The 57,671-nt window shown below is 68.1% G+C and carries 34 protein-coding genes, 1 tRNA gene and 1 pseudogene; 20 read left to right on the forward strand and 16 right to left on the reverse strand.

The genetic code is table 11. The annotated features are described in order from the left end of the window. Positions 1-257: 257 nt before the first annotated feature. The 7 genes and pseudogenes from GXY15_12495 to GXY15_12525 all read left to right on the forward strand — a co-directional run bounded on the left by GXY15_12495 (position 258) and on the right by GXY15_12525 (position 10,187). A complete protein-coding gene (locus tag GXY15_12495; GenBank protein NLV42030.1) occupies positions 258-2,489 on the forward strand; it encodes a YfhO family protein in 2,232 nt (743 codons plus the stop codon). Between the two features lie 105 nt (positions 2,490-2,594). Next, positions 2,595-3,572 (forward strand): ChbG/HpnK family deacetylase, encoded by a 978-nt coding sequence (locus tag GXY15_12500; GenBank protein ID NLV42031.1) that lies wholly within the window; start codon positions 2,595-2,597, stop codon positions 3,570-3,572. Between the two features lie 202 nt (positions 3,573-3,774). Further along, positions 3,775-4,428, forward strand: a pseudogene (locus tag GXY15_12505) (hypothetical protein). A gap of 256 nt (positions 4,429-4,684) precedes the next feature. Then, on the forward strand, positions 4,685-5,371 hold the full coding sequence (locus GXY15_12510; GenBank protein ID NLV42032.1) for a discoidin domain-containing protein: 687 nt from the start codon (positions 4,685-4,687) through the stop codon (positions 5,369-5,371). Between the two features lie 173 nt (positions 5,372-5,544). Next, positions 5,545-6,543: an aldo/keto reductase gene (locus GXY15_12515; GenBank protein ID NLV42033.1), complete on the forward strand. Its 999-nt coding sequence runs from the start codon at positions 5,545-5,547 to the stop codon at positions 6,541-6,543. Continuing rightward, positions 6,540-9,797 (forward strand): formylglycine-generating enzyme family protein, encoded by a 3,258-nt coding sequence (locus tag GXY15_12520; GenBank protein ID NLV42034.1) that lies wholly within the window; start codon positions 6,540-6,542, stop codon positions 9,795-9,797. Before GXY15_12515 ends, GXY15_12520 begins: the two co-directional genes overlap by 4 nt. Before the next feature lie 6 nt (positions 9,798-9,803). Continuing rightward, positions 9,804-10,187: a DUF2784 domain-containing protein gene (locus GXY15_12525; GenBank protein NLV42035.1), complete on the forward strand. Its 384-nt coding sequence runs from the start codon at positions 9,804-9,806 to the stop codon at positions 10,185-10,187. A 39-nt stretch (positions 10,188-10,226) separates the two neighbouring features. Here the strand turns inward: GXY15_12525 and GXY15_12530 are convergent, their stop codons facing one another. Next, entirely contained in the window at positions 10,227-11,624 is a 1,398-nt protein-coding gene (locus tag GXY15_12530; protein ID NLV42036.1) for a hypothetical protein, read from the reverse strand. A gap of 848 nt (positions 11,625-12,472) precedes the next feature. Between GXY15_12530 and GXY15_12535 the strand changes: the two genes are divergently transcribed. From GXY15_12535 to GXY15_12545, 3 genes are all read left to right on the forward strand, one after another. Continuing rightward, positions 12,473-14,068, forward strand: coding sequence for a DUF4832 domain-containing protein (locus tag GXY15_12535; GenBank protein ID NLV42037.1), 1,596 nt, complete (start codon positions 12,473-12,475; stop codon positions 14,066-14,068). 61 nt (positions 14,069-14,129) lie between these two features. Further along, a tRNA-Met gene (locus GXY15_12540) sits at positions 14,130-14,206 on the forward strand. Between the two features lie 263 nt (positions 14,207-14,469). Then, a complete protein-coding gene (locus GXY15_12545; GenBank protein NLV42038.1) occupies positions 14,470-15,810 on the forward strand; it encodes a GntP family permease in 1,341 nt (446 codons plus the stop codon). A gap of 158 nt (positions 15,811-15,968) precedes the next feature. On the opposite strand, the gene GXY15_12550 is transcribed toward GXY15_12545, so the two are convergent. The 4 genes from GXY15_12550 to GXY15_12565 form a co-directional block, all read right to left on the reverse strand. Continuing rightward, complete coding sequence (locus GXY15_12550; protein NLV42039.1) at positions 15,969-17,417, reverse strand: B12-binding domain-containing radical SAM protein; 1,449 nt, start codon at positions 17,415-17,417, stop codon at positions 15,969-15,971. Further along, complete coding sequence (locus GXY15_12555) at positions 17,414-18,913, reverse strand: B12-binding domain-containing radical SAM protein (GenBank protein NLV42040.1); 1,500 nt, start codon at positions 18,911-18,913, stop codon at positions 17,414-17,416. Before GXY15_12555 ends, GXY15_12550 begins: the two co-directional genes overlap by 4 nt. A gap of 156 nt (positions 18,914-19,069) precedes the next feature. Beyond that, positions 19,070-20,203 carry an L-rhamnose/proton symporter RhaT gene (rhaT, locus tag GXY15_12560; protein ID NLV42041.1) on the reverse strand — a complete coding sequence of 378 codons (1,134 nt, stop codon included), beginning with the start codon at positions 20,201-20,203 and terminating at the stop codon, positions 19,070-19,072. A gap of 216 nt (positions 20,204-20,419) precedes the next feature. Further along, positions 20,420-20,797, reverse strand: coding sequence for a GxxExxY protein (locus tag GXY15_12565; GenBank protein NLV42042.1), 378 nt, complete (start codon positions 20,795-20,797; stop codon positions 20,420-20,422). 209 nt (positions 20,798-21,006) lie between these two features. Between GXY15_12565 and GXY15_12570 the strand changes: the two genes are divergently transcribed. The 3 genes from GXY15_12570 (at position 21,007) to gyrA (ending at position 27,488) form a co-directional block, all read left to right on the forward strand. Beyond that, complete coding sequence (locus GXY15_12570) at positions 21,007-22,251, forward strand: PQQ-binding-like beta-propeller repeat protein (GenBank protein ID NLV42043.1); 1,245 nt, start codon at positions 21,007-21,009, stop codon at positions 22,249-22,251. 220 nt (positions 22,252-22,471) lie between these two features. Continuing rightward, positions 22,472-24,913, forward strand: a complete 2,442-nt coding sequence (gene gyrB / locus GXY15_12575) for a DNA topoisomerase (ATP-hydrolyzing) subunit B (protein ID NLV42044.1) — start codon at positions 22,472-22,474, stop codon at positions 24,911-24,913. Between the two features lie 37 nt (positions 24,914-24,950). Then, the gene (gyrA, locus tag GXY15_12580) at positions 24,951-27,488 is read left to right on the forward strand and encodes a DNA gyrase subunit A (protein NLV42045.1); all 2,538 of its coding nucleotides are present in this window, start codon (positions 24,951-24,953) and stop codon (positions 27,486-27,488) included. 9 nt (positions 27,489-27,497) lie between these two features. On the opposite strand, the gene GXY15_12585 is transcribed toward gyrA, so the two are convergent. The 3 genes from GXY15_12585 to ndk all read right to left on the reverse strand — a co-directional run bounded on the left by GXY15_12585 (position 27,498) and on the right by ndk (position 30,707). Then, positions 27,498-29,360, reverse strand: coding sequence for a TolC family protein (locus tag GXY15_12585; protein ID NLV42046.1), 1,863 nt, complete (start codon positions 29,358-29,360; stop codon positions 27,498-27,500). Between the two features lie 155 nt (positions 29,361-29,515). Next, positions 29,516-30,025, reverse strand: coding sequence for a DUF1844 domain-containing protein (locus GXY15_12590; GenBank protein ID NLV42047.1), 510 nt, complete (start codon positions 30,023-30,025; stop codon positions 29,516-29,518). Between the two features lie 235 nt (positions 30,026-30,260). Then, positions 30,261-30,707, reverse strand: coding sequence for a nucleoside-diphosphate kinase (gene ndk / locus GXY15_12595; GenBank protein ID NLV42048.1), 447 nt, complete (start codon positions 30,705-30,707; stop codon positions 30,261-30,263). 464 nt (positions 30,708-31,171) lie between these two features. Between ndk and GXY15_12600 the strand changes: the two genes are divergently transcribed. From GXY15_12600 to GXY15_12610, 3 genes are all read left to right on the forward strand, one after another. Further along, entirely contained in the window at positions 31,172-33,463 is a 2,292-nt protein-coding gene (locus tag GXY15_12600; protein ID NLV42049.1) for a hypothetical protein, read from the forward strand. Further along, the gene (locus GXY15_12605; GenBank protein ID NLV42050.1) at positions 33,460-34,074 is read left to right on the forward strand and encodes a dephospho-CoA kinase; all 615 of its coding nucleotides are present in this window, start codon (positions 33,460-33,462) and stop codon (positions 34,072-34,074) included. The genes GXY15_12600 and GXY15_12605 overlap by 4 nt, the downstream gene beginning before the upstream one ends. A gap of 221 nt (positions 34,075-34,295) precedes the next feature. Then, complete coding sequence (locus tag GXY15_12610; protein ID NLV42051.1) at positions 34,296-36,944, forward strand: hypothetical protein; 2,649 nt, start codon at positions 34,296-34,298, stop codon at positions 36,942-36,944. Between the two features lie 385 nt (positions 36,945-37,329). Here the strand turns inward: GXY15_12610 and GXY15_12615 are convergent, their stop codons facing one another. After that, positions 37,330-38,889: a hypothetical protein gene (locus GXY15_12615; protein NLV42052.1), complete on the reverse strand. Its 1,560-nt coding sequence runs from the start codon at positions 38,887-38,889 to the stop codon at positions 37,330-37,332. A gap of 253 nt (positions 38,890-39,142) precedes the next feature. On the opposite strand from GXY15_12615, the gene GXY15_12620 reads away from it, so the two are divergent. Further along, the gene (locus GXY15_12620) at positions 39,143-40,030 is read left to right on the forward strand and encodes a family 43 glycosylhydrolase (GenBank protein NLV42053.1); all 888 of its coding nucleotides are present in this window, start codon (positions 39,143-39,145) and stop codon (positions 40,028-40,030) included. 33 nt (positions 40,031-40,063) lie between these two features. Here GXY15_12620 and GXY15_12625 read toward each other — a convergent pair whose 3' ends face one another. Then, on the reverse strand, positions 40,064-42,952 hold the full coding sequence (locus GXY15_12625) for a response regulator (protein ID NLV42054.1): 2,889 nt from the start codon (positions 42,950-42,952) through the stop codon (positions 40,064-40,066). A gap of 444 nt (positions 42,953-43,396) precedes the next feature. Between GXY15_12625 and GXY15_12630 the strand changes: the two genes are divergently transcribed. From GXY15_12630 to GXY15_12640, 3 genes are all read left to right on the forward strand, one after another. Next, positions 43,397-44,623 (forward strand): CinA family nicotinamide mononucleotide deamidase-related protein, encoded by a 1,227-nt coding sequence (locus tag GXY15_12630; GenBank protein ID NLV42055.1) that lies wholly within the window; start codon positions 43,397-43,399, stop codon positions 44,621-44,623. Between the two features lie 259 nt (positions 44,624-44,882). Beyond that, positions 44,883-45,257 carry a septal ring lytic transglycosylase RlpA family protein gene (locus GXY15_12635; protein NLV42056.1) on the forward strand — a complete coding sequence of 125 codons (375 nt, stop codon included), beginning with the start codon at positions 44,883-44,885 and terminating at the stop codon, positions 45,255-45,257. 135 nt (positions 45,258-45,392) lie between these two features. Then, positions 45,393-45,854 carry a DUF494 domain-containing protein gene (locus GXY15_12640; GenBank protein NLV42057.1) on the forward strand — a complete coding sequence of 154 codons (462 nt, stop codon included), beginning with the start codon at positions 45,393-45,395 and terminating at the stop codon, positions 45,852-45,854. A 34-nt stretch (positions 45,855-45,888) separates the two neighbouring features. Here the strand turns inward: GXY15_12640 and GXY15_12645 are convergent, their stop codons facing one another. The 6 genes from GXY15_12645 to GXY15_12670 form a co-directional block, all read right to left on the reverse strand. Beyond that, positions 45,889-47,400: a DUF2961 domain-containing protein gene (locus GXY15_12645; protein NLV42058.1), complete on the reverse strand. Its 1,512-nt coding sequence runs from the start codon at positions 47,398-47,400 to the stop codon at positions 45,889-45,891. A 122-nt stretch (positions 47,401-47,522) separates the two neighbouring features. After that, on the reverse strand, positions 47,523-49,328 hold the full coding sequence (gene pepF / locus GXY15_12650; GenBank protein NLV42059.1) for an oligoendopeptidase F: 1,806 nt from the start codon (positions 49,326-49,328) through the stop codon (positions 47,523-47,525). 836 nt (positions 49,329-50,164) lie between these two features. Then, on the reverse strand, positions 50,165-52,615 hold the full coding sequence (locus GXY15_12655) for a hypothetical protein (protein NLV42060.1): 2,451 nt from the start codon (positions 52,613-52,615) through the stop codon (positions 50,165-50,167). A gap of 370 nt (positions 52,616-52,985) precedes the next feature. After that, positions 52,986-53,846 (reverse strand): hypothetical protein, encoded by an 861-nt coding sequence (locus tag GXY15_12660; GenBank protein NLV42061.1) that lies wholly within the window; start codon positions 53,844-53,846, stop codon positions 52,986-52,988. 520 nt (positions 53,847-54,366) lie between these two features. Beyond that, positions 54,367-56,262: a translational GTPase TypA gene (typA, locus tag GXY15_12665; protein NLV42062.1), complete on the reverse strand. Its 1,896-nt coding sequence runs from the start codon at positions 56,260-56,262 to the stop codon at positions 54,367-54,369. A gap of 530 nt (positions 56,263-56,792) precedes the next feature. Further along, positions 56,793-57,257, reverse strand: a complete 465-nt coding sequence (locus tag GXY15_12670; protein NLV42063.1) for a prepilin-type N-terminal cleavage/methylation domain-containing protein — start codon at positions 57,255-57,257, stop codon at positions 56,793-56,795. Positions 57,258-57,671: the final 414 nt, after the last annotated feature.

Here is a 57,671-nt window from a genome sequence, read left to right on the forward strand (position 1 = left end):
ACCCCCGAACAGCTTCAGCGGGCGGTCGATGAACTGAACAGCCGGCCAAGGAAGACCCTGAACCACCGAACCCCCGCCGAAGTCTTCCTCCAGGCCCGTGTTGCGTTTCGGGTTTGAACCCGCCCCGCCCCGGGTTGCAGGTGCGCGCGGGGGGACTCATTGGGTATACTGCCAAACTGGTCGCGCGGGGCCGTGCCGGAGGGTGTTTTCCAGCGGCGGTCCCGTGGGGTGTCCTTGAACGAGGGGATGCGTATCCCGTGATGAAGTTGGCGCGGTCAAGAGCGGAAAACTGGGCCTGCCTGCTGTTGCTGGCGGGGCTGGCGCTGTGGATGGTGTGGCCCTTTCCCTGGCAGCAGGGGGTGCCCGCGCCGCTGCACGGCCTGACGGAGCTCGCCCCGTGGCAGGAGGCCCGCCCCGCCGACGCGCCGAAGGCCGCCGTTTCGGGGCAGGACCTTCTCATTCAGCGCTACTACCCCTGGTGCGCGCAGTTGCGGCGTGCCGCCCAGGCGCGGGAACTTCCCCTGTGGAACCCCACCGAGGGGTTTGGCACGCCGTTTCTGGGGTTGTGGCGCACCCGTGTGTTTTCGCCCTTCTCCCTGCCTTTCTACGCGCTGCCCCTGCCGCTTCCGGCGGCCTTCTCCCTGTCCATCCTCCTGAAACTGCTCGTGGCGGGATGGGCGGCCTATGTCGCCGCGCGGCGTTTCGCGTACGCCCCGCCGTTCGCCTTTCTGGTGGCGGCGGCCTACCAGTCCAGCGCGCCCGTGCTGGGGCTGGCGGCGGAACCCGTCGCCGACGCCATGGCCTGGTTTCCCCTGGCGGTGTTCTGGGGGCATGCCGTGCTGGCGGGCCGCCCGCGCGCGTGGGTGGGCCTGGCCGGCATGCTCGCGCTGACGGCCCTCGGCGGGTCGCCCGAGACCCTGGGCGTGATGGCCCTGTTCCTGCTCGCCGTTCCCGCGGTGCGGGCGGCGCGCACGCGGACCCTGGAGGGGGTCTGGGGCGGCTATCTGGCCGTGGCCGGGGCGCTGCTGCTGGCGGGCATGCTGGCGGCGGTCCAATGGCTTCCCTACCTGGAATACCGGGGGGAGAGCGTGTCCTCGCTCAACCCGTCCCACGGCGCCCTGCGCGCCGCCGACATCGCGGCGTTCCTGCTGGCCCCGTGGCGGGCGGCCGCGGAGGGGACCCCGCCGCGCGCGGCCCTGTTCCTGCATGCCGGCGTGCCCGCCCTGGTGACGGCGTTGTGGTTCGCCGTGCGCCGCCACACCGGGCGGGCGCGCCGCCGGTGGACCGAGACCTTCTGGATCACCTCGCTGCTGTTTGGCGCGGTCGCGCTGCTGGCCGGCCGCCTGCTGGAGTCCGGCCACGGCATGCCGCTGCCGCGCTCCGAGCATTTCCTGCTCCCGTGGGGATTCGCCTGGGCGCTGCTTGCCGTGGCGGCCCTGGAGGAGTGGGTGCTGCTGGACGCGGCCCTGTGCCGCGGCGTGTTCCGCCGGTTCCTGCTCTGGTTCACGGGGGCCTGCGCGCTGTTCATCGGCGGCGGCGCGGCCGCGGTCAGCGTGTCGGGCGGCCGCCCCGGCGTGGTGGCGGCCGGGGCCGGGGTGACGGCGGGCGTGGTGTTTGTTCTCCTGCTCGCGACCGCCGTGCGCCCGTCGGCGCGGCTGCTGGGCTACGGCCTCGGCCTGGCGGCGGCGGTTGGCTCCATGTGGGCGCTGGGACCGGGGCTGAACTTCACCCCCGCCGCGGCGCTCTATCCCGAGACCACCTTCATCGCGGCCCTGCGCGAGGCCGGCACCCGCGTTGGCGGCACCCCCTCGCTCCGGGCATGGCCCCTGACCGTCCACGGCGTCCCCCAGGTGTACGCATCCTCCGGTGTCGCCCTGCGGCGGCATGCCGCGTTCATGGGCGCCGCCGAGAAGGACCCGGCCGTCATGCGTCGCGGCGCCGTCGGCGCGCTGCTGCTCACCCGCCAGGACGTCCAGGGCCCCTACGCGGGTCTGCGCCCCGAACTGAACATCCAGGAGGTGTTCCCCTCCGGGGCCATCCTGCTGCGCGACCTGTCCGCGCGCCCGCGCGCCCGCATGATCTATGCGGGCAAAAAGGTCGGGGCGTTTTCCCCGGAAGCCCTTGTCGCCGGCAGCCTCCCCCAGATCGAGGGCGAGGAGCTGCCCGAGAAGGACGCCGGCCCCGCCGCCGCCGCGGAGATCGTGCAGCCCGAGCGCAACAACCGGGTGGTCGTGCGCGTCGCGCAGACCCGCCCCGGGGTGCTCGTGCTGGCCGACGCCTTCTACCCGGGGTGGCGCGTGCTGGTGGACGGCGCGCCCGGGCGGCTGGTGCCCGTGGACGGCCTGTTCCGGGGCGTGCCCCTGGGCGAGGGCGCCCACGAGGTCGTGTTCGAGTACCGCCCCCTCTCGATCTTCACCGGGCTCATCGTCAGCCTGGCGGGGTTCGCCCTCCTCCTGCTCCTCCTCCTGCTTCCCCACCGCCGCGCGTGACCCTTGGCGCGTCCGCGCGGGGAAACCGCCGGGGCGCGGACGGGGTCCATTAGGGTAGAACCGTATCCGGCCCCGGAGGGGGCCGGCCAATCAAGGAGATCCGCGATGCGTGTGTTCAGGAGCGTGTGTTGGATGGCCGCGGTGGGGATGCTGGCGGCGGGATGGGCCGGGGCGCAGGACAAGCCGTCGCTGGTGGAGCGGCTGGGGTTTGCGAAGGACGCCCGGGTGCTCATCATCAACGGGGACGACTTCGGCATGAACCACGCGACGAACGTGGGCACGCTGAAGGCGCTGAAGGCCGGCGGGATCACCTCGGCGACGATCATGGCCCCCTGCCCCTGGTACCTGGAGGCGGCGAAAATGGCGCGGGCCCACCCTAAGGCGAACCTCGGCGTCCACACCACCCTCACCAGCGAGTGGGGCGTGTACAAATGGGGTCCCGTCACCGGCTGGTCCGGCGCGCCGAGCCTCTGCGACGAGAACGGCCATTTCTTCACCGACGTGGTCCAGCTCTATCTCAGCGGGAATCCGGAGGAGGTGGAGAAGGAGATCCGCGCCCAAGTGGACCGCGTCCTGCGGGCGGGGGTGGACGTCACCCATATTGACTCCCACATGGGTGCCATGCAGTATGCGCCCGGCTACCACGAGCTCTTCATCAAGATCGCCGCGTCCTACAAGCTCCCGGCGCGCATCGCCGGGCGCGAAATGATGGACAAGTTCAACGCGGGCTATCTCATTGACATGGCCGACGAGATGGGCGTGCTCCACCCCGACGAGCTGTTCATGGACGACCCGCCCAGCATCGAGGCCACCGAGGCGTGGTGGAAGGACCGCATGCTCCAGGCCAAGCCCGGCCAGGTGACGGAGCTCTACATCCACTGCGCCGCAGACGAGCCGGAAATCTTCGCCACCACCGGCTCCGCCCGCCGCCGCATCGCCGACACCGACTTCTTCAGCGACCCCGCCACCCGCGAGTGGATGGTCCAGCAGGGCATCGAGAAAATCAGCTACCGCGAACTGCGCGAACTCCAGCGCACCGGCAAGCCCATGCCCCGCGTCGAGGGCTATGGCTGGGACGACTGACCGGAGAAAGTATGCGGGAAAATGGCCGTATCAGGCTGTTCGTGACAGGACATGTTCCCCCGGCATCATGTGGGGCCGACGGCGAGGTGGCACGGGCTTCCAGCCCGTGAAGGACATGGGCAGGATGCCCATGTCCCCTCAGAAGGCCAAACCGGCGGGTGGCCGCCCAGGAGGAAGCAGCGTGAAGCGTTGGGCATGCGGGATGGGGATGGCACTGGCAGCGGCGTTCGCGGTGCTGTGCGCGCCGCACGCCTGGGCCGCAGACGAAGAGCCCATGGAGGAGTTGAAGTTCGACTTGCCGGAGCCTTTCTTCGGCGGGACGCCATTTGATTACGGGGCGGAGAACTTTGAGACGGAGGACTTTAAGGATCGTCCGCCATTCCTGGCGCCCAAGGGGACTGCAGTAATCTCCCGGGGAAAGCCGGTCACGTCAAGTTCGGCCCCTCTGTCCGGCGACCTGAAGATGGTCACGGACGGGGACAAACGCTATGACGAGGGCAGTCTGGTGACCCTCGGGCCGGGGGTGCAGTGGGTGCAGGTGGATCTGGGCGCGCCCCACGAGCTGTATGCCATCCTTCTCTGGCATTTCCACAAGGGAAAGACGGTGTATTTCAGTGTTGTTGTCCAGGCATGCAACACCCCGGACTTCAAGGAAGATGTCACCTTCCTGTACAACAGCGATCTGGAAAACCATGCGGGTTTCGGAAGCGGGCAGGACTATCGCTACGTCGAGAACAACAAAGGCCGCCTGTTCGAGCCAAAGGGGCACAAAGCCAGATACCTGCGCTTCTACAGCAACGGAAACGTGCTGAATGAGAACAACCACTACGTTGAGATCGAGGTGTGGGGACGGCCCATGAAGAAGACTGGAGAGGGAGAGGGGGCGGAACCAGGGGCGGAGAACGAAGAGACGCTGGAGGAGTTAAAGTTTGAGCTGCCGGAGCCATTTTTCGGCGGCCTGCCCTTATAGCACAAGAAGCCCCCTCAACCATCTCCGCGAGGGATGATTTCGAGGAGAAGAACAAGTGGCGCGGAGCGTGAAAGGTTCCGCGCGGGAAGACACGGGGCGCGGGCGCGCCAAACCGGCGGGTGGCCGCCAAGGAGGAAGCAGGATGAACCGTTGGACATGCGGGACGGGGATGGCACTGACTGTGGCGTTTGCGGTGCTGTGCGCGCCGTGGGCGGGGGCGGCGGACGACGGGGCGAAGGAGGAGCTGAAGTTTGAGCTGCCGGAGGCGGCCTTCGGCGGCACGCCGCTGCCGTACAGCAGCGACATCCTGGAGAAGGAGGATTTCCGGGACCGGCCGCCGTTTATGGCGCCGAAGGGGACCACCCTGGTCTCCAAGGGCAAGCCGGTGACCGCGAGCGCGGCGCCGGCGATGGGCGACCTGAAGATGGTCACGGACGGAGTGAAGAACTACGCGTCCAGCGCTTTGGTCGAGCTGGAGGCGGGCCCTCAGTGGGTGCAGGTGGACCTGGGGGCGGAGCACGAGCTGTACGCGGTCCTGTACTGGCATTTCCACGCGGAGAAGCGGGTGTACTTCGACATCATCGTGCAGGCGTCCAACGACCCTGAGTTCAAGACCGGCGTGACGACGCTGTACAACAACGACGTGGACAACTCCTCCGGCCTGGGCGAGGGCCCGGACAAGGAGTACATCGAGAACGCCCGGGGCCGCCTGCTCGACCCGAAGGGCCTCAAGGCGCGGTATGTCCGCCTTCACAGCAACGGCAACACGAACGACGAGATGAACCACTACGTCGAGGTGGAGGTCTGGGGGCGGCCCGCGGCGAAGTGACGGGGGGCGGGGAAGATCGGACCGATCGGTCGGATCGGACGGGTCCGTCGGATGGCTTGGCCTGACCGGTCCGACTTGTCCGACGGGTCCGACAGCCCGGCGGATGTCCGCCGGTGGAAACTTCCCCGCCGCGTGTGGTCAAATGAACGTCATCACACCGAAAGGACAATGCGATGCAGAAACGAATGCTGGGCGAATCGGGGATTGAGGCGTCGGTCGTGGGGCTGGGCACCTGGGTGACCGGCGGCGGGGCGATGTGGAACGGCGCGGACGACGCGGAGTCGGAGCGGGCGATCCACGCCGCGCTGGACCACGGCATCACGCTGATAGACACGGCGCCCGCCTACGGCTGGGGCCGCAGCGAGGAGGTCGTCGGCAGGGCCCTCCGGGGCCGCCGCGACCAGGTGGTGCTCGCCACCAAGTGCGGCATGTGGTGGGAGGACAAGCGCGGGTCGTTCCATGCCACCCTGGACAACCGCGACACCTACGTCTGCCTGCGCCCCGAAACGATGGCCGTGGAGATCGAGAACAGCCTGCGCCGCCTGGGCACGGACCACATTGACCTCTACCAGCCGCACTGGCCCGCGAAGGAGCCGGACCTGACGCCCATCGAGGACACGATGGCTTTTCTCCTGAAACTGAAGGAGCAGGGAAAGATCCGCGCCATCGGCGTGTCCAACGTCAGCGTGGAGCAGCTCGCCCGGCACCGGGCCTGCGGCCCCGTCGCGTCCGACCAGTTCCGCTACAGCCTGCTCTTCCGCGCGCCGGAGGCGGACATCCTGCCCTATTGCGCCGACAACAATATCGGCACTCTCACCTACATGTCCCTGGAGCAGGGCCTGCTCACGGGCAAGGTCGGCATGGACCGGGTCTTCGACCCGGACGAGTTCCGCAACAACGAGGCGTGGAACCCGTGGTTCAAGCTGTCCAACCGCCCGAAGGTGCTGGCCATGCTCGACGGCTGGAAGGGTCTCACGGAGAAATACGCCTGCTCCCCGGCGCAGCTCGTCCTCGCCTGGACCGCCGCCCAGCGCGGTGTGTCGCATGTGCTCTGCGGCGCGCGCACGGAGGCCCAGGCCGCGCAGAACGCCGCCGCGGGCGCCCTCACGCTGGACCCGGCGGACGTCGCCCGCATCCGCGCCGACGCCGTCGCCCTCGGGGACCCCGAATGACCCACCCCGCCCTGTCCGGGCGGACGGCGCGCCTGTTCGCCGCCGCGCTGGCCCTGCTGCTGGCGGGCGGGGGAATGTCCCGCGCCGCCGCGGAGCGTGCGCCGGGGGTGGATTTCGAGGCCGTGTGCCTTGCCGTGGACGACCTGCAAGCCACCCAAGGCGGGAAGTATCCCGTCACCGGGGAAGACCGCGCGGAACTGGAACGCGCCCGCGCGGAGGCCCCCGCCCTGCGGGAGAAGGCCGCCTCGGGAAACAAGGAGGCCGCCGAACGGCTGGCCCGGTGGGAGGCCCTGGCGCGCCGCGCCCTGCTGGCCAACCCGCTGCTGGACTTCGACACCCTCCTGCTCATCCGGCGCTCGCACAATCAGCTCGGCCTGCCGCAGAACTGGGAGAGCAACTCCACCCTGCCGATGTCCGGTTTCGACAACGAGCTGATGCTCCTGTCGCCGCTGGACGACGGGGGCCTCGCGCCGCTGTACCGCCCGGAAAAGGATGTGTTCGTCGGCGATGTGGACCTGCACTTCGACGCCGACCGCCTGCTCTTCTCCATGCCGGGGGCCAACGGCCGCTGGCAGATCCACGAGATGGCCCTCGCGGACCGGACGCCGCGCGAGCTGCCGCTGGTCACGGAGCCCGATGTGGACAACTACGACGCGTGCTACCTGCCCGACGGCGCGCTGCTCTTCACGTCCACCGCGCCGTTCGTCGGCGTGCCCTGCGTCACCGGGTCGTCCCACGTGTCCAACATCTACCGCTACGACCCGCCGACGGGCGCGATCCGGCGGCTGACCTTCGAGCAGGACCACGACTGGTGCCCGACGCTGCTCAACAACGGCCGGGTGCTCTACCTGCGCTGGGAGTACTCGGACATCCCCCACTTTGTGTCGCGCATCCTGTTCCACATGAACCCCGACGGCACGGGGCAGATGGAGTACTACGGCAGCAACTCCTACTGGCCCAACGCCATGTTCTACGCGCGGCCCGTGCCGGGCCACCCCACGATGGTCGCCGCCGTGGTCGGCGGGCACCATGACGTGCCGCGCATGGGCGAGCTGGTGCTGTTCGACCCCGCGAAGGAGCGCTTCGAGGCCGACGGCGTGGTCCAGCGCATCCCCGGGCGCGGGAAGAAAGTAGACCCCGTGATTCTGGACGGGCTGGTCGGCGCGTCCTGGCCGAAGTTCCTGCACCCGTACCCCCTGAGCGAAAAGTACTTCATCGCCGCCGCCCAGCCGGACCCCGCGTCGCTGTGGGGCGTGTACCTGGTGGACGTGTTTGACAACATGACGCTCCTGAAGGAGCTGCCGGACAACGCCCTGCTGGAGCCGCTGCCCCTGCGCGCGGCGCCGAAGCCGCCGGTGGTGCCGGACCGCGTGGACCCGGCGCGGGACGACGCGGTGGTGTACATGAGCGACGTGTACACCGGACCGGGGCTGAAGGGTGTGCCGCGCGGCACGGTCAAACAGCTCCGCCTCTTCACCTACCACTTCGCGTACCACGGCGTCGGCGGGCAGGTCAACCGCGTCGGGCTGGACGGGCCGTGGGACATCAAGCGGGTCATGGGCACCGTGCCCGTGGAGCCCGACGGGTCCGCGTACTTCCGCGTGCCCGCGAACACGCCGGTGTCGGTGCAGCCGCTGGACGAGAAGGGGCAGGCCCTCCAGCTTATGCGGAGCTGGATGACCGCCATGCCCGGCGAGACCCTTTCCTGCGTGGGGTGCCACGAGAGGCAGAACACCGCGCCGCCGGCCATTGCCACGCTGGCCGCGCGCCGCGCGCCGTCGGACATCGCGCCGTGGCACGGCCCCGAGCGGGGCTTCTCCTTCCGCCGCGAGGTGCAGCCGGTGCTCGACCGCTACTGCACCGGGTGCCACGACGGGTCCGAGGACGACAAACCCGACTTCACCGACCGGCCGGACGTTCACACCAGCGCCGGGGACGCCGCCTACAACAACGGGTCGCACTTCCCGCCGTCCTACCTCGCCCTGCGGCGTTATGTGCGCGGGCCGTCCATGGAAAGCGACACGCACCTGCTCACGCCGCTGGACTACCACGCGGGCACGACCGAACTCGTGCGGCACCTGCGCGCGGGGCACCAGGATGTCGTGCTGGACGCCGAGTCCTGGGACCGCATCCTCACCTGGATAGACCTGAACACGCCCGCCCACGGCACCTGGGGCGAGATTGTCGGCGTGGACAAGGTGGCGAACCAGCGGGAGCGCCGCATGGCCCTGGCGGCGAAATACGCGCCGAGCACCGCTTCCATTGACCCGGAAGACGCGACACCCGTGCCCGCATTCCAGAAGGAGTCGGCGGACGTGCCTCCCGAGACGCCGCCGCCCGCCGGAGAGGCCGCCGCGCCGCCCCCGCTGTCGCTGGAGGCAGCCCCCGCGCCGGGCACCACACGCACCGTGGACCTGGGCGGCGGCGTGACGCTGCGGCTGGTGCTGGTGCCCGCGGGCACCGTGCGCATGGGCGCGGAAGGCGACGGGTTGGGGCTTGCCGACGAGGCACCGGTGTGCGAAGCCACCTTGAACGATTCCTTCTGGATGGGGACAACCGAGGTCACCAACGCGCAGTACGCGCGCTTCGACCCCTCCCATGACAGCCGGCTCGAAAGCGGCGACTTCCTCCAGTTCAGCGTGGAGGAGCGCGGCTACCCTGTGAACGGGCCGGAGCAGCCGGTCGTCCGGGTGTCCTGGAGCGAGGCGGCGGCCTTCTGCGCGTGGCTCGCGGAGACCACCGGCGAACCCTTCACCCTGCCCGACGAGGCGCAGTGGGAGCACGCCTGCCGCGCGGGCACGGAGACGCCCCTGTGGTACGGCGGCGTCCGCGACGACTTCGCCGGGAAGGCCAACCTCGCCGATGCCTCGCTGGCCCGGGTGGACACCTTCGACCCCTGGAAGCTGCCCTCCGGCGCGATCCACCCGTGGCGGCCCGCCGTGGACACGGTGGACGACGGCCACCGCGTCACCGCCCCGGTCGGCGCCTTCGCCGCTAACCCGTGGGGGCTCCAAGACATGCACGGCAACGCCGCCGAATGGACCCGCAGCCTCTGGCGGGCCTACCCCTGGCGCGACGACGGGCGCAACGCCCTGGACGCCGACGGCCCGCGCGTCGCGCGCGGCGGGTCGTTCTATGACCGCCCGAAAGACGCCCGCAGCGCCGCGCGGCGGCAGTATCCGCCCTGGCAGAAGGTGTTCGACGTCGGCTTCCGCGTCGCCTGCCCCGTGACGGCGCAGGACACGCCCCGCTGAGGGGGCATGGACCCCTTTTTAAATATCTTCTTCCTCGTGTTCCACACGGCGTTCATCCTGTTCGTGCTGTTCGGGTGGGTCTGGCCAAAGGCGCGGAGGGTCCATCTCGCGGCAATCGGGCTGACGGCGCTTTCGTGGTTTGGATTCGGAATCACGCGCGGGTTCGGCTACTGCTTCTGCACCGACTGGCACTGGAACGTGCTTTACCGCTTGGGCCACCCCGACCTGCCGCGCTCGTACATCACCTTCCTGATCCGGACGCTCACGGGCTGGCGCCTCGACGACGGGCTGGTGGACGCGGTGACGGTGGCGGCCTTCCTGGGCGTGTCCGCGCTGGCGGTCTGGCTGGCAATCGCAGGGCGAAAGAAGAAAACCCCCGGCGGTTCATGACCGCCGGGGGTGTTCTTCAGAATCAACCGGCCCTTCGCGTCACTTGTTGACGTTTTCCTCCGCAATGTCGCGCATGATGCCGGTCTTGGTCAGTTCCAGTTTTCCCCAGGAACCGTCAATGAGGCGCGGCTGGGTGAACTGGGTGTTGCACCACTGGCATTTCCCGCTGCCGTCCTTTGCGGCGGCGGCGACATTCAGATAGCGGGAGGCCCCGCCGTCCTCAATCCACCAGTCCTTGTCCACGATGACAATGCGCAGGATGTTGGTCCACCCGGCGTTCTCCAGCAGCGCCCGCATCTGCGACTCGAGCTGCTTGTTCACCATGCCCGCGGGGGGCATGGTGGCGGAGGAGTCATGGGCGGCTTTCACCTTCTCATGGAGGTCCGCGTAGAAGCTGAAATCCGCGCCCTCAATGACCAATTCCCCCACAGCGGGATGGTCGCCGTAGTTTCGGACGTAGAACTTCACCGTGTGCTTTCCGGGGGCAAGCTGGGAAAGGTCGTATGTGAAGGCGATGGGGCCGATTTTGCGGTTGCCCTTGCCCTCGCCGAAGAGCATGTCCGGATCCTTGTAGGAGGTCATTTTTGCCGGATCGGGCGCGATCTCCAGGGCAAGGCTCTTCGCGTCAATGTACTGCGGCTTCTTCAGCGTGATGTACTGGTAGTCGTCCATGTCGCCCGCAGTCATGCCGACCATGACGCCGAGCTCGGTCTTGTCCCCGGCCCCATAGAGGTCGCGCCAGCTCTTGCCCGGCAGGATCAGCCCGTAGATGTGGTCGCCCGCCTGGAATTCGGTGGTGAGGTCCGCCGGATTGGCGGGGTCAATCGGCGATTTCGAGAAGACAATTGTTCCGTCGCCGACCTTGCCCTTCTCCGCCTCCTCCCGGAGCCGGGCGTTCTCCGCCTGGCGCGCCTCCATGGCGGACGCGTTCTTCTCCTGGCGCGCCGTTTCCTGCGCCGCCTCCTCCGCCTGCGCCGCGCCCCGCGCGTCCTTTTCCTGCTGCGTCGCCGCGTTCATGGAGCCCTGGAACGCCGCGATTTTCGGCTCCAGCGCCGAAATGCGGTCAAGGCGCGAGACAAACTCGGGATGGTCCGCCCCCATCTTCGATCCGTAGCGGCGCTGGGCGGTCTCCATGCCCTCCTTCGCCTCGGCCACCCGGGCGGCGGCCTCCTTGGCGCGGTAGTCGTTGTCGTAGTTCGCGCCGCCGTCCCCCATCACGTTTTCCGCCTTGTCCAGGTTCTGGTCCACCTTCTTAAACACCTCCACCGCGCCCGAGGGGACCGTCGCGCCGGAGGACGGCTGCACGGCCGCCTCCACCGCGCCCTTGGCCTTGTCCAGCGCGCCGCCCAGGTTCAACTGCGCCCGGGCGTCCGGCGTCGCGGCGGCCAGCGACAAAAGGGTGACAACAAACAGCGATTTCAAAAACACACGGCACATGTTCTTCTCCTCTCCTTTTCTTTGCCTTGCGGCTAAACCTGCGGCTGCCTCGCGGACCTTCCGCGACAACCGCCCAACCAGACCCATGATAAACCCCTGATCCCCGCATGTCCAGAGAAACAATCCGGCATTTTTCATAGGGACCTGTCTGCAAACAGCACCGGTGGGCCTCCGGCATCAGGCGGTCCAGCGTCTGCGGGATGGCCCGCGACCCCTGCCCGCTTCCATGCCGCATTGATGGGGTCAGGCGCGGCGGCGGAACAGGGCAGTGGAATCAGGGCAATCGCACTAGAATACCTGGGCACTTTCTGGATGGAGTCTGGCAATTGCCCGTTGTGCGGCCTCTTCAACGCTGAAAGCGTTGCCGAATATAGCCCAGGGCAGGCCGCCGCCCGAAGGGCCAGGCCTGCCCTGGGTTGCCCGGACAGAAGGAATCATGCCCCAACGGGGCAGCCGAAATTGCAGTGGGGGGAAACGCGCGGCCGCCGTCGTTTTTCGTGGGCCCCCGCGCGGGCAAGCCCACGCGAAGAAAGGCGGCAGCAAGCTACCGCACTCCAAGGCGCTGCGCGCTGTGCGGACCCGGGGCTGCGGGGATGGGCGGCGGGTTGGGCCATATGCGGATGTCCCGTCGGGACAACAAAGACCAAATCACAGACCCGGGGGAGGTTCATGCCGCGAGCGGGTGCTGCGCGGGAAGCATTTTCGTGCGATTGCCCCGGCAGTGGAATGCGCGACACCGCCTCGGTTACCCTGACGCCAACAGGCTGGGACCGCACGATGATCTGGAAAACGCGGTGACGGCGGCGGCCTTCCCGGCGGTCCGGCCAAAATGGAAAGGGGCTTGCTTCATGAAACGGTGCATTGCGGCGCTTCTGGTTCTCGCGGGTATCGGTGCGGCGGCGGAGGAACCGGCCGTCAGAACCGTCCAGTACCACGGCGTCCGGCGCGACGACCCCGGCGGGACGGTCGGCCTGCGAAACCCCGAGCGGGGCTGGCGGACGGAGGCGGTGTTCGCCGAGCCGGACGGGTCGTCGTTCTACCGGCTGGCCGCGCACCTGCGGGGCCGGCTGCCGGAGGCGTACTCCGACGCGACCTGGCTGCTCGACGCGCAGCATTACGAGCCCTTCGGCCTCACGCTCGCCCAGATGTACTGCTACCTCGACGGGTTTCAGGAGGGGGACATTTCCCTGGAGAAACTGGCGGCCATCCAGCGCGGCTTCGACGGCCTGCGCGCGGCGGGGCTGAAGGCGGTGCTGCGCTTCGCCTACGAGAAGAGCATGGAGGAGAAGGCGGGGCCGACGGTGGACGTCATCCTGAAGCATCTGGACCAGCTCGCCCCGCTCATCCGGAAGAACGCGGACGTCATCTTCGTCCTTCAGGCGGGCTTTGTCGGGGCGTGGGGGGAATGGCACAGTTCGGCGCGCGGGCTGGAGAAGGACCACGCGCATCTCGCGGCCATCGTGAAGAAACTGCTGGAAGTCCTTCCGGCGGACCGGATGACCCAGGTGCGGGTGCCGAAATACAAACGCTGGGCGCTGGGCGAAAACACGCCGGCACTGGACGCGGCGGGCGCCTTCGGTGGGACGCCGACGGCCCGCATCGGTTTCCACAACGACGGATTCCTCGCGGGCGCCACCTGCGGCGGGACCTGGATTGAGCCGCCGCATTTCTCGAACCCGGGCAACCCGGAGTTTGACTACATGACGGCGGAGAGCCCGTATCTCGCCGTGGACGGCGAACTGTTCTGGAACGACATTGACGGGCGGGTGGACGGGTTCCGGGCGGCGGAGCGGATGCGCCTGCACCACTACTCCAGTTTCAGCATCGCCCACAGCTACTCCGGCATGGAGGGGGCGCTCCTCGGGATTGACACCTGGATGACGACGCCCATGGACCCCGCCCGCGCGGCGGAGGCGAAACTGCCCGTGTCGGACGGCTACTTCGAGGACGCGGAGGGCCGGCCCGTCGTCCGGACGCAGTTCGAGTACCTCCGCGACCATCTGGGCTACCGGATCGAGTTGCGGGAGGTCTCGTGGCCGGAGACCGCGCGCGCCGGCGCGCCGCTGCCGGTATCGGTGTCGCTGGTCAACCGCGGGTTCAGCACGCTCATCAATCCGCGTCCCGTGTTCGTCGCGCTGATCAACGCGCAGAACCAGATGGTGTGGACGCAGCCCCTGGACGCCGACCCGTGCACCTGGCAGCCCTTCGCCCCCGGCGACCCGGACTACGCCCCGCTCACCCACACGGCGAAGGGGGAGGCGGTGCTGCCGCCGGACCTCGCGCCGGGGGCGTACCTCGTGGGATTGTGGATGCCGGACCCGGCGGAAACCCTGCGGGAGGACGCCCGCTACGCGGTCCGCGCGGCCAACCGCGACGTGCCCTGGTGGGCCCCCGGCGGCCGCCACGGCGTCAACATTTTAGGCGCGGTGACCGTGCTGCCATGAGCCCCGGGGCCGCGCCCGGGTTTGCACGCGGCGCGGAAATCTGGTATCATAAAGGCACAGTGGCGGTGTAGCTCAGCTGGTTAGAGCAGTGGAATCATAATCCACGTGTCCGCGGTTCGAATCCGTGCACCGCTACCAGAAATAATCAGGGCGGTTCGGGCTTTTTTCCCGAACCGCCCACTTCTTTTTGGGCGGCTGTTTTTGTGGGTGGGATTCTGCCTGTGCGGTCTTGTGGACGGGGTGGACATTGTGGACGCGGTGGACCGCGTGACGGGCTGCGCGATGCGCGTGCTTGAACGTTGCGGGCCGCGCGGCAATAATGGGGGCGGTTGCGGGGCCTTCCGGTGGCGCGTTGCGCCGGCGCCCCGCGGGAAGCAACCGGGAAAGGGCAGGGTGCCGCCATGGGTCTGATCGTGTCGCTGGTCGTGTCCGTGCTCTTCATCGTGCTGGCCACGGTGAAGTTGAAACTGCACCCCTTTCTGGCGCTGCTGGTGGCGGCGTTTGGGTTTGGGATCGCGGCGGGCATGCCGCTGAAGGACGTGGTCAAGTGGGTGAACACGGGCTTCGGGGACACCATCGGCAACATCGGCATCGTGATTCTCGCGGGCTGCATCATCGGCACCTTTCTGGAGAAGTCCGGCGGGGCCTACCGCATCGCGGCGGCGGCGCTGCGCGTGACCGGGCGGCGCAACGTCCCCCTGGCCATGGCCGCCGTGGGCTACGTCGTCTCCATCCCCGTGTTCTGCGACTCCGGGTTTGTGCTGCTTTCCCCGCTGGGCCGGGCGCTGTCGCGGAAGGCGGGGGTGCCCCTGGCGGCCTGCGCCGTGGCGCTGGCCATGGGGCTCTATGCCACCCACACCATGGTGCCGCCGACCCCCGGTCCCGTGGGTGCGGCGGGGGTGCTGGGCGCGGACCTGGGGCTGGTGATTCTGTGGGGGATGGGCGTGGGGCTGGTGGCGGCGCTGGCCGGGTGGCTGTTCGCCGTGAAGGTGGCCGGGAGGGTGGTGCTGGCGGAGGAGGCGGAGGCCGCCGACGCCGCACCGGCACCGGAAGACCCCCAGGCCCCCTCGGCGCCGAAGGCGCTGGTGCCCATTCTGCTGCCCCTCGCGCTGATCGTGCTGCGCTCCCTCGCGGAGCTTCCGGGGAGACCCTTCGGCGGGGGGCAGGCCGCCGTGCTGCTTTCCTTTCTCGGGCAGCCCGCGGTGGCCCTGCTATTGGGGGCCTTTCTTTCCTTCCTGCTGCCGGCGAAGTTCGACCGCGCCATGCTGTCCACGACCGGCTGGGTGGGCGAGGCTATGACGGCGGCGGCCATCATTATCGTCATCACCGGCGCGGGCGGCGCCTTCGGCAAGGTGCTCCAGAACTCCGGCATTGCCGACGTCATCGGATCGGCGCTCCAGGGGCGGGAGGGGGTGGGCATCCTGCTGCCCGTGCTGATCGCGGCGGCGCTGAAGACCGCCCAGGGCTCCTCCACCGTGGCGCTGATCACGACGGCTGGGCTGATGCTGCCGCTGCTGGCCCCGCTGGGGCTCGAGGGCGCCACGGCCCGCGCGCTCGTGGTGGTCGCCATCGGCGCGGGGTCCATGATGGTCTCCCACGCCAACGACAGCTTCTTCTGGGTGGTCACCCAGTTCTCCGGCATGACGGTGAACCAGGGCTACCGCCTCCAGAGTCTGGGGTCGCTGGTGACGGGCCTCGCCGCCGCGGCGGCCGTCTGGGCCGCCGCCGCCGTGGTCCTGTAAGAACCGGGCGGCGCTGAGGTGGCACGGGCTTCCAGCCCGTGACCGGGTCATGGATGCGGCCCCAAGACCACGGGCTGGAAGCCCGTGCCGCCTCAGTGTCCTGGTTCACCGTTCTTCCGAAAGAAGTGGCCGCCGCCGTGGTCCTGTGGGACCGCCGGTCAGAGCAGGAAGCGGACGGAGTCCAGGCCGATGCGGATGAAGGCCGTGGGGGTCCACGGGATGGCCTGGGGGAAAATTCGCGTGGAGATGCGGTAGGCCGTGTAGGTGTGGCCCAGGTACCGGGCGAGGGCCATGGGGAAGGGGCCCCGGATCATCGCGCGGACGAGGGGGGCGGCCCATCCCGGCGCCATGGTGTACAGGGAGCCGAGATAGCAGGCGCGCAACTGCACCCTGCGCTCGTGGGGGGTGAAGCAGGACAGTTCCGTGGTTTCGTTGAAGCGGACGGTGTTCGCCCCGGACTCCGGGAGCCACCCGTTCTTGACGCACTCGCGCCAGATGTCGGTGCCGGTGTAGGGTGTGCACAGGGTGAAGAGGGGGGCTGAGGGCCGGAGGTGGCGGACGAAGTCGAGGGAGTGGAAGTCGTCCTCCAGCGTGCCGCCGGGGATGCCCAGCATAGTGCAGGCGTAGGTCCTAATGTTGTACTTCTCCGCGATGGCGAAGGACTCCCGCACCAGCTTGTCCGTGAGGTTGCGCCGCAGCACGACGTTGCGCAGGGTCTCGTCGCCCGACTCGACGGACATGCCGATGGACTGGCACCCGGCCCCCGCCAGCAGGCGGGCCGTCTCCTCGGTGAGCGTGTTGGACCGCATCAGGCAGTAGAAGGGCACGCCGATCCGGCGGGGGTACTTCTCCGCGAACTCCAGCAGCCAGTCGTCCACGCGGTGGGCGAAGGTGTCGTCGGCGAAGCGGACCAGCCGCAGGGGGGGGAACTCGCGGCGCACCTGGTCAATCTCGTCCAGCACGTTGTCCACCGACCGCCGCCTGAGCACGGGGCCGCAGGCTTTGAACATGCGGTTAAACGCGTGGTTGAAGCAGTACGAGCAGTTGTAGGGGCAGCCGCGCCCGGTGATGAAGGACCGCAGGCCCGAGGTGCGGCAGTAGGGCATGGCCTCGTAGAATGCCGCCCGCTCGGGGAAGGGGAACCGGTCAAGATCATGCGAGAGCACCCGTTTCACGGGCTCCTTCGCGCCGCGGGGCACGAGGTTGGGGATGTCGTCAAAGGCCGCGCCCGCCTCCAGCCGGGACAGCAGATCGGGCAGCGCCTCGTCGCCGTCGCCCTGGCAGACGGCGTCAAGGTCCATTTCCTCCAGCACATTCGGGGAAAAGGTGGGGTGCGGCCCGCCCATCACCCGGAAGGGCGGCTTTGGCCAGGATTTCGCCGCCGCCAAGACCTCCTCGTCGGTCTTCGTGAAGAGGTCCAGATCGCCCGTGGACGCACTGTAGGCGACCACGTCGGGACGGAATGCCTCCGCGATGCGGCCCACGCGGTGGCGCCGCAGAATGGCGAGCCGGGCATCGTGTCCCGCGCGGCGGCACGATGCGATGAGCATCAGCACCCCCAGGGGCTCCATCAGAAAAGGGGTGGAGGAGACAAACAGCACCTTCACGGTTCTTGTCCAGGAGGAGGGTGGAGCGGAGGCGATTCCGCCGAAGGGGAGGGGCAATCCGTGGCGTTGGGTTCCGCACTGGGCGACGGAAGAAGTCCCTTGGTCGCCCGGTACAGCACAATGGGGAGAAAGGCGGGCAGCATCCAGGGCTGGGGATGGCTGTGCGCGAGCCGCGCCAGCCGCCGCGGATTCGCGTAGAACTGCCGCATCGCTTGCCGCTGGTAAAGGAAGAGCGTCTCGTCGGGCAGGTTGGTCAGATTGATGCGCATCCCCGACATGTCCGTGTTGTCGTAGCGAAGCTTCTCCAGTTTCTCGGGCAGCTCCTTCTTCACAAGATCGTACAGGGGTGTTCCGGGGAACGGCGTCACCGTGTAGAAGGATGCTGTGTGGAAGGGGGACGCGCAGGCGGAGGCGATTGTCTGGCGCAGCTCCTCCTCCGTCTCGGTCGGGAACCCCAGCATGCAGAAGACGTTGGTGTATACCCGCTGGGAGGTGGTGCGTCTCCCGGCCGCCATCAGTTTCTCCAGATTCATGTTCTTGCAGGTGTATTTCTGGAGGCGGGGGGAGGCGGTCTCCATGGCAAAACTGCATTGGTACATGCCGGTCTGCACCAGCGCGTCAACGATCTCGTCCGTCAGCAGGTCGGCCCGGATGCCGTTGGGGAAGGCGATGCGCGGTTTCAACGCGGACTGCCCGACCAGACCGCAGAACTCGATGACGCGTCGCGGGTGGAAGTTGAAATTGTCGTCCAGGAACTCGAAGTCGTTTATTCCGTAGGTCTTGGACAGGCGGGTCATCTCCTCCACTATGCGCTCCGGCGAATTCACGCGGATGGATTTCCCGAAGATCTTGTGGCACCAGATGCACCCGTAGGGGCAGCCCCGGCTGCTTACCAGCGAGGCGTAGCGCCGGCGGAACACCGGGGCGATGGACTGTGCCCGCCAGTAGGCCGGCAGATTAATCAGGTCGTAGGCGGGAAAGGGCAGCGTGTCGAGGTCTTCCACCTGTTCCACGGCCCCGGGATTCACCACGACCTCCCCTTTCGCGTCGCGCCAGATCACGCCGGGAATGCCGCCGAAATCGCGGCCGCCCTCCGCCCATGCCTGAAGCACCGCCTTGGTGGCCAGCTCCCCCTCGCCGGGCACCACCACGTCCACGTCGGCCTCCGCCATCAAAGCCTCCTTGGTGGCGGAGGCGTGCGGGCCGCCTGCGAGAATCAGGGCGTTGGGCAGCGACGCGCGGGCAAGGCGGACCGATTCTGGGAGAACGTGTGCGGATGTGGTGAGTGCGGAAAAGCCGACCACATCGGCGCCGAACGCCACCGCGCGGCGGACGACCTCCTCCGGGGGGCAGTTCTCCAGACGCTGGTTGACGATCATCGGCTCGACGGACAGCTCGCGGCGCAGGTAGGCCGCGAGGTACATCACCCCCATCGGCGGGGTGACCAGGGGGAATCCTCGTGTGTGATAGCCGACATTTGCCAGAAACAGCTTCAACCAGTCCGCCTTTCGCAGTTCTCGCCGCCAAGCCCCGGGTATGATACCACAAGGCTCCGGAGAACATTCCCCGGGGTCCGGGCGGATGCGGCCGGAAAAGGCGCGTCCCCCCGCGGCGGCGCGGGGGGACGGGAAAGCGTCTGTGTCTCTTCAGTTCTAGTGCGCGGCGGCCGCGGCGTCCCCGGCGGCCTTCGCGTATTCGGGCAGCGTGTTCAGGTAGTTGCCGTAGCCGACGATGAAGGTGGAGAAGACCAGCACCGCGAGGCCCAGGGCCACCAGCACCTGCGTGCGTTTGCTGGCACCGCGCCACTCGCGCAGGGCCACGCCCCACAGCGTGCTGAAGATGATGATGGACGCCATGTGCAGGGTCCAGCTCGAAAACTTGTACTCGCCCATCTTCGTCTCGCCCATGCTGTAGAAGAAGAACTGCAGGTACCACGTCACGCCCGCGAGGGCGGAGAAGACGTAGTTGGACAGCATCGGCACGCGGGTGGGCTCGCCGGTCTCCGTCTTGCCGGTGGCGGTGAAGTACTCATGTCCGCTGTGGTTCTTCCAGTTCAGGTACATGCACCACAGGAAATTGGTCGTCAGCCCGCCCCAAAGGACGATGATCAGCACCGGCAGGTTCTGCCAGAGGTCGCTGCGGCCCGCGTCCGTCAGCTGCGTCAGCGCGATATCCGCGATGGGCCGCCCCGCCGCCATGCCGTAGGACATGGAGGCGCTCATGACGCCGGAGAAGGTCGCCACGAGGATGCCCTTGGTGAAGTTGAACTCCTTGATGACCGCCTTCTTCTCCTCTTCGGGCATCTCTTTTTCCTTGGACATGCCCGCCGCCCCGCTGATGGCGATGCCCGCCAGGCAGACAAACACGCCCAGCAGAATGAACTGCCCCGGCGTCTGGGAGATGATCGTCATGAACTCCCCGTTGAAGATCGGCGGCATCAGCGTGCCGAAGGCGGCGCAGTAGCCCAGGGCGATCGCCATGCCCAGGGCGATGCCGAGGTAGCGCATGGTCAGGCCGAAGGTCAGCCCGCCCAGGCCCCACATGGCCCCGAAGAAGTACGCCCAGAAGATGTTCTCCCTGGGGGCGCTGAAGATCGCGCCCAGCGGGTTCGGCACGAGCAGGCTCGCCAGAATGAACGGCGCGATAAGCCACGAGAAGATGCCGCCCACCAGCCAGTAGGTCTCCCAAGACCACACCCGCACCTTGCGGTAGGGGATGTAGAAGCTCGCCGACGCGAGGCCGCCCAGCCAGTGGTAGAAGAGACCAAGAAGGGGGTTTGGTGCCATGAGAGCGCATCCTTTCCGTGAGAGGTTGACCGCGAAAAAGGGCGAAAAAACGCCGTCCGGACACGGGCGCCGCAGCCGACCACACCCGGCCCGCACCAGAATACAGACCCGGCGGGGGGCAAATCAAGACGGCGGAACCACGGAAAACACGGATTACACGGAAAAGAATAGGGGTGTCTTTCCGTGCGCTCCGCGTTTTCCTTGGTTCCGCCGTCCTTACTTCACAATGCGCTCGATCTCGGCACCCGGATGGTGGCCAAAGTTGACGAGCAGCCCGAGCCGGTGCCCGGACGCCTTCAGGTAGTTGTGGAGCTGGGCCCGGTGCTCGTCGGCGATTTCCCGGACAGCCTTGAGTTCGACGATGACACAGTCGAAACAGACGAAGTCGGGGCGGTAGGTCTGGGCGAGCGGCTCCCCCTTGTAAAGGAGGCCCAGTTCCTGCTGGGCCACCGCCGGGATATCCCGCAACCGGAACTCCCGTTCCAGACACTCCTGATACACCGACTCCAGGAACCCGCACCCCATCTCGCGGTACACCTCAAACACCGCCCCGCGTATCCTGTAGCTCTCCTCGCGAAAAAGCAGTTCCGCCATGATTCCTCCCTTCCGCAGCAGTCCTCTTCCCTGACCGACAAGTCCACTGACGCGAAAATCATACCCAAAACCTGCCACCACGGACCACACAGACCACACGGAAGGAAGCCCCTCATCTTTTCCGTGTGCTCGGTGTGTTCCGTGGTTGCCCCCGGCGGCTGTTTCTGGGATAATCCCGGACACGCTTAGAACCGAAAGGGATTGGACAGATGCAGACCAGCCGTTGCCTTCTTGCCGCGATCCTCTGCGCCGCCGCTGCGGCCGCGTTTGCGGCGGATTCTCCGCAGTTCCGGGGGCCGGACCGGACGGGGGTGTTTCCAGAGTCGGGGCTGTTGCAGGAATGGCCGGAGGGCGGCCCGGAAAAGGCATGGGTCGCCACGGGGATCGGCAGGGGGTATTCCTCGGCGGCCACGCTGAACGGGAAAATCTATGTCACGGGGATGACGGAGGCAATGGAGGGGGTGGTCACCGTGCTGACGCCGGACGGCGCGGTGGAGAAGACCATTCCCTACGGCCCGGAGACGGACGAGCAGCAGGCGCCGGGATCGCGGTCCACGCCCACCCTGGAGGGAAACCGCCTTTACCTCCTCACCGGTCTGGGCGTGGTGGTGTGCCTCGACACGGACACGGGGGCGAAGGTGTGGGAGGTGGATGTCACCGAACGGTTCAAGGCCGAGAAGCCCACCTGGCACTACGCGGAGTCGGTGCTGCTGGACGGGGACAACGTGATCTGCACGCCCGGGGGCGCGGAGGCGGTCGTTGCCGCGCTCAACAAGCACACCGGTGACACGGTGTGGACCCTGAAGGAGCCCCAGGACAAGGCGGCCTACTGTTCCCCCATGGTCTTCACGCACAACGGCCGCCGCATCCTCACCACGGCCACGGGGCGGTTCATTGTCGGCGCGGACCCCGCCACGGGCGCGCCGCTGTGGCAGGTGGAGCAGAAAGCCCCCTGGGACATCCACGGGGTGAGCCCCGTCTACGAAAACGGCCTGCTCTATTATGTCGCGGGCGACGGCACCGGCGGCGCGGCGCTCGAACTGTCGCCCGACGGCGCGACGGTCACCCAGAAGTGGGAGGACAAGACCCTGGACTGCCTGCACCACGGGGTGGTTCCGGTCGGCGGGCATCTCTACGGCACGGGCTACAAGCGCGGCGGCAAGCTGGTCTGCCTCGAAATGGGCACAGGGAGCGTCCTGTGGAGCGCCGACGAGGTGACCCTGGGCGTCACCGTCGCCGCCGATGGCATGCTGTACGTCTATGAGGGGCCCAAGAAGGGGGTGGTCAGTCTGGTCAAGGCCGACCCTTCGGGATATGTCCGCACCGGCCAGTTCACCGTGACCGACGGCGGCGACGACAAACACTGGGCCCACCCCACCATTGCCAACGGACACCTCTACATCCGCCATGGCGACGCCCTAGTCGCCTACAAGGTGTCGGCGGGGGCAAAATAGGCCCCCTTTCCGCGTCTCTGTCGCCCCACAAGTGAATTTCTTGATTATCGAGGAATGCTCTGCTTGAGAAAACTCTGTCAAGACACAACATCAAGTGCTGAAACTGCGCTATAGCGCAAAATATTGCGGTTCTCGCTTGCGCCATCCTTCCGTTTCTGCTATACTGGCGGCGTTCAAACCGTCCCGGGTGCAGGAGGCGGTCTTTCAAGAGGTAAGTACAATGGCGCAAAATAGTTACACCGCAGATTCCATCCAAGTCCTTGAGGGGCTGCAGGCGGTCCGGAAACGGCCCGCCATGTACATCGGGGACACGAGCACGCGGGGGCTTCACCACTTGGTGTACGAGGTGGTGGACAACAGCATAGACGAGGCGCTGGCGGGGTACTGCACGCAGATCACGGTGACGGTGCACATAGACAACAGCATCACGGTGGAGGACAACGGCCGGGGCATTCCGGTGGACATGCACCGGGACCCGAAGTTCAAGAACAAGACGGCTTTGGAGGTGGTGCTGACGATACTGCACGCGGGCGGCAAGTTCGACAACAACTCCTACAAGGTGTCCGGCGGTCTGCACGGCGTGGGCGTGTCCTGCGTGAACGCGCTGTCCAAGTGGCTTGAGGTGGAGGTGAAGCGGGACGGGGTGGTGTGGTTTCTGGCGTTCGACCGGGGCGCGGCCCGGGGGAAGATCGAGCAGCGCGGCCGCACGCGCAGCACGGGCACGAAGGTGACCTTCCTGCCGGACGCGGACATTTTCGAGGACCTGGTGTACAACGCGGAGACGCTGCTGGGGCGGCTGCGCGAGCTGGCCTTCCTGAACAAGGGCATCAAGATCGTCTTCGAGGACGAGCGGACGGACGACGAGCCCGTGGTGATGCAGTACAAGGGCGGGATTGTGGAGTACGTGAAGTACCTGAACCGCGCCAAGGAACCGCTCCACCGCGCTCCTATCTATCTGGAGGTGGCGCGGGACGACCTGGAGGTCGAGGTGGCGCTCCAGTACAGCAGCTCCTACTCGGAGACGCTGTTCAGCTTCGCGAACAACATCAACACCCACGAGGGCGGCACGCACCTGAGCGGGTTCCGCGCGGCGCTCACCAAGAGCCTGAACGACTACGCGAAGAAGGCACCGGCCTCCAAGAAGAACGACTACGCCATCTCCGGCGACGACGCCCGCGAGGGGCTCACGGCGATCATCTCCGTGCGCCTGCGCAACCCCCAGTTCGAGGGGCAGACCAAGATGAAGCTGGGCAACAGCGAGGTTCAGGGCATCGTGAACTCGCTGGTGTACGAGGGGCTTCAGACCTATTTCGAGGAGAACCCCCAGGTCGCCAACCGCATCATCCAGAAGTCCATTGACGCGGCCAGGGCCCGCGAGGCGGCCCGCAAGGCCCGCGACCTCACCCGGCGCAAGGGCGCGCTGGACTCCATGGGCCAGGCCGCCAAGCTGGCCGACTGCTCCGAGCGCGACCCGGCGCTGTGCGAGCTGTTCATCGTCGAGGGCGACAGCGCGGGCGGATCGGCCAAGCAGGGCCGCGACCGGCGCTTCCAGGCGGTGCTCCCGCTGCGGGGCAAAGTGCTCAACGTGGAGCGCGCCCGCGAGGACAAGATGCTGGGGAACAACGAGATCCGCTCGCTGATCACCTGTCTGGGCGCGGGCTTTGGCCGCGACGACTTCGACGCGGCCAAGCTCCGCTACCACAAGATCATCATCATGACGGATGCCGACGTGGACGGGGCGCACATCCGCACCCTGCTCCTGACCTTCTTCTTCCGCCAGATGCCCGGCCTCATCCACCGCGGCCACCTGTACATCGCCCAGCCGCCCCTCTACCTCATCCGCAAGGGGAAGAAGTCGCGCTACGTGAACACCGAGACGGAGTTCGAGGAGTTCATTTTCGAGATGCTGAGCGACAGCGTCCGCGTGACGGTCAACGGGGATCCGGGCGGCCCGGCGGTGGAGGGCAAACAGCTTCTCCGCGCCCTGCGCGCCGCCATGGAGCGCGACCGAATGATCCAGCGCGTGCGCCGGCTCTTCGGCGTCACCCGCGAGGCCCTCGTCAAGGCCCTCGTCCTGCCGAGGGACAAGTATCTGCACCCCGAGAACCTTTCCCCGGCCGAGCTGCTGGACATCTTCGGGTCCGACCTGGAGATCATCAACACCCACGAGGTGCAGACGGAGCTTGAAGGGGCCAACGGAAACGGAAACGGGAACGGAAAGAAGCCCCGCAGCCATTTCATCCGCGGCAAACACCAGGTGGACCTCGCCTTCTTCAAGAGCCACGAGTTCTCCGCGCTCCTCACGGTGAGCGAGCCCATCACCCAGCTCGGCTCCGCGCCCTACTGCGTCGTCGGCGCGGACACGGACAAGGCGGGGGGGGTGCTGCTGGAGACCTCCGACCTCGTGGAGCTGCGGGGGTTTCTCATGGACCTGGGCCGCAGGGGCCTGCACGTGCAGCGCTACAAGGGCCTCGGCGAGATGAACCCCGACCAGCTTCAGGAGACCACCATGGACCCCGCGTCCCGCGTGCTGCTCCAGGTGAGCGCCGAGGACGAGGCGGTGGCGGACGACCTGTTCACCGTGCTCATGGGGGACCAGGTGGAGCCGCGCAAGGACTTCATCGAGAAGCACGCCCCCGAAGTGCAGAACCTGGACATCTGATCCGGCCCCCGGGCCGACAGCATAAGGCGTTTCAAGCATGACCACAGACCGCATCAAGCCCATGCCCATCGAGCAGGAGCTGAAGACCTCGTTCCTGGACTACTCGATGAGTGTCATCGTGAGCCGCGCCCTTCCGGACGTCCGCGACGGCATGAAGCCCGTGCACCGCCGCATTCTCTTCGCCATGCACGAGCTGGGCCTCCACAAGAACCGCGCCTTCCGCAAGTCCGCGGCCATCGTCGGCGAGACGATGGGAAAGTACCACCCCCACGGCGACTCCGCCATCTACGACACCCTCGTGCGCATGGCCCAGCCGTGGAGCCTGCGCTACCCGCTGGTGGACGGCCAGGGCAACTTCGGCTCCATAGACGGGGACAGCGCCGCGGCCATGCGCTACACCGAGTCGCGCATGGAGGCCATCACGGCGCTCATGATGGCCGACATCGAGAAGCAGACGGTGAACATGGCGGACAACTACGACGGCAGCCAGAAGGAGCCGACCGTCCTGCCGTCCGCCATCCCCAACCTGCTGGTGAACGGATCCTACGGCATCGCCGTGGGCATGGCCACGAGCTGCCCGCCCCACAACCTCACCGAGGTGTGCGACGCCGTCATCCACTTCATAGACCACCCCAGCGCGACGCCGGGCGACCTGATGCGCTTTGTCAAGGGGCCCGACTTCCCCACCGGCGGCATCATCTGCGGCGCCGAGGGCATCCGCGAGGCCTACCTCACGGGCCGCGGCCGCCTCACCGTGCGCGCCAAGGTCGCCGTCGAGGCGAAGAAGGACTCCGGCAAGGAGCGCCTGATCATCCAGGAGATCCCCTACCAGGTCAACAAGTCCAAGCTGATCGAGGACATCGCCGAGCTGGTGAAGTCCAAGACCGTCGAGGGCATCACCGACCTGCGCGACGAGTCGGACAAGGACGGGATGCGCGTGGTCATCGAGCTGCGCAAGGGCGAGGAGCCCGAGGTCATCCTGAACCAGCTCTACAAGCACACCCAGCTCCAGTCCACCGCCAGCGTGATCATGCTGGCCCTGGTCAACAACACCCCGCGCGTGCTCAACCTGCGCGAGATGATCTACTACTACGTCCAGCACCGCGCCGAGATCATCGAGCGGCGCACGCGCTTCGACCTGAGGCAGGCCGAGGACCGCGCCCACATCGTCGAGGGGCTCCTGCGCGCCATTGACCACATTGACGAGGTCATCGCCATCATCCGCGAAAGCCGGGACACCGACGACGCGCAGGCGCGGCTGATGGACCGGTTCGGGTTCAGCGTGGTGCAGGCCAACGCGATCCTCGCCATGCGGCTGCGCCGCCTGACGGGCCTGGAGCGCGAGGAGCTGGAGGCCGAGTTCCGGGCGCTCCAGGAGGAGATCGCGCGCCTGCGCCTGATCCTCTCCAGCGACAAGACCATCCTGGCCGAGGTGCGCCGCGAGATGGTGGAAATCCGGGACAAGTTCGGCGACGCCCGCCGCACCGCGATCCTCGACGAGCTCGGCGAGTTCCGCGTCGAGGACCTCATCGCCGACGACGTGATGGTGGTCACCGTGTCCAACCAGGGCTACATCAAGAGCCTGCCCATAGACACCTACCGCAAGCAGCGCCGCGGCGGCAAGGGCGTCGCGGGCATGGAGACGAAGGAGGAGGACTTCGTCAAGGACCTCTTCATCGCCTCGGCCCACCAGTACATGCTCTTTTTTACGACGAGGGGCCGCCTGCACTGGCGCAAGGTGCACGAGCTGCCCCGCGGCGGGCGCACGGCCAAGGGCCGCGCCATCGTCAACCTGCTGAGCCTGGGCGAGGGCGAGCGCGTGACCGCCTGCCTGCCCGTGCGGGACCTCAACGAGGAGGGCCGCTTCGTGTTCATGGTCACCCGCAAGGGGACGGTGAAGAAGACGGCGCTCAGGGCGTTCAGCAACCCGCGCGCCACCGGCATCATCGCCCTCGACCTGGACAAGGACGACGAGCTGTGGGAGGCGCAGCTCACCTCGGGCCACGACAACATCCTCATCGCCACCCGCAACGGCCTCGCCATCCGGTTCCCTGAGACCGATGTGCGGCCCATGGGCCGCAACGCCCGCGGCGTCATCGGCATCCGCCTGAAATCCGGCGACTTCGTCGTGGGCGTCTCCCTGGCGGACGACGACAAGACGGTGCTCTCCGTCACGGAGAACGGCTTTGGCAAGCGCACCTGCGTCGGCGAGTACAGCACGCACCACCGGGGCGGCCAGGGCGTCATCAACATCAAGACCGGCGGGCGCAACGGCCATGTGGTGAGCGTGGACACGGTGGACGACGACGACGAGCTCGTCATCATCTCCACCACGGGCGACGTGATCCGAACCTCCGTGAGGGACATCCGCACCGTCGGGCGCAACACCATGGGCGTCACCGTCAAGAGGGTGGCCCCGGGCGAGAAGGTCGCCTCCGTGGCGCGCGCGCTCGCGGAGACGAAGGAGGAGAAGGTCACCGAGTCGGCCCCCACCGAGGTGAATGTCGCCCCGGCGGAGCGCCCGGCACTGGACGCGGCGCCCTATGAGGAGGACGAGGGGGACGGGGAGGAGTAATCCCGGGGCTCAGTCCTCGAAGTTGCTGAAGACGGCCTCCGACCAGGCCACGGGCTTCCGCGGCGCGGGCGGGGTCACCTCCACGCCGAAGAGCTCCAGCAGGGTGCCCTCGGCGGTCTGCAGCTCGACCAGCGCCCGCTCGTACATGATGCGCGCCTGAAGCTCCTGCGTGCGCGCCGCCGTCAGGTCCTCCTGCACCCGGAGCACCTGGAAACTGGTCGTCACGCCCAGCCGCAGCCGCTTTTCCTCCGCGATCACGTTGGCCTCCTGCAGGCGCACCGCCTGCTTCGTGCTCTCGATGAGTATCTTGTTCGTCATCACGTTGCGCGCGGCGATGTGCACCGCCGCCATGAGCCCCAGCTCGCTCTGCCGCCGGCGGTCCTCCGCCTGCTGCTTCGATATCCTCGCCTTCAGGTGCTGGCCGCGCGCGGCGCGGTTGTTGATCGGGATCGAGCCCTCCACGCCGATGCTGTAGACGTCCTCCTGCTTCTTAAACACCCCCGAGACGGACTGGTAGAGAAAACGGTCCCGCCCGCCCTGGCCGTAGCTGGCCTTCACGTCCAGCTGGGGGAGCATGTCTTTCCGCGCGCGGTAAAGCTCCAAGTCCGCGTTTTCCAGCTCCAGGTCGCTCATGCGCATTTCCGGGCGCTTCTCCAGCGCCAGCTTCACGCTGCGGTCGAGGCCCTCCTCAAAGGCGCCGAAGTCGAAGCCCAGCCCGTCCTCCGGGTTCGGCCGGTCCGTCGGCACGATCATCACCTTGGAGAAGTGGTCCCCCTCCCGCATTCCGAGGGCCTGCTTGAGGATGTCCGCCGCGTCGTTGGCCCGCGAGGAGGCTGAGACCAGGTCGGACTGGCGCGCCGCCACCCCGGCCTTCGCCTGGAGCACCTCGATGTCCGCCGCCGTGCCGATCTCCCGCCGCGTCTCGTTGATCTTCAGCAGGCGCTCGGCGTTGCGCAGGGACTCCTCGCGCACGCGGACGGCGTCCACGGCCCCTGTGAGGTCCCAGTACGCCTTGATCACCTCGCTGACCGCCCGCAGGACCGTCAGGTGCAGCTGCGCCTCCGTGATCTCGCGGGCGTTCTTCGCCGCCTCGATGCGCACGGTGTTGTACTTGACGCCGAAGCCGCGCAGCAGCGGCTGGGTGAGTGTGACGGCGACCTGCGTGTTGTACTCGTTCTCCAGGCCGCCGAACGTGGTGGCCTGGCGGTCCATGATCGTCGTCACGGAGTACTGCGTGCCGTGCCGGAGCTTGCCCCCGATGCCGCCGGTGATGTTCATCCCCTTGGTCTCCAGGCTGCTGACCCCGCCGACGAAGGCGCGGATTTCCTGGCTCGCCAGGGACCCGGCCTCGGTGTAGTTGATCGAGCCCTGCAGCACCGGGTCAAACTCGCCCCCCGCGCTGTACACGTCGGCGTCGGCCTTCAGGGGCTCGGAGGAGGTCACAATGATGTCGGGGTTCTGGACGAGCGCCGTCTGCACCGCCTCCGCGAGGCTCATCTTGACCACCTCGCGGCCCGGCTGCGACTCCGCCGCCTGGCGCAGGGCCGACAGGTCAATCAGGTCAACCGAAATCTCCTCCTGGAGGGTCTTCCCCGAGCCCAGGCTGTCCTCGGCCTTGGGCAGGCCCTCCAGCACGCGCAGGCGCTCCGCCTCGCGGGCGGCTTCGGCCTCCGCCTCCGCGGCGGCGGCCTGCTCCGCCGCGACAATCGCGGCCGCCTGTTCCGCCTCGGCCGCCGCGACGGCCTCCGCCACATCCGCCGCCTCAACCTCCGTCACGGGTTCGGCGGCGTCCTGCGGCAGCGCCGCGGGCGCGGCCGCAAGGGCCAGCAGGGCCAGAACAAGCGTGTATGCGAGGGGGTTTCTTGCGCGCATGGGAACCGTTCTCCTGGAGTGTGCCGGTGTCCTCCGCCCCCGCGCAACACGATCCGCCAGCCTGCGGGATGCCGCGCCGTCGCTGTCCGGGGCTTCGGACACACGGCGGAAGTGTAGCGCGTCCCCGCCGGCCAGTCAAGCGAAGAGGGGAACGGCTATTCGTCCTGGGTGCGGAGGGTGGAGGGGTCTATGCCGGCCTGCTGCATGGCCTGCATCTCCATCTGGCGGACGCGCCCGACGAACAGGCGCTGAAGCTCCGCAAGGGCCTCGTCGAGTCCGGCGGACTCCTCCGGCGTGAGGTTGCCGGCGGTCTTCCCGCGCAGCATGAGCAGCAGCTCAAGGGAGAACCGCGCCTGGTCCAGATTCACCATCACCTGCTCGCCCTGCTGGCCCACGAAGCCGAGGGCGTACATGGTCTGCGTGGCGAGCATGGTCAGCAGCGCGTCGAAGTTGGCCTCGTAGGACTCTTCCTCCCCGGGATCCCCTTCGGGGGCCTCCGCAGGCGCGGGCGCCTCGCCGCCCTCCGCCGCCTCGGGCACGGCTGCGGAGGCCGCCGCCGCCGCCTGCGCCTCGGCCTCCAGCCGCTTTCGGGCCTCCTCCTTCTCCCGCTGGACGCGGGCCTTCCAATCTTCGTCAATAAAGATTTTCTGGTCGTCGTCGGACATGGGGCCTCCGGTTGCGAGACAAACCCCGGCCCCGCCGCGTCCGGATGCGGGCACGGCGGGACCGGGAAAAAATCACCGCACTACGGCGTCTTTACGCCGGAATTACTTGTTCTTGTGACGGTTCGACCGCGCGCGTTTTTTCCGCTTGTGCTTGTTGATCTTGCGCTTGCGAACTTTTCTTCCACCAGCCACGTCGTCTACCTCCAGCAGTTGATGCGGGCCGCGCCTGCGCGCGTCACCGCCGCCATTCTTCTCCCGGCACCGCGTAGGAAACCAGCTCGGAAGGCGCGAAATACAGCCCGACCTCCCGCGCCGCCGTCTCCACCGCGTCCGATGCGTGCACAAGGTTCTTCTGGTTGCTCAGGCCGAAATCCCCGCGGATCGTGCCGGGGTCCGCGGCGAGGCAGTTGGTCGCGCCGTTCATCCGGCGCACCTGGGCCACCGCGTCGCGCCCCTCCCACACCATCTGCACGGTGGGGCCGGACGTGATGAACGCGATCAGCTCCCCGTAAAACGGCTTGCCCGCGTGCTCCGCGTAATGCTTCTCCGCCTGCTCCCGCGAAAGCACCTGCATCTTGAGGGCAACCAGTTTGAGGCCTTTGGCCTCATACCGCCGGATGCACTCCCCCACCAGGCCGCGTCCGACGCCGTCGGGCTTGACCATGACAAAGGTGCGCTCCATGCCGATACCTCTCCTGCAAGACTTCTCGGGAATACGCGGACACGGCCCCCGCAGAAACACGGCCACCGCACCCGCAAGCGGCCGCTATCATAGCAAACACCCGCCGCGGCGCGCAAGACGAAGGAAGAGGGCGCGGCAAGCAGCGCCCCTGCAAGGGGATTCCCCGGTTTTTCTGCGTGTGCCCGGGGCATGGGCTGGTAGGGGCGCTGCTTGCCGCGCCCTCTTCCTTCACGGCATGAACGTCCGACTCAGCGGGTGACGGACATTGTTTCCATGACGGTGCGTATTTTACCGTGCCCCGGCACAACACACACGATCGCGTTCACTTCTTCCTCCGGCGACCCGGGTTCTCAGCGCGGCCCGCGAACCTGCCCAAGTCAAACGCCGCCGCCATTTCCTGCATTTTCCCCCGGATCTTTGACATAATGGGGCGGTGTCCCAACGCCCGCAGGATACCTTAACGCATGCGCGACAAACCCACACCCGCCGAAGTGCCGCCGTTCCTCGCCCTGGGGGGCGTGGGGGCGGGATATGTCCGGGTGAGTCCTGATGGGGCCTGGTCGCCTGTGGTGCCCCCGGGGGCGGGGGAGGGCGCGGACCCCGGGGAAATGCGCCATGGATTTCTGGCCCTTTCCGTGCGGGGCCGTTCCGGGCGCTATCTCCGCCGGCTGCGGTCCGAGGACACCCCCGCCGCCGGTCTTCCCCCGGCCCTGGCGAAAAACTGCTTCTCTTTCCGCAGCCTCTTTCCCCGGGGCGAGTTCCGCCTGAACGACCCCGTGTCCCCCGTGGAGCTGCGCTGGACGTGGTTCAGCCCCCTGGTCCCCTTCGACCACGACGCCTCGTGCATGCCCGCGGTTCTGCTGCGCCTGCACATCGGCAACGTCACGCGGGAGAAGCTCGACTGCGCGCTGGCGCTTAATGTCGAGACTCCGGTGCCCGACCCGGACCGTGCCCTGGCCGGCATCCAGCCGGTGACGGCGGACTATGCCGACGGGCTGCTCCCCACCGGCGAGGGGTTCCGGGATGCCGGCGACGAGGGCGCGGGCGCCCCGCCCCGCAACGCGCTCCTGTTCACCCCCGACGCGGACCCCGCCCGCGCCCACGACGGGCTGCACGCGTGCCTGGCGGCCCGTGCGCGAAAGGCCGCCGTCAGCACCGCCGTCTGGGATCCCGCCGCGGAGGGCGGTGCGGAGAAGGTCTGGGGCGCCTTTGCCGACACGGGCGTTTTCCCCCCCGGCGTGCGGGGCGGCGAGGGCCGCTGCGGCGCCCTGTCCTGCCGCTTCGACCTCAAGCCCGGCGAGGAGACGGTGGTCTGGTTTGTCCACACCTGGCACGCCAACACGGCGGGACCCGGCGGCGGCGCGCCCTGCTACGCGCGGCTCTGGCGCAACGCGCTGGAAACGGCGCGCCACGCCCTGCGCCACGCGGACTACTTCCACAAGGCGGTGACGGACTGGCATCTCCGCTTCTTCGAGGGGGCCCTGTCCCCCTGGCTCACCAAGGCCCTCGCCGAAAGCGTCCGATGGTTCGTTGTGCGGGGCGGCCTCTCCGCGGCCGAGACCTTCTCCTGGTCCGACGACCAGCGGCCCGAGGCCGAGCCCGGCCCGGAAACGGCCTTTCTGCGCTCGTATCCCCTCGCCCTGTTCCTGCCGCGCTTCGAGGCGGCGACCCTGGCCCAGCGGCTGCGCGCGGCCGCCCCGGACCGCCGGCCCGACATTCGGGCGGCCGCCTCCCCGCTGCTGTCCGCTTGGCGCGACTACCTGATGACGGGCAATCTGGCCCACCTCCAGGAACTGTGGCCCTCCCTGTCCAAGCTGCTCGACGGCGCGCTCGCCCGCGCCGGGGAGCAGTGCGCCGGGCTCAACGGCAAGGAGTGCGGCGTGTGGATGGCCGCCCTGCGCGCGGGCGCGCACATCGCCGAGGCCCTGCGCGACGCCGCGCGCCTGCGCGCCCTGCTGGACGCCTGCACCCGCGTGCGCACCCATTTTGAAACTTCCTACTGGGACGAGGCGCAGGGCGCCTACCGCGAGGAGGGCGCCGAGCCCCGCAACGCGGCCGACGTGCTCCGCGGCCCCTGGACCGCCATGATCCTGCGCATGGACGACATCGTGCAGCCCGACCGGGTGGCCCGTTCCGTCGCGGCGCTGCGCGCCCTGCCGGCGGGGGTCCGCCTCAGCCAGCGCGCCCTCGTCAGCCTCGCCTGCATGGAGCGCCTGTGCGCGGACGACGGTCCCAAGAAGGGGCACTGGGCGCGCCGGCTCATGGAGTCGGTGCAGTCTGCGGCCGTGCAGGACCCGCGCCTGTTCTGGCCCTTCTTTCTGGTGGACGGCGGGCTGCTTTACGCCGCCCCCTTCCAGCGGCTGCATCTCTTCCCCACGGCGTCGGAGACGCCCGGCGCCGAGACGAAAACCGAGGTCATGACCCCCCTGTGCTTCGGACGCCTGGCCTTCTCCGAGACCGGCGCGGGGCGGAAATACGCCGCCACGCTGAAGGTCGCCCTGGACAGCCCCCAGATGGTCCGGGAGATGGTCGTGCGCGTCCCCGCCGGACTGCCCGCCGTCACGGCGGAATGCCTCCTTTACGGCGACGCCCTGGCCTGCGCCGTCGCGGTGCGCGGAGAGGACGCCCGCCGCGAGGCGGTGATCACCCTGCGCCATCCGCTCCAGCTCGCGGGCGAGCTGTGCGTGCGTCTGCGCGGCGTTGAGCCGCCCGAGGCGCCGGAGGCCACGGGACGGCTTTGGCGGCGCAGGACATGAGGCTCTACGGGCTCACCGGCGGCATCGGTGCCGGCAAGTCGGAGGCCGCCCGCCTCCTCGCCGCGCGCGGCGTGCCCGTCCTTGACGCCGACCGCATCGGCCACGAGGTGCTGCTGCCGGGCGGCCCCGCTTTTGCCCCCGTGGTGGCGGCTTTCGGCCCCGGCATCCTCGGCCCCGGCGGCGCCGTGGACCGCGACCGGCTGGCCCGGGTGGTCTTCGCCGACCCGGACGCCCTGCGGCGGCTTAACGCCCTCACGCACCCGGAGATCTTCCGGGAGATCGCCCGGCGTGCCGCGGACTTCGCGGCGGACGGAGCGGAGGTCTGCGTGGTGGAGGCGGCCCTGCTCGGCGAGGACGGCCGCACGCCGCCCATGCTCTCCGGGCTGATCCTGGTCTCCGCCCCGGTGGATCTGCGCGTGCGGCGTCTCGCCGCGGCGCGCGGCATGGCGGAGGACGAGGCCCGCCGCCGGATCGCCGCCCAGTCCGACCCCGAATCGAAACGGGCCTTTGCGGTCCGCGTGCTTGACAACGGCGGCGACCTGGAACACCTCCAACACCAGACCGACCGGCTCGCGGAGGAGTTGCTCGCCGGGCCGCTTCCAGCAAAGTAATGGCTGGGAAGTCATGCCGAAGCATTGAGGTGGCACGGGCTTCCAGCCCGTGTCGGGGTTTGGGCATGGACCGAAGAACATGGGCAAGATGCCCATGTCCCCTCAGAAGAGAGGGCTTTTCTGCCGCAACCGCAGAGTCCTCTTGGAGACAAATGATGATGCTGTCCGCGCGACTGTTTCTGTGCGCAACGTTCCTGTTGTCTTTCACCGCCGAAGCGGTGATGATTCGTCGCCTTCGCTACAAACCTGACCCGCCCATCGCGGTGGACGGCGACCTGGGCGACTGGGGCGCCGTGTCCCGTGCGTGGACCCCGGCGGAGGGGGTGACCGCCCGCGCCGCGTGGCGCGAGGAGTTTCTGTTCATCGCCGTCGAGGCGAAGGGGGGGCCGCGCGCTGTGTCGCTGGCCGTGGGCCCGGAGGGTTCCGCCGCCCCACTGGCGCAAACGTTGACCCCGGAGAACGCCGGGGCCGCGCGCGCCGTGTGGAAGGACACGGCGGACGGCTGGGTCATGGAGGCCGCCGTGCCCTTCGCGGCGCTGGGCATGGGGAAGGTCTCCGCGGGCAGCGCGCTGGCCTTCGGGCTGGCGGTGGGGGAGACCCGCGTGGAACCCACCATCGCGGACCTCGTCGGGGCGGACGGCAAAGTCCCGGAGGAGCCGCCGGTGGCGGAGCTGTTCCCGGACCTGCGCCTGGCTCCGGGCGAAAAGCGGGAGTTCCCCTTCAACGCACCGCCCTGTCCGGAGGGGAAGATCGCCGTGCTCTCGCTGCTGGCGCGGCAGGAGTTCGACCAGGTGGCGGGCTACGCCGCCGTGCTCCGCCTCACGGTGAACGGGCAGAACGCGGGCGGCGACCGCCTCGTGAACAAGCCCCCCCGCATCAAGGCGCGCAGCGGCGACCTCTACTCCATGGCGGCCGGGGAGTCGCTGTCGGTCTACTACAGCCCCGACTTCACCAGCCCCGACACGCACCCGTACTACGGCCCCGTGGACCCCGTCAAGGTGTGCTTCATTGAAGTGGACGTCACGAACCTGCTCGCGCCGGGGGCGAACACCCTCGTCGTGGAGCAGTCGTCCCCGCAGAACCCCTGCGCGCTGGTTATGGCCGGCGCGAAACTCCGGTTCACCGCGCCGCCGCCCCCGCCCAGGCCCAAGGCGGGCCCGCCGCAGGGCCCCCTGGCGCGCATCGCGCCGAAGCCCGCCAAGACGGCGTTCCAGGCCGTGGAGCATAGCGACCACGCGCTGGAGGTGACGGTGAACGGCCAGACCTTCCAGGTCGAGAGCCGCTTCTCCACGCCCAAGCCGGAATGGGTGACGGGCGAGAACGCCTTCTTCCGCCGGGAGCGCGCGGTTGAGGTGACGGACGAGGCGGTGGTCGTGCGCGACACGTTCACCAACCTGACCGGCGAAAACCTCCCGCTCATGCGGCGCAACGAGATCGTCCTGGGCGGGCGGCTGGCGAAACTCTGGCTCGCCGGGCTGGAGCGCGCCGACCGGTCCGGGTCCAGCGCGAACCCCGCCAACCCCACCACCTATGCCGCCGTGGAGGCGGCGGGCGTCGGCCTGCTGCCCCTCGACGACGTCGCCCGCATCCACGTGGGCAACGCCGCCGCCGACGGGACGGTCGCCCTTTCGGACACCCAGCTCGTGCTGGCCCCCGGCGCGGTCTACACCGCCGAGTGGGCCGTCATCCCCACGGCGACCTCCGACTACTGGGCCTTCCTCAACGCCGCCCGGCGGCTCTGCGGCGCGAACTTCACGGTGGACGGCGGCTTCGCCTTCCTCCGCGCCGACCCGCTCACCGACGCCTGGACCGATGCGGAGATCGCCGACTTCCTCCGCTTCAAGGGCGTGAAGTACGCCAGCGCGTCCATCAACTACCCCCTGTACAAGGGGCGCTATCCCCACGGCACCGCGTTCCAGCAGATCACGCTGGACAACTACAAGAACTCCTTCGCCCGGTGGAAGGGGCTCGTGCCCGAGATCAAGACGCTCGTCTACTTCCACTGCTTCATTGACGTCATGGACGAGTCGCCGGAAACCTACGCCGACGCCCGGCTCATCCAGTCCGACGGCACCCACGCCGACTACGGCGCGCCCCACGACCGCATCTACCTCCCCACGCGCGAGAACGCCTACGGCGCCGCCGTCGCCAAAAACGTGGACCTCATCCTCGACGACATCCGCGCCGACGGCGTCTACTGGGACGAGCACGAGTACAGCCGCGTCCACTACCACTACGACGCGCCGTGGGACGGCTGGTCCGGCGACATCCACCCCGAGACCCTCGCCCTGACCCGGCTCAAGTCCTCCGTCACCCTGCTCTCCGAGCCGTGGCGGCTCGACCTCGCGCGCAAAATCCTCGCGCGCGGCCCCCTCATCGGCAACGGCCCCCCCTTCACCCGCGCCATGGCCGCCCTGAAATTCCCCTGCTTCGTCGAGACCGGCAGCATCACCAACTGCGCGCAGGCGCACCTTTACTCGCCCATCGCCCTCGGCGACCACCTCACCGAGCGCTCCGAGACCGACGCCTACCGCACCCTGCTCGCCGCCCTCGACTTCGGCTGCGTCTACCACTGGTACAACGACGTCACCGTCCGGCCCACGCACCCCCACATCACGGGCCGCATGTATCCCTTCACGCCCGTCGAGCTCCACGCGGGCTACGTCATCGGCGAAGAGCGCATCCTCACCAAGACCAGCGGCCTCTTCGGCTGGGGCGACCGCTCCCAGCACGAGGTCCACGTCTACGACGACACGGGCCGCGAAGTCCCCGAATTCACCGCCCCCCACACCGAAGAAGACGGCGCCACCTGGACCGAACTCCGCCTCCCCGAAGACTGGTCCGCCGCCATCGTGCGTCGAGAACCCTGACCCGCCGCAAAGAAAGGGAGACGGCCCCCCGCGCAAGAGATTGCCGCGTCGGCCGGGGCGGCCTCCTGCCAAGAAAGCAGGTCTACCCTTATGGACTCGCCCCAATCCCGCAGCCCCGGCTGTCATGTGGAGTGCGGTGGCAGAGCAGGGCGGCGACACCGCTTTCCCAGGTGACGAGCCATGCCACGCCCCTCCCGACGTCCCTTTCCCGGAAACCCAAAGCGGCGTCGTTGCCGCCGCACTCCAAAAGGAGACGCCGCGACCCCTCCCGTCTCGCCACGGCTTCGGCTCCCTCCATCGCCCAAACCACGCGCCCCCTCCGGCGAAACCGGCACTTTCTTAGCGGGCCGCGCCGCGCATGTGACGCGCCGCCCGCCCGTTCCGCTCAGTTTTCGGGGACGATGCGCAGCTCGGCCCAGACGGCCTGCTGGCCCGGCGTGCCGCCGTCCTGGGTGACGCCGAAGTCGTTGTAACCCGGTGTGAGCGCGTCCACGGGGCATTCCCATTGCACCGCCCGGGCCGTGCCGGGGTATTTTTCGGGGGAGGGATGGTCCGCCGCCGGGGCGCAGGGCCGGCCGTTGAGCGTGGCGTTTATCACGGCGCTGTCCAGGCCGTCGCGTGCGGCGAGGCCCAGCAGGAGGACGGCCTTTCCCTTTTCCGGCGCGGGACCGATGTTCAGACGGATCGCGCCGCCCGCGGCGGTTTCCAGCGGAAGCTGCGCGCCGTTGGGAAAGCCGGCGGGAACGGTGTCGCGGAAGGCGGCGACATGGCGCCTCGGCAGCCTCGTGACGGCGTCCCGGTCCATCCCCTTTTCCAGGAGGATGCGGTAGTCGCTCCCCGACACCGGGATCGTCTCCGAATCCATGAAGTTGAAGAGGTAAATCTGGTCCGCGCCCCGGTGGAAGCACGCGGCGGCGAAGCCCCGGACCGATTCGAGGTCGTTGGCCAGCGCGCCGCCGCCGGGCCACGCGCGGATGTTGAACTCCAGCCCGGGGGCCAGCACGACATTTTCCGCCGCGCCGCCCATCTGCGCGCGCCACGCCTCGACGGGGATGTCAAAGTCCGAGGTTGTCCAGAAGGGGCAGGGCACGAGCATGTCTATGAGCCCCTCTTTCGCCCAGCGCACGCCGTCCATGCCGAGGCCGCGCGCCGCGTCGGGGTCGGCCGGCACGCGCGCGCCGAGCCTTACGGGGTGGCCCCTCCTGGCGGAGGCTTCCGCGGTGAGCGCGCGCGCCTCGCGCAGGAACGCGCAGAGCAGTTCGGCGCCTTCGGCCTCCCTGCCCGGCGCGAAATGCCAGCCAAAACGCATCCAGTCCAGTTCCAGCCCGTCGGGGTCGTAGCGTTCCAGCAGTTCGCGGACAAAGGCCAGGGCGTGTTCCCGGACCTCCGGCCGTCCGTAGTCCAGCGCCCGGTCCGTCCAGCCGGCCCCGCCGGGCACGCGCCGGAACTCCGGGTGTCCCACCCAGAAACTGCTGTGCATGAAATTGTCGGGCTCGTCCACACAGTGCACGTCGTTCATGCGCATGGACAGCCAGGGCGTGATTCCCTTTTCGCGCGCCCGCGCGATCCACACGGCGTAGGGGTCCAGGCCGCGCTCGTGGAGCAGCCGGGCGTTGGCGGGCCACCGGCCCCCCGGTTCGTCCGCGCCGGGCATCGTCTGCGTGCCCTCGTCCCAGATGGCGTCGCGGGTGGCGCTGCGGAAACTTGCCCGCATCGCGTTTGGATTGAGAAACAGGTGGGTGACCCTCGTCCCCGCATACTGGTCCACGAACGCATTCAGCCCCTCCACAGTCATCTGTTCCGGGGGACGGGTGCCGAAGAAATGGCTGTTGTCCTCGTTGATGACCAGCCCCGGAGCGGGCGTTTCGGCCGCAACGGGGCGGGGCGCGGCGCAAAGAAGAACGGTCAGGGAAAGGAACACGGCAACGGCGGTTTGCGGACGCATGATGACGCCTCCTTGGGGTGTGCTCTGGGGCCATGGTAGCAGGAAAGCCCCGCGCGAAGCTGTCTGCAATGATTTCCTCCCCCGCCCCGCCGGGACTTGTTTGTTATGATTGCGGGGAAGTCCCGCATGTGACGCCGCGCCCCCCCGGGGAAACCGTTTCTCCGGCGGCGCGGTCCCGCGGGGAAGAAGGAGACATGCCATGTGGACAGCCCTGGCCGTGATGCTGGCGGTGCACGTCGCCGGAGAGACTCCCCTGAAGTCGCTGGAGGACATCCGGATCCGGGACCCGTTTGTGCTGCCGGTGCCGGAGACGGGGTGGTATTACCTGTATGGCACGGGGCGGCCCCTGGGCGAGACGGGCTTTGACGCGTACCGAAGCCGGGACCTGAAACAGTGGGAGGGGCCGTTTGCGGTGTTCCGCCCGCCCGCCGGGTTCTGGGGGGTGAAGGATTTCTGGGCGCCGGAGGTGCACCGGTACCGGGGGAAGTACTACATGTTTGCCACGTTCCTGCCGAAGGAGCCGGAGCAGCGGGGCACGGGCATCCTGGTGGCGGACACGCCGGAGGGGCCGTTTGTCCCGCATTCCGACGGCCCGGCCACGCCGCGGGAGGTGCGCGCGCTGGACGGCACGCTGTTCATTGACCCTGACGGCAAGCCGTGGATGGTGTTCTGCCACGAGTGGGAGCAGATCGTGGACGGGGCCATCTGCGCGATGCGCCTGTCGGAGGATTTGAAGCGGGGCGAGGGCGCGCCGGTGACGCTGTTCCACGCGTCGCAGGCGGCCTGGGTCGTGCAGATGGGCTTCGGTGCCGGCGAGGGAAAGATCACCGACGGGCCGTGGGTCTGGCGCGAGCCGGACGGGTCGCTGGTGACGCTATGGTCGTCCTTCGGTCCCGGGAAGCAGTACGTGACCTCCACCGCGCGCAGCGCCTCAGGGAGCATCACGGGGCCGTGGGTGCCCGCCGCCGAGCCCTTTTTTCTGGAGGACGGCGGCCACGGCATGTTCTTCGAGACCTTCGACGGGAAGCGCCTGCTGTCCCTCCACCAGCCCAACCGCAAACCGAACGAGCGGGCGAAGTTCTTCACCCTTGAGACCGGCGGCGGGACAGTCCGCGTGACGGGGCGCCACGAGGCCCCGTGATGCCGGCCCGCTGACGGCGTCCGCCGCCCGGGGTCAGGAAAGGGCGTCCTCTTCCAGCTCCCCCGTGCCGATCAGCTCCAGGATGCGCCCGAAATCGAAGTTGGTCGCCAGTTCCCGGAGCTGGCGGCCCAGTTCGGCGTCGAATTCCTCCACCTCTCCGACGGCGGCGGAGAGTTCCTTCATGTTCCCGGACTCCATCGCGCGCCGCACCCCCCAGATCATGTTCTCGGGAACATCCGCAAAGGCCTTCCCCTGCTGCGCTGACGGGGTGGCCGCAACCTCCTTCTTCTCCTCCTCCTCCTCGGAGTAGATGTATTCGACCTCGAGCAGCCGTCCGAGCAGGTCAAACAGCTTTTCCGGCTGGAAGGGCTTGGTGAGGAACCCCGAGGCCCCCGCGGCCATCACCCGGCCCCGCTGGTCCTCAAAGGCGCTCGCCGTGATCCCGATGACGGGCACTGCTTTCCCGCCGTCGTGTTCCCGGATGCGGCGGATGGCCTCATAGCCGTCCATCACCGGCATCCGCATGTCCATGAGCACGGCATCCGGCCGCTCCTGCTCGAACAGGGCGACGCCCTCCGCCCCCTCATGCGCCTCGAACACCTCGAAGCCCGTCGCGGTCAGGAGGCCGCGGAGAAACAGCAGGTTGTCCTCGTTGTCGTCCACGCTCAGGATGCGCTTCGGCGCGGTGCCGTCGGCGAGCCGGAGCACCCGCCCCTTCCGATCGGGCGCGGGGCATTCCTCCGCCGACACGGGCCGCAGGGGCAGTTCGAAGCGGAAACAGGTTCCCGACTCCTCCCCGTCCGACACCGCCAGCTCGCCTCCGAGAATCTGCACCAGCCGGTGGCTGATGGCCAGCCCCAGGCCAGTCCCGCCGTACAGGCGTCCCGCGTCCCCCTGTTCAAACTCATGGAACAGCCGGGTGCGGTCCTCCGACGAAAGGCCCGGCCCCGTGTCCTCCACCTCGAAGGCCAGGCGCACCCGCCCGTCCTTGTCCGGTTTTTTGGTTTTACCCGACGCGTTGCTGACCCGGATGGTCACCCCGCCGGTCTGGGTGAACTTGACGGCGTTGCCCACAAGGTTCATCAGAACCTGCCGCAGCCGGTTCTCGTCGCCCTCCACATGGTCCGGCACCCCGTTCCCGCTGTTGATGACCAGCCACAGCCCCTTGGCCGAGGCGCGGGAAAGGAAGGCGGCCCCCACGTCCCTGATCACGTGATTCAGGGAGAAGGGGGTCTCCTCGGGCATCACATAGCCCGAGTCTATCTTCGACAGGTCCAGGATGTCGTTCACCAGCGCCAGCAGGTGCTCGCCCGAGCGCTGCAGGGTCTGGAGAATGTCCGCCTGCCGCGCCGTGAGCTCCGCGTCCCGCTGCAGAATGTAGGTGAAGCCGATGATCGCGTTCAGGGGGGTGCGGATTTCGTGGCTCATGTTGGCCAGGAACAGGCTCTTGGTCCGGGCGCGCTCCTCCGCCGCCGCCTGGGCGACGCGCGACTCCTCCACCTGCCTTCGGTCGCTCACGTCCTCGACCAGCACCACCACCGACGACACCTTTCCCCGGCGGGCGAAGTTCGGGATGGCGTTGACACGGACCAGGCGCCTCCCCTGGGCGGTCTCGACCTCCGACTCCCAGGTCTGGGGGACGCCGTCCTCCAGCACCACGGGAATCCGGCATTCCTTGCACGGCTCCTCGCACGGGGGGATGCGCATCACCTGGTGGCACAGGGCCTTTGCGGCGTCCTTCGCCGCGGGGAACCATTCGCGCAGGGTGGCGTTGGTGGTCAGCACCTCCATGTGCGCCCCCAGCCGGGCCACGGCCATGGGCAGCGACTCTGTCAGGGTCCGGTATTCCCGCTCGCTGCGGCGCAGGGCCTCGGTCATGTCCAGCGCCAGGCTCTCCGCCTTCTCGCGCACCTTCTGTTCCTGCATGAACAGCAGCACCGTCAGCACGGCGACGAAGACGCCGCACACCAGGATCGCGAGGGGGGTCACGCGGTCCACCCGGCCCTCGAAACGGTCGGTGGTGGCGAAGGAGAAGGCCCAGGGGCGCCCGTACACATCCACGGTGCGCGATTCCGAAAACATCGCGTCGGGGCGCTGCACATCCCCCCGGCTCGCGTAGATCAGGTTCGACGGCGTCTCGACCCCGTTGTCATAGACCTCGTAGCCCGACATTCCCGCCTCGCCCATGTCCCCCCGCACCGCCAAGCCCTCAACACTCATGATCGCCAAGACATAGCCCATGGCCGCGGCAACCCGCTCCTCGGGCGTGTCCGTCGGGCGCCCTGAGGCGTAGACCGGGGTAACCATCACCGCCCCCTTGGTGCGGGGTGGCATTTCCAGCGTCATCAGCGCCGAGATGCGGGTTTCGCCGCTTTCGCGCGCGGCGTCCAGACACCGCCGCCGCTCCTCCTGAAACCGGACATCGCAGCCCAGCAGCCCCGCCTGCACCTCCGCCGGCTCCGCAAGCGTCACCGGCGCATACTCGTTCCGGTCCCCCTCGGGAAACAGGGCATACTCCGCCAGCCCCCCCTCGCGCATCCCCGCCACAAAGGCGTCCCGCCCCTCCAGTCCAACCACGGGGCAATAGGCTATCGCCTTGATCCAGGGATACGCCTCCCGCACGCGGCGGGAGGCCCAGTACTCCCCCCACTTCCCCCCGTCCACCTGCCCGTCCAGCGTGAACACCAGCCCCGCGAAGGCCTTGGACAGCAGGGCGCAGTGGTCCATCCGCGCGGTCACATCCCCCACCAGGGCACTGTTGTACTCCTGAAAACGGGCCTCCTCCATCACCCTTTGGTTCTGCGTCCAGGCACGCCATCCCCAGAAAAACGCCCCCGCCACCGCCAGAATGACCAGGTAGGGAACGGCCTCCCGGGCATACGTCCAGAGCAGGGAAAGCGGCATGACACGGAGACGTCTCATCGCACTCTTTCAGCGCGCGCTGCACGGTCTGGTCCGCCCCCGGACATTGCGTGCCGCGCAGCCCGCCAGGTCATATCACTGCGGTTTCTCCCGAACGCCGTCCAACAGCCGGCACAGGAGGAAAAGCCCCCGCAGCCACTCCGCACCCTCCCCCGCAGTCCTCCTTTACTTGACAACTCCGATCCCGAAAGCCAAGCGCCACGATCACATCCCTTTCTCATGCCCCCCAAGCGGGGGAGATGACCCGCTTTCGGACAGGCTTCATCGCGTACCGTCCCCATTTTTGCATATCAACGCCCGGTTGTCAATATAAAACCGGATGCCCGGGTGTCCCCAGCCCCGGCGGACACCTTCCCCGCTTGCGCTCCGGGAGCTCCCTGTGCGAGAGTGGCCGGGGGAAATGGCGGGGGGGGGAGTGCCTGTTTCACGAAAGAGGGTGGACCCATGCGCGCTGAACTGGTCATGATTGGAACGGAGCTCCTTCTGGGGCAGATTGTGGACACGAACGCGGCCTTCATGGCGAAGGCCCTCGCCGAGCATGGCATCAACGTGTACTACAAGACGACAGTGGGGGACAACCCGGAGCGGATCGCCTCGGCGCTGACCATTGCGCTGTCGCGGGCCGATGTGGTCCTGTGCAGCGGGGGGCTCGGGCCGACGGAAGACGACATCACCAGGGAGTGCGTGGCCGGCGTGCTGGGACGCCCGCTGGAGTACCACCCGGAGATATATGCGGCCATTGAGGCCCGGTTCGCCCACATGGGCCGGAAGATCACGGAAAACAACAAGCGCCAGGCCATGGTGCCGCGGGGGGGGGATCCGGTGGAAAACCCCCACGGCACGGCCCCCGGCCTGTATGTGGACGACCCGAGGGGCGTCATTGTCTGCATGCCGGGCGTGCCCAGCGAGCTTAAACTCATGCTGACGGAGCGGGTCATCCCCCGGCTGTGCTCCCGGTTCGGCATCACCGGCACCCTGCGCTACCGGGTGCTAAGGGTCTGCGGCATGGGCGAGTCGCGCGTGGACGCCCTGATGGGCGACCTCATCCTCTCGGGCACCAACCCCACCGTGGGGCTGCTGGCCGCCGTGGACGGGGTGACGATCCGCATCGCCGCCCGCGCGGAATCGCCGGAGGCGGCGGACGCCCTGATCGCCCCCGTGGCCGCAGAGGCCGCGGCGCGGCTGGGGGGGATCGCCTTTGAGGACCGGGGGCGCCCCGTCGAGGGCGAAGTGGGCGTCCTGCTCGCGGAGCGGGAATGGACCGTGGCCGTGGCCGACGCCGCCACGGGGGGGGCGGTTTCCCAGCGGCTCACGGCGGCCGGAGCCGCGTGTTTCGCCGGCGGGGTGGTCCTCCCGCAGGACCGGGCGGTGGCCTGGGCAGGCCGTCCAGCCCTGTCCGATCCCCCGCCCGCCGCGTCCGGAGATGACCCGCTGGCCCAAACGGCGGTTGAAATGGCCGGCAGGCTTCTGATAGATTACCGGACTGCCTGCGCCTTGTCCGTGGTGGCGGACCCGGTGGAGAAGAGAACCGCCGGGGCCATCCGCACCCCGCAGGGCTGGAGGCTGTTTGAGTTGGGCCATTACGGGGGCGGCGCGTCGGGGCAGACGCGTCAGGCCGTAATTGCCTGGGAAAACTTCCGGCGGTTCCTTGTGGGACTGGCCGCCGAGTGAATCTCTTGGGCTGAAACGACGCACCCTGTGAAAGGAGTGTCGGGCGGGAACCTTAGGCAACCCGCACTGTATAGACAGGTCAAACGCCGGACGGTTGTTTCTTGACAGCGCCGACAAAAGGCGCAGTTTCCGCTGTTCATATGAAACAGCACGGAACAACTCTTGGGGATTCCACGGGAGCCCCAGGGCCGGGGTGGCACCGGGCACGGGCCCGAAGCCCCCTGAACAGGCCGGCGCAACACAAGGATGACCGGAATTTATGTTTGAGATCATGGCCTTGGTGCTGCTTTCCCAGCAACCCTTTGTTCCGGTGACGGAAGGGGTGGCATCGTTTTACACGACAAAGGAGAGCACCTCCCTCACCGCCTCGGGCGAGCGTCTGCACGACGACATTTACTCGTGCGCCATGCTGGAGGGCACCTTTGGCGACTATTACCTCGTGGTGGCGGACAACGGGCGCTCCGTGGTCTGCAAACTGAATGACCGCGGACCCTATGTGCCGGGACGGGTCATTGACCTGTCCAAGGCGGCCATGCGCGAATTGCACACCTCCAAAGGCCTGATCCATGTGAAGGTGTTCTGGCTGGGTTCGGACCCGCCCGCGCGGCGCGGTCCCCCCGCAAAGGGGCGCTGAGACGCCGCAACCACGCACCGGGGGGCCGGGAGGGGCGCTTCGGATTGCCGTTTTTTCGCGCGGTTTGACACCCGCCCCGCCACTCTCCTACAATGTCTTTGGAGGGGGCCAAGCCCCCTTTTCACGGAGACAGGAATGAAATCGTCCCTTCTTGAAGTCATAGACATGGTCCTGGAGCGGCTGGAAGGCGCCGTGCAGACCGCCGAAAACGAGTCGTCCATTCGGGTCTGGCTGGCGGGGCAGGGGTACAGCCGGCGGGACATTGACGCAGCCATGCGGATCGTGTTTCCCCAGGGTGGGGAGGCTGCGGCCCCCCGCGGCATCTCCACCGCGGCCCCCATGCGCCAGCTCGCCCAGTACGAGTTCTCGCGCATCACCCCGGAGGCGCGCAGCGCCCTGGCCCGCCTGGACATGCATGGCCTGGTCGAACCCCGCGAGCGGGAGTTCCTGATCGAGCGCCTGATGCAGATGGAGGGCGACATAGACCTGGACACGCTGGATTTTGTGCTGAGCACGGTCTTCTGCACCACGCGGAACGCCGAGTCGCAGAGCACCCTGCTGAGCACCATGGAGGGCTACGGCCCCACCATGCACTGACGTCCCTGCGGCTTCCCCGCCGCCGCGCCGGCCCTCAGTTCTTCTTCTCCTCCCGCTTCTGTCGCAGCGTCCGCTGGTACCCGTCCATGTCATCCAGCCGCAGCAGGCTCACCCCCCCGATCCCGAAGGCGTGATAGGTGGGCGCCAGCGCGCGGAGGGCCTTGCCCAGGGGGCGCCCCTCGAAACGGAGGGTGTGCTGCCCCGCCTTCAGGTCGTGAATGTCCAGGTTGACCCACCGGTAGTCCGCGTTGGGAATGACCAGGTCGAGGGGATCGCCCACTTCCTTGCCGTCCAGCACCGGCTGGTACACCCCGCCCATGAGACTGAACATGAAAACGCCGTCCAGACGGTAGCGGCCGTCCTCGGCGACGTTGAACTGAAACTCGATGGAGGCCTCCTCCTGCCCGGGCGCGTAGAGCACCAGGGGGCCCTGCGGCAGGATGAGCAGGGGCGGGTCCGCGGTGAAGACCATCTCCGTCGCCTTGATGATCTTGTAGGGGGGGATGCGCTGGTCAACCGGGGGAAGGGGCTCGGCGAAGCCCACGGCGGGCTGCTGGTACCAGAACGCCACGGAACTGTACCAGTCGCCGCGGTCGAGAAAGCTGCCGAGCTCCATGGACGTGACCGGGGCCTGGTCGTCGAAGACGCTCCCCTTGTGCTCCATCTCGAAGCGCAGCGACTCGCTGAAAGTCACAGGGTCCTCGATGTGCCAGCGGTACGCCGTGACCCGGTCCCCGGCGAGCACCCCCTCGTAGAGGGACACCCCGTAGTAGGGCGCGCAGAACTCCCGGAAGCCCCAGGCATCGTTGAAGTAATCCTCCGTGCCCGTGCCGCGCAGGCGGGGCGTCTCCTCGCCGTCAATGTAGAAGAAGTCGTCGCCCTCGCCGAACCACCCCGTCTCCATCTGGTGCGCCGAAAGGACGGTGCCCACATACTGCCCCCGGCCCCTGGTGTCCAGCACCACATAGGGCTTGTCCGCCGCCACCGGGAATTCCTGGCGGTACCGCGCGTGGAAATACAGGGTCTCCTCCGGCAGGGCGTCCAGCTTGCGCCAGTCCACATAGTAATAGAAGGAGTCCACCTCCGTGGTAGGCGAGTCGTTGGTCACGGTGATCTTGATGGAGGTGCGGAAGGGCATCCGCCAGTAGCAGGAGCGCGACCGGCCCGTGCTGGACACCGACACGGGCAGGGAGGTGAAATCCTTGTTCGCGCCGTGGCCCACGCCGAAGAAGTCCCCGAGCGGCGCCTCCACACTGGGCTTGTCCATCCCGTCGTAGTACACCCGCAGCACCACCAACCGCCCGGGGAAAAAGTCCTCCGCGATGATGGTGTTCCAGATGTGCGTCACCTCGCCCGGCCCCTCCGCCTCCAGCAGCACCAGCGTCTCCCCGCAGGCGATGGACTTCGCGTCCCCGTTCTTGAGCGGATCCTCGTTGCTGCTGCTGGCGCGCTGGGACGCGCCCCCCACCGGGACGGTCAGCCGGTCCAGCCCCTCCGCGCGGGACATCCCCGCAAACCCGGCAACCAACACGGCAAGACAGACCAAACCCCCATTCCTACTGCGCGCAAACATGACCCGGTATCCTTTCTCCTGAAGCGGGCACCCCTAAGCACCCCGGCCGCTCAGCCCCCTGCAGACCCCCCGCAGAAGGCCACGTCACTCTTACTTTACACCAACGCGTCCAATTCTTCAACAAGTTCCTTGAACCGCGCCATGGCGGCGGCCACGGGCTGCGGGGTGGTGAGGTCCACCCCCGCCTCCTTCAGCTGGTCCAGGGGGTATTTGGACCCGCCCAGGGACAGGAAGCGCAGATAGCGGCGGCGTTCCCGCTCGCCGGCGCCGAGCAGGCCGCGCGCGAGCGCGATGGCCGACGACAGCCCCGTGGCGTACTTGTAGACGTAGAAGGCGCCGTAGAAATGGGGGATTCGGAGGCCTTCCAGCTCCATCCAGGGGTCTATCACCGTGTCCGGGCCGAAGTAGGCCTCCAGCAGGCCCCGGTACAGCTCGCGGAACCGCGCCAGCGTGAGAGGGTTGCCCGCCTCGGCCTCGGCGTGGATCAGGCGCTCGAACTCGGCGAACATGGTCTGGCGGAAGACGGTGAACCGGATCTCGTCAATCTCCTTGGCGACCAGGAGCAGCCGCTCGCGCTTCGTCCGCGCCTTCTCCATCAGGCGGGCGGCCAAGAGCTGCTCGTTCACCGTGGAGGCCACCTCGGCCACCAGGATGCTGTACGCGCTGTAATGGTAGGGCTGGGCCCTCCGGCTCAAGAGCGAGTGCATCGAGTGCCCCGCCTCGTGGGCCAGGGTGAACACGCTGTCCGGCACGTCGTCCCGGTAGTTCATCAGGATGTACGGCGGGCTGTCATAGCAGCCCCAGGAAAACGCGCCGCTGTGCTTGTTCCGGTTCTCGTACCGGTCCACCCAGCGGTCTGCGGTCAGGCCCGCCCGCAGCAGGCGCACATATTCGTCGCCGAGGGGCGTGACGGCGTCGCAGACGGTTCCAACGGCCTCGTCATAGGACTGGCCCTTGCCCGGTGCGGGGGCCAGGGGCACATAGTTGTCGTAAATGTGGTAATCCTTCAGGCGCAGGGCGCGGCGGCGCACCTCCAGGCACCGGTGCAGCGTGGGCAGCGCGGCCCGCACTGTGGAGACCAGCGTGTTGAACACGGACACGGGCACCTTGTCGTCGAAGAGCCGCGCCTCGATGGTGGACCCGAAGCGCCGCACGCGCGCCTGGTACACGTCCTGGGCCACGGACCCGGACATGGCGGCGGCCAGCGTGTTTCCATGGGCCTCGTACACCTGGTGGTATTTCTCGAAGGCTTCCCGGCGCGCGCTCCGTTTCGGGTGCTCGCGGAAGAGGCCCATGGACGCGTGGGTCAGCTCGGTTTCCTTGCCCGAGGCGTCCTTCACGGAGCCGAAGCGCAGGTCCGCGTCCGTGAGCTGGCCGAACACGCGGGACGCCGTCTCGGCCGTCTCGCCCTGCATGGCCAGCAGCAGCTCCTCCTTCGGCGAGAGCACATGCGGGCGGATGCGGAGAAGTTCCCGGATCACGAAGGCGTAGGGGGCCAGCTCCGGCCCCTGGAGCCAGGCGCGCACGGTGGCGGCGGGAATGGTGTTGAACTCCGGCACGATGAAGCTCAGGGCCTCCTGGGCGCGCGTGGCCAGAAAGCTGGCGCGCAGGCTCATGCCCTGCGCCTTGGGGCACGCCACATCCTCCATGTGCCGCAGATTCGAGTAGACCACGAGCTTGTCCAGGCGGCGGCGGAAGGCGTACTCGGCGTCAAGACACGTGCGCAGCATCTTCGCCGAGCGGCCCAGCTTCCCCTGGAACGCGGCAAACGGCGCCACCGCCCCCTCCAGCGCCTTCCGGTCGCGTTCCCAGGCCGCGTCGCTCCGGTACATCGGCCCCAGATTCCACGTGTCCCCCTTGGGGACATCCTTGCGCTCCGGCACCCGGCTGGCGTTCTTCATGCGTTCTTATCCTTGGTCGTGTCCCCCCCTCTAAGTCCCTTCGCAACAGCCCCGCCAGTATACCAGCCCGTCCGTGCGTTGTCACCTGGCAGAGCCATCGCCGATCACACCGGATGGGACGGGCGCGGGACGCAGCATTTTCGGGAACGGGATCGCTTCGATTCGCTCGCGATGACGTCGTTTCCCCCTGCCAAGAAAGTACTTCTCCGGAGTTTTCCACAACGAGCTGGCGACCCATTCTGCTGGCTTGTCTTGCGAGGTTTTTGAGCAGCCGCTCCTGGTACTGCCGTTCGTATTCCTCCTGTCCGCGGGCGACATGCTGCTCTCCGTGCTTGAGCATGCGGTAGATGATCTTGGCGAGCTTGTGCGCGGTGGCGACGATGGCCTTTACCGCGCAGCACCGTCCCTTTATGCGCCGGTAGAAGGCGCCGGGGGCGGTTTTGCCGCGGGCAAGGCTCTGGGCGGCCACGCGCAGCGCGCGGGCCGCGCGGGAGGCGACCCGCCGCGTGGATTTCTTGCGGACGCGCCCGCCGGTGATCTGGTTGTCCGGACACAGGCCCAGGTGGGAGGCGAAGGCCTCTCTCTCGGGAAGGGACTCATGTCCACCCCCTGCTCGGTGATGATGGTGAACGCGGTCAGTGCGTCCATGCCCTCAATGCGCGTGAGGTCCACGCCGGCCATGTGCAACGCCTCGTCCGCCAGGTCGAAGTGGCACTGGTTCTTCCGGCGGCCGCCCCGGGGTTTTCCCTGTGCCTGCTCCTGCGCGCCGCAGTCCCGCGGTCGCGAGGACGCAAAGGCTCCGGTGCCAACCCGTCCCGTCCGCCGGTCAGCAGGCGTCACTTCCCCGCGGGGGAGAACACGAACGAGTTCCAGTAGGCAAGGTCGGCGGCGCGGAAGTCGTAGGGCTGGGTGGGGTCGGTGTCGGGGGGCAGGATGCCGTAGCGTTTCATCTCGCGGGTGTAGGGGGCGGGCGGGACGAAGCCGGGCATGTCGAAGCGCTTGATCTCGTCGAGGCGGCGCTTTCCCGCCTCGCTGAGCGCCAGGATCGTCCGCCAGTCGGCGTCGTCTTTGCCGGCGATGACGGGCGTGCCGTCGGCATTCTTGCAGCACCCGTAGCCGCCCGCGTCGGGGGACAGCGGGGCGAGGAGCATCATGGACAGTTCGGGGCGGCTGAGGTTGTACATCAGGTGGCGGGTGCGCATCACGCGGGGGTCTTCCCAGTCGTCCAGGCGCCAGAAGGAGAGGCCGTTCTCGTCGGAGAGGCCGCGCGGGAGGCTTTTCAGTCCCTCATGGCAGGCGGCGCAGCGGCGGTCCACCACCTCCGCAACGGCGCGCGCCTCGGGCCATTCGGCGTCGTTCTCCACCACCTCGTTGGCGTAGTAGCCGCCGATGGACCCGCCGCCGAGGGCGGCGTAGGTGCCGGGATAGGACGCGCCGGTCTCGATCCAGTAGCGGACCAGCCGCACCTCCTCCGGGGACGGCTCCACGCCGTAGTGCCCGCCGCCCAGCTTGTCCATGAGCGGGCTGGCCGCGGCGCCGATGCTTCGGGGGGCGAGGTTGCTCTTGGCGAGGTCGCGGCCGTCGGCGACCTGCAAATGCGCGAAGAGCGCCGCGTAGCTGTGCGAGAACATGGGGCCCCGGTCGCCGCTGAGGATGACGCCGCCCGCGCGGGGGCCGCGGTCCGCGCGCGGGTGGGCGGTGTAGTCGTGGCAGGGCAGGCAGTGCCGGTCGAGGACGGGCTGGATGTCGCGCGGGAAGTCAATGACCTCCGGGATGCCGGGCACGGGCGTGACGGTGCTGGCGGGACGCGCCAGCGCGGCCAGCTTGGGCCGCCCGGTGTTGAGCGCGGCGGTGCTGCGGGGCTCGTGGCACCCGACGCAGCTCAGGGTCTCCCCCGGCATGACGCTGAGGAAGCTCTGCATCCGCTTCACGGAGTTCTCGTCCTTGTCGAGGGCGATGAGGAACAGCGAGCGGTTGGCGGGCACCTCGAAGTTCGCCGAGCCGTCCGGCTCCACGGGGACCGAGCCCAGCACGCGCTCCAGGGTGAAGGAGCCGCCGTAGGTGAGGGGGTCCATGCCGCCGGTGTAGTTGATGGGCTTGGGCAGCGACTCAACGACGAGCAGGCGGGTGATTTCGCCCGGGGCGACGCCGTCCATGTTGCGCCCGGCGCGGACGTCGGAGAGGATGAGCCGGCCCGTGGCGCGGGTCCAGTCGGTGCGCTTCGGAATGACGGGCTCGCGGTCCCGCGCGCGCAGGGGCCGGGGCTCGTGCAGTTCCAGCCTCCTCCGGTCGCGTTTCAGCTCGAACAGCGTCTCCTCGCGGCCGTCGCGGTTGAGCAGCACCAGCCGCCGTCCTCTCGCCGCCAGAAACCGGTCATGGTCCAGCGGGTAGGGATCGCGGTATTCCGTCCTTTTCGTGAGGTTGCGGATGGATGACAGGTCGTCCGCGCCGCCCTTCACATCCACCAGCGCGACGTGTCCGGCATGCTCGCGCGCGCCGTGGCCGGGCGAGTTGATGAAGAGTATCTCCTCCGCCGACCCCGGCACGGGCTTCGCGTCAATGTAGAGGCCGGAGGGGTGCATGTTGCCGAAATGGGTCATCTGCCCCGTGCCGTCGGGGTTCATGGTCCAGAGGTGGTGGTAGTCCACCTGGCTCCGGTCCACATACTCCCAGCGGGTGTAGAGGATGCGCCCGTCCGGCAGGGGCCACGGCGTGTTGTCGTGCTCGATGTTCGCCGAGAGGGGCGCGATGTTCCCGCCGTCCGCGTCGCAGCGGTGGACCACCGCCACCTGCGTCAGCCAGCAGTTCACCCAGCGTTTGCACCGGGTGGAGACGAACACGATGCCGCCGTCGGACAGCCACGCGGGCTCGAAGTCGTCGTATTCGCCGTCCGTGAGCTGCGCCAGGCCGGACCCGTCCGCCTGGATGGTGAACAGGTGGAAGGTTTCCGAGTCCCCGCGCCGCCAGGAGAACAGGATGGTCTTCCCGTCATAGTGGACGGCGGGGTCGCGGACCGTTCCCTCGTCATCCTCCACCAGCGTCCGCACCCGGCCCGTGTCCGTGTCCACCACATACAGGCCGCCGCCCTTTTCATAGGTCTTCTCTTCCGAGTCCCGCGCGAAGTAGCTGATGTTCGCGTACCAGTGCCCGTCCTTGTAGAGGGGCCGCGTGGCGAAGACGACCTCCTCCGCCGATGCGCCGGAAAAGGAAAAGAAAAGCGCGGCCACCGCCGCAAGGATGCCGGTCCGCGCGAAAGCCCGCCTGCCGTCAAAAGATGTACTTCCCATGCGGGCATTTTACCGGATTTCGGGCACCCGTTGGAAACGCGCGGCGCGGACACGGATCGGCGGGTAAGGCAGGCTTGGAGCGGAGCCGATGCGGGAACGAGATTGCTTCACTTCGTTCGCAATGACGGGATGGGGGGCGGTCTGGTGGTGCATCGGCGGGGAACGCGTCATGGCGAGCGAAGCGAAGCCATCTCGTTCCCGCCGTGGCCCTGCCTACAAGAGATTGCTTCCCTCGCTGGCGCTCGTTCGCAATGACGCGTTGCGGAGTGGAGCGCGATCAAGTCGAGGAGGTCACCACGAGACCTTCGCCCGGGCAGTCATTGCGAGCGAAGCGCGGCAATCTCGTTCCCGCCAACGTTCTTTACCGGCGCTACCTCACCTCGAACTCGATGACGCCGAGCGGCCCGTAGTCCGCGCGGTACCGCCCCGGCGCGGCGGGCGTTATCTTGCCCAGGGCGCCGTTGGTGATGACCTGGCCGGGCTGAATGGTATACCCCTGCTGCAGGACATGGTTCACGGTCTTCAGCAGCGTGTTCCACTGTCCGCCGGCGGCCAGGTCGCCCCGCGCCGTGTTGACCGTCCCGCCGTCGCGGGTGCAGGTGATCGTGACGGTGTCGGGGTCCACGGCGGCGGGATCCCGCTCCTCGCCGAGGATCATCTCCTTGGCGTTGATGTTCCAGGCGACAATGTCGTTTGTGGTGGAGGGATGCGCCTCCTCCACCGCGCCGCCGGGAACCTCAAGCACCGCCACAACGGCCTTGACACACCGCCGCAGCGCGTCCACATCCGCGGGCGGTTCCGTTATGGGCCGGTGAAAGACGTACCCGATCTCGTTCTCCACATGGCGGCGCGGGTCACCGGCCAGATCAATGACGATCCGGTCCTTCGCATGCAGCAGGCCCGAAGCGGGCATCACGGCGACCAGCGGGTGGCCGGACGCCGCGCTCGCCACGCCCGCCGCCTTGAACCCGCCAATGCCGCCGGGCGTCATCCTGCGCGCCACAAAGTGCTTCTGCACCAGATACGCCTCCGCCAGGGAAGCCTCCGGTTGCGCCGCGCTCAACTGGGGCATCGGCTTGCCATCGCGCCACGCGTCGTGAATGCGGTCGGCAAAGGGGGCCACCCAGTCAGACGCCGTGGCGTCCGCCGCCGTGGCCGCCGGCGAAAAGATGGATGCCAGAGCCAGAACGCACAGGGCGGCGGCGATGCGGTGCCGTGTTTCAATCCTCATGAGGTTTGCTCTCCGGGGGGGGTGAATGCCCTGCCGTTATCAAGGGCATGATGGGCGCCCGCCATCCGGGTCCCCCCTTGAGGGGGGTGTCCGCGTCTTCGCGGACGGGGGATGTTCTTAGGGCCCGCCAGCATCCCGGACTCCGGAACATCCCCCGGTTCGCTCCCGCGAACCGCCCCCCTCGAAGGGGGGCCCGGATCGTACGGGCTGTTGCCGTGGTCTCCGCGCGCGCCGGGGCCGATGGCTGTTGCTGTTATGAGCATGGGGGAATGATAGCGGAGGACATCGGTGGTGTCAAAGAGGAGTCTGGGGGAGGAAGAGAACGGACGCGCGCTTGGGCGCGCGGTGCCAGGCTAGAGCCTGGCGATCCCAGGGGGGGAGGAGTCCGGAGTCTGGAGTCTGGAGGAAGAAAATGAGGACGCGCGCTTGGGCGCGCGGTGCCAGGCTAGAGCCTGGCGATCCCAGGGGGGAGTAGCCTGTAGCCTGAAGCCTGTAGCCTGAAGCCTTTCCGCCCTGCGGGTTACTCGGCGGCGGCGGCGATCTTTCCCGACTTTTTGCGGAGCTCGTGGGACAGGATGGTTTTCCGCACGCGGATGGCGGCGGGGGTGACCTCGACCAGCTCGTCGTTGGCGACCCACTCGATGGCGGCGTCGAGGGTGAGGATCCTGGGCACATCGAGGCTGACGGTCTGGTCCTTGTTGGAGGCCCGGTGGTTGGTGAGGGCCTTGCGCTTGGTGGGGTTGCAGATGAGGTCGCCGGGGCGGGAGTTTTCGCCGATGATCATGCCCTCGTACACGGGGGACAGGGGGGTGACGAAGAGGGTGCCGCGCTGCTGGAGGTTTTCCAGGCTGTACCCGGTGGCGTCGCCGATGTCGAGGCTGATCATGGAGCCCCGGTTGCGTCCGGAAATCTCGCCGGTCCAAGGGGCGTAGCAGGCGAAGCGGGAGGCCATGATGCCGAGGCCGCGGGTGTCCGTGAGGAACTCGCTGCGGTAGCCGATGAGCCCGCGGGTGGGGATGCGGAACTCGAGACGGGTCATGCCGGTCTCGCCGGTGTGCATGGCCGCCAGCTCGCCCTTGCGCTGGGAAACCTTCTCGATGACGACGCCCTGGTGCTCCGTGGGCACGTCTATGATCAGCTCCTCCAGCGGCTCGTGCAGGCGGCCCTGGGCGTCCGTGTGGGTGATGATCTCGGGGGCGGACACGCAGAACTCCATGCCCTCGCGGCGCATCTCCTCGATGAGGATGGCCAGGTGCAGCTCGCCGCGGCCGGACACCTTGACGGCGTCCATGCGGCCCACCTCCTCGACGCGCAGGGCCACGTTGACGCGCAGCTCGCGGGTGAGGCGCAGCTTGATCTGGCGCAGGGTGACGGCGCGGCCCTCGCGCCCGGCGAAGGGGCCGTTGTTGATGAGGAACATCATGGAGACCGTGGGCTCCTCGATGTCGAGGGGCGGCAGGGCGGGGTTCTCCAGCTCCGGCGCGGCGAGGGTGTCGCCGATGTTCAGCTCCTTGGGTCCGGAGATGGTGACGATGTCGCCGGCCGACACGTCATGCTTGGAGACCGACTCCAGCCCGCGCGTCACCCACACATGCACCGCGCGCTCGGCGGTGGTCTCGGCGACCTCCCATTCCATCTCACCGGGTATGTCGGTGGCGGCCCAGCCGGGGTCCAGCCGGCGGGTGACCCAGCGCGTCAGCTCCATGCCGCGCGTGAGGCGGCCCTGGAGAATGCGCCCGGTGGCCGTGCGGCCGAGGTGGTCGCGCCAGCCCAGGGTGCTCACCTGCATGAGGAAGGGGGCGTCCGGGTCGCCCTTGGGCGCGGGCACATATTTCACGATCGTCTCGAACAGGGCATCCATGCCGCACTCGGGGCCGCCGTCGGGGGTGCGCGAGAGCCAGCCGTCCAGCCCGGACCCGTAGAGGGTGGCGAAGTCGCACTGCTCGTCCGTGGCGCCGAGGGCGAAGAACAGGTCGAAGGTCTTGTTCAGCGCGCTGTGGGGGTCGGCGAGGGGGCGGTCCACCTTGTTGATGATGACAATGGGCCGCAGGCCGGACCGCAGGGCGCGCATAAGCACATAGCGGGTCTGGGGCATGGGCCCCTCGTTGGCGTCCACCAGCAGCAGCACGGAGTCCACCATGGACAGCACGCGCTCGACCTCGCCCGAGAAATCGGCGTGGCCCGGTGTGTCAATGATGTTGATCAGGTGCCCCTGCCACTCGACGGTGCAGTGCTTCGCGCGGATCGTGATGCCGCGCTCGCGCTCGATCTCGTTGTTGTCCATGACGCGCTCGACCACGCGGGCGTTGTCGCGGAACACGTGGGCGGCGCGGAAAATGCTGTCAATGAGCGTGGTCTTGCCGTGGTCAATGTGCGCGATGATCGCCACATTCCTGATCTTGTCTATGGGGGTCATGGGGTCTCTTTCGGGGTGCGGGGGCGCCCGGATGTCCGGGGGGCGGGGACGGTGCAGGACCACACACCGCGCCCCCGGCGGGCATGGGGGGAAATTCCCGCGTATTATGGGGCTTTGGCGTGCAAGAAGGCAAACTTTGCGCCGTCCCGCATCGGCCGCCGGGAAGGCGTCATTGTGTACCCCTGGATCGCCGCAGGCGCGTCCCACAAGAACCCGGGGACAAAACCCCGAAAAACGCCCCCCCCCGGCGCAAACAAGAAGGCATCGGACCGATCCGTCGGATCCGTCGGATCGGCCGGATCTGACCGCCGCCACGGGAAAAACCGCCCGGTGGCCGCAAAACACGTCCTCAGACCAGGAAAGCCGGACACGTCGGAGCGGTCGGACAAGTCCGACAAGTCCGACAAGTCAGACCGGTCGGACAAGCCCGGTCAGCCCACCCCCTCCTCCGCCAGCGCCCCCCGGCAACAAAAAGAACCCGGCGGCGGGTGGAACCCGCCGCCGGGAAAGAATCGGTCTGTCAGAGCGCCTTAGTCAGCGACCTGGCCGAGGATGTCCTCGGTGCCGGCGTTAGGCGCGCTACCGTCGGTCGTGAAACGGATCACGCCGCTGGCGTCCACGAAAAAGCCGCGCTGACCGGTGACGCCGATGCTGTCCGGGGTGGCCGCAACCGTAAAGTCTTGGAAGGTGCCGTCGGTTGCGGCAACTCCCAACATTGCCATCCTGTACCCAGCCTTCACGCCGGCCCAGTCACCGTCCAAGAAGCTCGGCCCCGTAGTAGGGGTGGTTAGGTCGGTGAACAGATTCGCGTACTGGCCGTTCGCGGACGAGTAGGCCGTCTGGGCGCCGACGATGGTCTTCAGATTGCCGATGGTGGCCGACTCATTCGACTGCAGGCGGGACCGCAGCAGGTTCGGGATCGCGATGGCCGCGATAATCGCGATAATCGCCACAACGATCATCAACTCAATCAACGTGAAACCTTTGTTCTTCATTCTGTCATCCTCCAGTTTGGTGACCCAACTTTTTCACGACGGCACTTACCGCCGTTTCTTACCAACTTACGCCAAAGAGTCATGCAAGGCCCGTGCCAACGCAACAAGCGGACGGACGGACCGGTTTTTGGCCCGGAAGCGGTCAAAAAAAAGACCATAAGGGAATTTCATACCTTCAAAAAGGACCAATCCGCGTCATCAGTGACATTTTTTGTCACTTGAAGAGGGCGCGGCAAGCGGTGCCCCTACGATCGTGGGCCCGGGGTCCGCGCATGATCGTGGGCCTGGGGTCCGCGTATGTAGGGGCGCTGCTTGCCGCGCCCCCACGATCGTGGGCCCGGAGTCCGCGCATGTAGGGGCGCTGCTTGCCGGGCCCCCACGATCGTGGGCCCGGAGTCCGCGCATGTAGGGGCG

This window comes from Candidatus Hydrogenedentota bacterium, from assembly GCA_012730045.1.
Lineage (GTDB): Bacteria > Hydrogenedentota > Hydrogenedentia > Hydrogenedentales > CAITNO01 > JAAYBR01.

Bases quoted from the DNA above. Each gene is read 5' to 3' on its own strand.
- GXY15_12660 (NLV42061.1), bottom strand. From the start codon at position 53,846: ATGAGGATTGAAACACGGCACCGCATCGCCGCCGCCCTGTGCGTTCTG.
- GXY15_12640 (NLV42057.1), top strand. From the start codon at position 45,393: ATGAAATCGTCCCTTCTTGAAGTCATAGACATGGTCCTGGAGCGGCTG.
- GXY15_12520 (NLV42034.1), top strand. From the start codon at position 6,540: ATGACCCACCCCGCCCTGTCCGGGCGGACGGCGCGCCTGTTCGCCGCC.
- ndk (NLV42048.1), bottom strand. From the start codon at position 30,707: ATGGAGCGCACCTTTGTCATGGTCAAGCCCGACGGCGTCGGACGCGGC.
- GXY15_12525 (NLV42035.1), top strand. From the start codon at position 9,804: ATGGACCCCTTTTTAAATATCTTCTTCCTCGTGTTCCACACGGCGTTC.
- typA (NLV42062.1), bottom strand. From the start codon at position 56,262: ATGACCCCCATAGACAAGATCAGGAATGTGGCGATCATCGCGCACATT.
- GXY15_12590 (NLV42047.1), bottom strand. From the start codon at position 30,025: ATGTCCGACGACGACCAGAAAATCTTTATTGACGAAGATTGGAAGGCC.
- GXY15_12515 (NLV42033.1), top strand. From the start codon at position 5,545: ATGCAGAAACGAATGCTGGGCGAATCGGGGATTGAGGCGTCGGTCGTG.
- GXY15_12500 (NLV42031.1), top strand. From the start codon at position 2,595: ATGCGTGTGTTCAGGAGCGTGTGTTGGATGGCCGCGGTGGGGATGCTG.
- GXY15_12630 (NLV42055.1), top strand. From the start codon at position 43,397: ATGCGCGCTGAACTGGTCATGATTGGAACGGAGCTCCTTCTGGGGCAG.
- GXY15_12635 (NLV42056.1), top strand. From the start codon at position 44,883: ATGTTTGAGATCATGGCCTTGGTGCTGCTTTCCCAGCAACCCTTTGTT.
- GXY15_12610 (NLV42051.1), top strand. From the start codon at position 34,296: ATGATTCGTCGCCTTCGCTACAAACCTGACCCGCCCATCGCGGTGGAC.
- GXY15_12535 (NLV42037.1), top strand. From the start codon at position 12,473: ATGAAACGGTGCATTGCGGCGCTTCTGGTTCTCGCGGGTATCGGTGCG.
- GXY15_12670 (NLV42063.1), bottom strand. From the start codon at position 57,257: ATGAAGAACAAAGGTTTCACGTTGATTGAGTTGATGATCGTTGTGGCG.
- GXY15_12605 (NLV42050.1), top strand. From the start codon at position 33,460: ATGAGGCTCTACGGGCTCACCGGCGGCATCGGTGCCGGCAAGTCGGAG.
- GXY15_12570 (NLV42043.1), top strand. From the start codon at position 21,007: ATGCAGACCAGCCGTTGCCTTCTTGCCGCGATCCTCTGCGCCGCCGCT.
- GXY15_12510 (NLV42032.1), top strand. From the start codon at position 4,685: ATGAACCGTTGGACATGCGGGACGGGGATGGCACTGACTGTGGCGTTT.
- gyrB (NLV42044.1), top strand. From the start codon at position 22,472: ATGGCGCAAAATAGTTACACCGCAGATTCCATCCAAGTCCTTGAGGGG.
- pepF (NLV42059.1), bottom strand. From the start codon at position 49,328: ATGAAGAACGCCAGCCGGGTGCCGGAGCGCAAGGATGTCCCCAAGGGG.
- gyrA (NLV42045.1), top strand. From the start codon at position 24,951: ATGACCACAGACCGCATCAAGCCCATGCCCATCGAGCAGGAGCTGAAG.
- rhaT (NLV42041.1), bottom strand. From the start codon at position 20,203: ATGGCACCAAACCCCCTTCTTGGTCTCTTCTACCACTGGCTGGGCGGC.
- GXY15_12615 (NLV42052.1), bottom strand. From the start codon at position 38,889: ATGCGTCCGCAAACCGCCGTTGCCGTGTTCCTTTCCCTGACCGTTCTT.
- GXY15_12565 (NLV42042.1), bottom strand. From the start codon at position 20,797: ATGGCGGAACTGCTTTTTCGCGAGGAGAGCTACAGGATACGCGGGGCG.
- GXY15_12585 (NLV42046.1), bottom strand. From the start codon at position 29,360: ATGCGCGCAAGAAACCCCCTCGCATACACGCTTGTTCTGGCCCTGCTG.
- GXY15_12545 (NLV42038.1), top strand. From the start codon at position 14,470: ATGGGTCTGATCGTGTCGCTGGTCGTGTCCGTGCTCTTCATCGTGCTG.
- GXY15_12625 (NLV42054.1), bottom strand. From the start codon at position 42,952: ATGAGACGTCTCCGTGTCATGCCGCTTTCCCTGCTCTGGACGTATGCC.
- GXY15_12530 (NLV42036.1), bottom strand. From the start codon at position 11,624: ATGTGCCGTGTGTTTTTGAAATCGCTGTTTGTTGTCACCCTTTTGTCG.
- GXY15_12600 (NLV42049.1), top strand. From the start codon at position 31,172: ATGCGCGACAAACCCACACCCGCCGAAGTGCCGCCGTTCCTCGCCCTG.
- GXY15_12655 (NLV42060.1), bottom strand. From the start codon at position 52,615: ATGGGAAGTACATCTTTTGACGGCAGGCGGGCTTTCGCGCGGACCGGC.